This is a genomic window from Agrobacterium sp. 10MFCol1.1 (genome assembly GCF_000381165.1).
GTDB lineage: Bacteria > Pseudomonadota > Alphaproteobacteria > Rhizobiales > Rhizobiaceae > Agrobacterium > Agrobacterium tumefaciens.
The window spans coordinates 55,555-112,844 of the sequence record NZ_KB906078.1 but is presented as its reverse complement, the minus strand read 5'-3'; the positions used below and the strand labels follow the sequence as shown (position 1 = coordinate 112,844).

Sequence of the window (57,290 nt, the reverse complement as noted above, 5' to 3'; positions counted from 1 at the left end):
AAGCCCGTCACCATCGACGCCATCGATGCCGCCGGTCTTGATGAAAAGGGCGACACCATTCAGGACCTGCCCTCGCCGCAGCTTGCCCAGGAAGTCTTCAAGACCGAACCCGGCACCGAAGCCCTGCCGATCAATCTCGGCCGCGAAGGCTACATCTGGTTCGACGTCGATCAGATCATCCCCGCCCGCGACCGCACGCTTGCCGAAGTGCGCGACGATGTCGTGGCCGACTGGACGGCAGAGCAGCAGCGCACAGCGCTTGCCACCAAGGCCGACGAGCTGAAGGCACGCGTTGAAAAGGGCGAGACACTGGCAGCGGTGGCTGGCGAACTCGGCCTTGCCGTCGAGCAGAAATCCGGCCTGCGCCGCACCAGCGAGGACGCGATTTTCGGTCGCCAGACGATTACGGCGGTATTCTCCGGCGCTGAAGGCATGACTGGCACTGCGGCAGATGCCGATGGTTCCAGCCGCATCCTCTTCAAGGTCACGGCAGTCGACACCAACGCCCCTGCCGATGCGCTTGCCAATGACGATCAGCAGTTCGCCGCCATCGCCCGCGCGGCCGGCGACGACATGCTCGACCAGATGGTCAACCGCCTGCAGAACGACTACGGTGTGACCATCAATCAGGCCCTCGCCGATCAGGCGATGGTCGGCTTCTAACCGGGGGGCGGAAACGATGGCCGAACTGAAACCGCTGATCGCAAAGGTCGCAAACGGGGAAAGCCTGAACCGTGAGGAATCGCGGGCCGCTTTCGACATTCTGATGTCGGGCGAAGCAACCCCGTCGCAGATCGGCGGTTTCCTGATGGCACTGCGCGTGCGCGGCGAGACGGTGGACGAGATTGTCGGCGCCGTCTCCTCGATGCGCGCGCGCATGCTGCCGGTTTCGGCCCCCGAAAACGCGATCGACATCGTCGGAACCGGCGGTGACGGCATCGGCACCTACAATATCTCGACGCTCGCCTCAATCATCGTTGCCGGCACGGGCCTTCCCGTTGCCAAGCACGGTAACCGGGCGCTAAGCTCCAAATCCGGCACGGCAGATGCGCTGTCCGCACTCGGCGTGAAGCTGGATATCGGCCCTGACCTTATCGCCCGCTGCATCAGTGAGGCAGGACTCGGCTTCATGTTCGCGCAGCTGCACCATTCCGCCATGCGCCATGTCGGTCCAAGCCGCGTCGAACTTGGCACGCGCACCATCTTCAACCTGCTCGGCCCGCTTTCCAACCCGGCGGGCGCGAAGCGCCAATTGCTCGGCGTCTTTTCGCCGCGCTGGCTGGTGCCGCTTGCCGAAGTGCTGCGCGATCTCGGCTCGGAAAGCATCTGGGTGGTACATGGCGACGGCATGGATGAAGTCACGACGACAGGCGTCACCCATGTGGCGGCGCTTGAAAACGGCAAGATCCGCACCTTCGACCTGACGCCGAAGGATTTCGGTGTTGAACCCGCTTCCATGGCAGACCTCAAGGGTGGCGACGGCATTGCCAATGCAGCGGCACTTCGCGAGGTTCTGTCCGGCAAGCGCAACGCCTATCGCGACGTATCGCTGTGCAACGCCGCGTCAGCCCTTGTCATTGCCGGCAAGGCCGAAACGCTTGGCGAGGCGATGACGACGGTGAGCCAAGCGCTCGACAGCGGCGCGGCGGCAGCAGCGCTCGACCGCCTGGTCGCCGTCTCCAATGAAACAGTCTCCGGGCAGGCCGACCACTAAAAGGAATGAGAGCGAAACCATGAGCGACATTCTGAAAAATATCGAGATCTACAAGCGCGAGGAAATTGCCGCCGCCAAGGCCAGTGTTTCACTTGCCGATCTCAAGGCGATGGCCGCAGGCCAGACTGCGCCGCGCGGTTTTTACAAAGCGCTGCGAACAAAGCAGGCTGAGGGCAAATTCGGTCTGATTGCCGAAATCAAGAAGGCCAGCCCCTCCAAGGGGCTGATCCGCCCGGATTTCGATCCACCGGCACTGGCCGCCGCCTATGAGGCTGGTGGCGCCGCCTGTCTTTCCGTGCTGACGGACACGCCGAGCTTTCAGGGTGCGCCGGAATTTCTGACGGCTGCACGCAATGCCTGCACGCTGCCTGCGCTGCGCAAGGATTTCATGTTCGATACCTATCAGGTGCATGAGGCCCGCGCCTGGGGCGCGGACTGCATCCTGCTCATCATGGCGTCTCTTTCCGACGATGAGGCGAAACGCCTTGAAGACGAGGCTTTTTCACTCGGCATGGACGTGCTGGTCGAGGTGCATGATGCGGAAGAAACCGAACGGGCGCTGAAGCTCGCCTCGCCGCTTCTCGGCATCAATAACCGCAATCTGCGCACTTTCGAGGTCAGCCTCGAAACCAGCGAGAAACTGGCTGGCCTCGTGCCCGCCGATAAGCTGCTTGTCGGCGAAAGCGGCATCTTCACCTATGACGATTGCCAGCGCCTCGAAAAGAGCGGCATCAGCACCTTCCTCGTCGGCGAAAGCCTGATGCGCAAGGACGACGTGACGGCAGCTACCAAAACCCTGCTAACCGGCCAATCCGGCGTCCTGGCGGCGGAATGATGCGCCGATGAGCGAGGCGACAAAGCTCACCCATATCGATGCGAGCGGCGAGGCCCATATGGTCGATGTCGGCGACAAAGCCGAGACCGTCCGTGTCGCCGTTGCCGAGGGCTTCGTGAAGATGAAGCCGGAAACGCTGGCGCTCATCCGCGATGGCAATGCCAAGAAGGGTGACGTCATCGGCACAGCCCGGCTCGCGGGCATCATGGCAGCCAAGCAGACGGCAAACCTCATTCCGCTCTGCCACCCGCTGATGCTGACCAAGGTTGCGGTGGACATTACTGAAGACGCTGCCCTGCCCGGCCTGCGGGTGGAGGCCATGGTGAAGCTTTCCGGCAAGACCGGCGTGGAGATGGAGGCGCTGACCGCCGTGTCCATCGCCTGCCTGACCATTTACGATATGGCCAAAGCCGCCGACAAGGCGATGGAGATCGTCAATATCCGCCTTCTCGAAAAGAGCGGCGGCAAGTCGGGCGATTTCCGGCGACAGGAGACCTGAATGAAGCCACTGCTGCCCGTGGATGAGGCCATAACGCGCCTTCTGGAGGCGGCGGTTCCTGTGGTTGACAGCGAAACCCTTCCGCTCGCCGAATGCGATGGCCGCGTCCTTGCGGCTGACCTTGCGGCGCGTCTGACCCAGCCGCCTTTCGATGCCTCGGCCATGGACGGCTATGCGCTGCGCAGTGCCGATGCGCCACAAATCGGGTCAGTCCTCACCGTCATAGGCCAGGCTGCCGCAGGCCACGCTTTCGCGGGCACGGTGGGTAAAGGCGAGGCCGTGCGTATCTTTACCGGCGCACCGGTGCCAGCGGGTGCGGATGCCATTCTCATTCAGGAAGATGCCGAGCTTCTCGGCGAGGGCAAAATCCGCACCGCTTTCGACATCACCGCCGGGAGACACATTCGCCCGCGCGGACAGGATTTTGCCGAGGGCGACACGGTTTTGAAGTCCGGGCGCGAACTCGGCTTCACCGATCTCACCGTTGCGGCGGCGATGAATCACGCAACGCTTGCCGTCTATCGCAAGCCACTGGTCGCCATCCTTGCCACCGGCGACGAATTGCTGCCGCCCGGAAGCACGCCCCTTCCCGCCCAGATCATCGCCTCGAACACCTTCGGTGTCGCCGCACTTGTGCGGGCAGCCGGTGCGGAGGTTCTCGATCTCGGCATTATACCCGACAACGACACGTTGATCCGCGCCGCCATCGGCAAGGCTGTCGTGGCAAAGGCCGATGTGCTCGTGACGCTCGGCGGCGCCTCTGTCGGCGACCATGATCTCGTTCAGGCGGCGCTTAAGGCCGAAGGCATGCAGCTCGATTTCTGGCGCATTGCCATGCGTCCTGGAAAACCGCTGATGGTGGGCGCCATCGATGCCATGCAGGTTCTGGGCCTGCCAGGAAATCCAGTCGCGAGCCTCGTCTGCGGCCTGCTGTTCCTCGAGCCACTGCTCCACAGAATCGCCCGCCGCATTCCGCCGCAACGCGTCACCACAGCCCGAACCGCCACACCGCTGAAGGCGAACGATCACCGGCAGGATTATCTTCGCTCCCGTTTCAGCGCCGATGACAACGGCGCTCTGGTGGCGCAAGCCTATGCCAAACAGGATTCATCCATGATGAACATACTGGCACATTCAGACGGCCTGATCGTGCGCCCGCCAAATGCGCCGGCAGTTGACGCAGGTGCGGAATGCTCGGTGATACGGCTTAGAGCCTGACGGGACATATTCCGGCGGCGCACAAAACAACGCATTGTTTCAAAATCTTGCGCAATTTCCACCGCAAGTAGTCACAGAAATGAGACGGGCTGCAGCCACTCCTGTTGAGACGACGTAATAAAAACTGTAACGTTGCTGTATCCGGACATGCGCGAAGAAGTTCGTTGCTTATAAGCGGCGTCTTGCCAGATGAAAAACTCCGTGCCTCAACCATCTCCCGATTATCACCCTGCGTTGTTGTGCCGAAATAAATCACCCTAAAATCACTATCGGGATTGACAGAATAAATACGAAGCTGGCACCAAGACGAGCAGTAGAAATCAAAAAATTCCGGAACTTCCTCGAAATGAGAATTACTTATAATTATCAGCTAAATAAGATAAAAATTGCCGAATATCAAATTTCAGGGAACAAAAATTAGTTTCCCATAAATTAAGCTTTTCAAAACGGCCTACATAATAATAATCATAGTCGATAAGCAGACTCACTGGAGTTTCTTGATGAACACGGCATCCACGCCCAAATCCACGGGGCCCGACATCGCCGGGCAGATTGCCTACGCCATGCGGAGCATGGGTGTGTCGCCGATCCCGCGCAACTATAGCCTTTTTTACGAAGCCTATATCGGCTCGAACCCGGCGCTGACGAGGGATCTGGCGGCACTGGGAAACCGGGTGACGCAGGAGGATCTGGACGAACTGTCCTCACGGTACGGGGAAGGCAATCCCACGGCCTCGATCGACGACGCGCATGAGAAGCTGCGGCGTGAACTGGAGGCACTTCTCGGAACGCTAAGGCGCGAACAGTCCTCCATCGAGAACTACAACAGAATTCTCGGCGAAACCCGCCAGCGCATTGACGACAAGACCGTATCGAGCACCAATATCCTGAAAAATGCGGTCTCGCTGCTGGCCGAGGCCACCGGCTCGAAAATCATCGATGGCGAAAAGGCGTTCAACGACGTCAACCGCCATGCCGAGGAAATGCAACAGGTGCGTCTGGAGCTGGATGAATACAAGCGCATCGCCAATACCGATTCGCTGACGCGCCTTTCCAACCGTCGCGCTTTCGATGACAGGCTGGCCTCCGTCTACAACAGCTCCATCGGCCTGCAATATACGACGCTCATCCTGCTCGACATCGACCATTTCAAGCGGATCAACGATACGTTCGGCCACCCGGTCGGCGACAAGATACTGGCCACCGTCGCCTCCGTCATCCGCGCCAATGTCCGCAAGGACGGCTTCGTCGCCAGAAGTGGCGGCGAGGAATTCGCCATCATTCTTGATGGCAACACGCCGGAAGAAGTCATGGTGATCTGTGAGCGCATCCGCCTGTCGCTGGAAAGCACGCCGTTCCGCAATTCAAGATCGGGCGCCGACTACGGTACGGTGACGATCTCGATCGGCTTCGCCTCCGCCTCTCAGGCAAACAATCCGGGCGAACTTTACGGACATGCCGATATGGCACTTTACCACGCCAAGGAAACCGGCAGGAACCGTTCCGTCATTTACGAGGACGGCATGCAGAAGAACTATATCGGCAAGAACTGGCTGATTTATCGGACGTGAGAAGGATGGCGCCGGTTAGGGAGCATAGTGAATGCAGTGCTCCCTCCGCCCTCACGCCCTGTTACGTGAGCACCTGTTGCTGCGGCAAAACACACGTCACCACATGGTCTTCGCCGCCCGAACCGCCCATTCGCGGTCATAAGTCTCCTGATCGAACTCCGCCTTGGCGGCTTTGAGCAGGCTGCCGGGTGTGGGCAGTGACGCGGGTTCCACGAAGTTGTCGGGGTTCCACAGTTCCGAGCGCATCAAGGCCCTAGCGCACTGGAAATAGACCTCGTCGATTTCGACCACAATGACGGTGCGCGGGTGTTTTCCGTCCATTTCGAAGCTCTGCAGCAGATCGGGTGCGACCGAAACGACAGCGCGGCCGTTGATGCGCATCGTTGTATTCGAGCCCGGGATCAGGAACATCAGCGCCACGCGTGGATCGCGGACGATGTTCAAAAGCGAATCGACGCGGTTGTTGCCGCGCCAGTCGGGCAAAAGCACCGTCCTGTCGTCGGCCACCCTTACCACACCGCCCTTGTCGCCGCGCGGCGAACAGTCCATGCCTTCCGGCCCGACAGTCGCCAGCGCCAGAAATGGCGAAGCCTCGATCATCTGCCGGTATTCGGCGGTCAGCGTGGCTGTCACCTTCGCGATAGATGCCTCGCTTGTGCCATCGTAAATGGCCTTCAATTCCTCAACCGTGCGAATGACCGTCATTGTCCGCTCCAACTCCTGCAATCAATCTGCCCCCCATAAATCAGGGCGCGTTATTCCTCTGCCGCTTCCGCTTTTTCCCGCTCCGCCCGTTCGCGCGCGGTGCGTGCAGCAACGAGGTCCGCCGGCTGGGAATTGCCGCGGATCAGCGACCGGCCCGCATAAATACCGCCGACGACTTCCATCGCGAAACGTTCCTCGTCGCGGTCGCGGAACTCCTCCACCAAGCGGGCAGCATCTTCCCGCTCCTCGCCCATGGCTCCAAGCACTTCCTCGCTGAAATTCATCGCCGATTCCAGCGTCTCGCGGATCTGGTAATCCACGCCGGCCTTCACAAGATCGATTGCGTGGCCACGGTCATAGGCACGGGCAAGAACGGGAACCAGCGGAAACTCATGCTTGACGATCTCCGCGATCCGCACAGCGGCTTCCTTGTCGTCGACGCAGATCAGCACGGCACGCGCGGTGCTTGCCCCGGCGGCATGCAGGATTTCCGCGCGTGAGCCGTCGCCATAATAGACCTTGAAACCGAATTCCGCAGCGTCGCGCACAAAGTCGGCATCCTTGTCGATCAGCGACAGCGTGTAGCCACGCGCGAGAAGCGGCTGGCTGACAATCTGGCCGAAACGCCCGAAACCGATCAGCAGAATGCTGCCCTCGACATTTTCCGGCACATCGAGATCATCGGTTTTGGGAACGGCCGCCGGCACCAGCCGGTCGTGCAGAATGACCATCAGCGGCGTCAGCACCATCGAGATGATGATGGTCGCCGTCAGGATGGCGTTGGCTTCGCGGTCGAGTATGCCGGCGCTGACAGCGGCGGAATAGAGCACGAAGGCGAATTCGCCACCCTGCGCCATCAACACAGCCCGCTCCAGGCTTTCGCGCCTGGTGGTGCCGAGCGCCCGCGCCACGCCGTAGATCAGGAATGCCTTGAGCAGCATGTAACCTGCGACGCTGACGACCACGAGCTGCCAGTTCGATGCAATGACGGCAAGATCGATCGCCATGCCGACGCCAAGAAAGAACAGGCCGAGCAGAATGCCGCGAAACGGCTCGATATCCGCTTCCAGCTGATGGCGGAACGACGATTCGGACAGGAGCACACCAGCAAGAAACGCGCCCATCGCCATGGAAAGACCGCTGACCTGCATCAACAGCGCCGAACCGAGCACCACCAGCAGGGCCGCGGCCGTCATTACCTCGCGCGCACCGGACGCCGCCAGCAGGCGGAAGAACGGGTTGAGAAGATAACGCCCGGCCAGAATGAGCGCGCCGACGGCGGCAAGCGCGATGCCGACGGAAATCCAGCGCTCCGACGGTGTGACGTGCTCGCCACCAGCACCGAGGAAGGCAACGAGCGCCAGAAGCGGCACGATGGCGAGATCCTCAAACAGCAGGATGGCGATGATGCGCTGGCCCTTGAGGCTGGACATGCTGTTGCGTTCCTGCAGCATCTGCATGACGATTGCCGTGGAAGTCAGCACGAAGCCGGTACCGGCGACGAAAGACATGATGAGCGGAAAGCCGAGACTGACGCCAACCATCGTCAGACCCGCCATACAGACCAGCACCTGCAGCGCGCCAAGCCCGAAAATATCCTGCCGCATGGACCACAGCCGCGACGGTTGCATTTCAAGGCCGATGATGAAAAGGAACATCACCACGCCGAGTTCGGCGATATGAAGGATCGCCTGCGAATCGGAGAAGAAACCGAAGCCATATGGCCCGATCACCAGGCCGGCGGCCAGATAACCCAGCACCGAACCGAGGCCTATGCGCTTGAAAATCGGCGCGGCCACCACGCCCGCCGCCAAAAGCACGACCACCTGGGCCAGATCATTCCCGTTCGCTTCGACCGCCACACATCACCCCGTTTAAATTGATAGAACGAGGGTGTTCCCTCCCTCACTTCCTAGCGCATCAGTATGAAAATCGAAAATGATTTTACAGATGGACGATGCGCAGATTCAACGGGTTATTTGTCCATAAGGCATGCGGGCTTCAGATGCCGCTGCCCTTCTCCCCTCATTCCCGTGCTTGTCACAGGAATGAGGGTGGGGAGTATTCGCAGGCCTTGCGCCCGCCTACCGGGATAGCGGTTCCCTGCTCAAGCCCTTTTCGGCGAGCTGTCGCTCATAATCGGCAAACGATGCGTCGCCGGTCTCTCCCAGTTCCTTCAGATATCTCCAGGTAAAGATGCCGCTGTCATGGCCGTCGTCGAAGACGATGCGCACGGCATAATTGCCCGTCGCCATCATGGAGCGGATCGTCACGTTGCGCTTGCCGGGAACAGTGACCTTCTGGCCCGGCCCGTGGCCCTGCACTTCCGCGGAGGGTGAAAGCACGCGCAGCATCTCGGCGCCAAGCCGATAGACGCTTCCATCATCGAAGGAAACGGTCAGTTGCCGCCGGTCTTTCGACACAAGCAGTTCAGTCGGCCAGGCATCACTCATTTTTCACTTCCGCAAGCTCGTCTTATGCGTCAGAATTACGGACTTGCCTCGCGATAGGCAAGTCACTACATCACCTGTAAAGCACATGCCCGGCAATCTTGTGCCCGGCGCATCGCGCAGTGAGGACGGAGACGTGAACAGTTTCCCCGGATCGCTCGAAAGAGCGCAGTCCCTGACGGAAAACAAAGCACCGATGGTGGACCCTTTCGGTCGGTCCATAACCTATCTGCGCGTTTCCGTGACAGACCGCTGCGATTTCCGCTGTACCTACTGCATGTCCGAACACATGACCTTCCTGCCGAAGAAGGACCTTCTGACGCTGGAGGAACTCGACCGGCTCTGTTCCGTCTTCATTCAACGGGGCGTGCGCAAGCTGAGGTTGACCGGCGGCGAGCCGCTGGTGCGCAAGAACATCATGATGCTGGTGAGGAACCTCGGCCGCCATATTGGCACCGGCGCGCTGGATGAGCTGACGCTGACCACCAACGGTTCGCAGCTTGCGAAATTCGCCGCTGAACTCGCCGATTGCGGCGTGCGGCGCATCAACGTCTCGCTCGATACGCTGGACCCGCAGAAATTCCGCGAGATCACCCGCTGGGGCGATATCGACCGTGTGATGGAAGGGCTGGATGCCGCGCAGGCCGCCGGCATCAAGATCAAGCTCAATGCCGTCGCGCTGAAGGACTTCAACGAGACTGAAATTCCCGAGCTGATGCGTTTCGCCCATGGTCGCGGTATGGACCTGACTGTCATCGAGACCATGCCGATGGGCGAGATCGAGGAAGATCGCACCGATCGCTACCTGCCGCTTTCCAGGCTGCGCGCCGATCTGGAACAAAGCTTCACGCTTGTTGACAACGACTACCAGACCGGCGGCCCTGCCCGCTACGTGACGGTGAAGGAAACCGGTGGCAGGCTCGGTTTCATCACACCCATGACCCATAATTTCTGCGAAAGCTGCAACCGCGTCCGCCTCACCTGCACCGGTACGCTCTATATGTGTCTCGGGCAGGACGATGCCGCCGACCTACGCACGGCGCTGCGCGCTTCCGACAGCGACGCCTATCTCTCGGGCGCCATAGACGAGGCCATTCTGCGTAAGCCGAAAGGGCATGATTTCATCATTGACCGCACCCACAAGCGCCCCGCTGTCGCCCGCCATATGAGTGTGACCGGCGGCTGAACCTGTTTCTCGTCCACCCACCCATTTAAGCGGTTGAAATGCCGGCTTGGCCGTGTCAGGTCTCTTGGCATGGAGGAATGCGCGGTCCCGCCCGGCGGGCGACCCCTGAGAGGAATTTGGGGTTAGGCTGCGCATGGTCTGGGACAGTATGAAATGGCATTGACGGACAATACGCGCGGCGCCCTTCTGATGGCGCTCGCCATGGCAAGCTTTACGGCCAACGACGCCCTGACGAAATCCGTCACCCCCTACATCAATACCGGCCAGATCATGTTCGTGCGCGGCATCATGACGGTGGTGCTGATTTATATCGCCGCCCGGCACTTCGGCGCGCTCCGGCCGCTGAAAAGCCTGATGCGCCCCATCATCATCCTGCGCTGTCTCTGCGAAGTGACAGCCGCCGTTCTCTATCTGACGGCGCTTGGACTCATAGAATTTTCCAACGCCTCGGCCATATTGCAGTCCCTGCCGCTGATCGTCACGCTGGGTGCCGCACTGTTCCTGCGCGAGCCCGTCGGCTGGCGGCGCTGGGCGGCGATCATCGTCGGCTTCATTGGCGTGCTCGTCATCATCCGGCCCGGCCCGGAAGGCTTCACCTCAGGCGCTCTGCTGGTCGTCGCCTCGCTGGCGGTCACCGCCGCGCGTGATCTTTTAACCCGCAAGATGTATGCGGATGTCCCCTCGCTTGCCGTCACCTTCGTTACCGCCTCCGTCAACATGGCGGTGGGTGGCCTGCTGATCCAGCCCTTCGGCGGCTGGCAGCCCATGAACTTCATGATCCTGTCGCATCTGGCCGGTTCTGCCGTTCTGGTGCTGGTCGGTTACCAGGCAATTATTCTGGCAATGCGAACCGGCGAAATCTCCTTCGTCGCGCCGTTCCGTTACACCAGCCTGCTCTGGGGCTTCATGATCGGCGTGTTCTTCTTCAACGAAAAGATCGACAGTTTCACGATCGTCGGCGCCATGATCGTCATCGGCTCGGGCCTCTACACCTTCTACCGTGAAAGCCTGCGCAAGCGCTCGCAGATGGCCAAGCGCTCCGCCGCCACGCCCACTGCCGCGACCACCGTGCGGCCAGCGTCCGTAACGAAAGCTGCCTTTACGGAAAAAGCGGGAGAATGACATGAAAAACGCCCGCTTTCTGGATCGCACCACCCCGCCCCACATCATCACGCTCGTCGTTATCGCCGGCGTCGCGGCGCTTTGCATGAACCTGTTCCTGCCCTCGCTTGCCGCGATGGCGCTCCATTTCGAGACCGATTACGCCGTGATGCAATTTGCCGTGTCCGGCTATCTTGCCGCCACCGCCTGCCTGCAACTCCTCATCGGCCCGCTATCCGATCTCTTCGGACGCCGACCCGTCATGCTTGCCAGCATCGGGATGATGATCGTCGCCACGCTCGTCTGCATGCTGGCGCCAGATATCACCGTCTTCATGTTCGGGCGTGTGGCGCAAGCGGCCGTCGTTTCCGGTTTCGTGCTGGCGCGCGCCATCGTGCGCGACATGGTCCCTATGGAACAGGCCGCTTCGATGATCGGCTATGTGACCATGGGCATGTCGGTGGTGCCGATGGTCGGCCCAACGGTTGGCGGTCTGCTCAACGATATCTCCGGCTGGCAGGCCAGCTTTGCGCTTCTTGCCCTGCTCGGGGTCGGCATTCTGGTGCTCGCCTGGTTTGATCTCGGCGAAACCAATCACAACAGATCGGCAAGCTTCTCGCAGCAGTTCCACGCCTGGCCGGAACTTCTGCGCTCGCCGCTCTTCTGGGGATATGCGCTGACCTCGACCTTCTCGTCGGGCATGTTCTTTTCGTTTCTAGGCGGCGCACCCTTCGTCGGCAGCGTGCTTTATGGCCTTGCACCGGCCATGCTCGGCCTGCAATTCTTCTTCATGGCCAGCGGCTACATGCTCGGCAACTTCGTCTCCGGCCGTTATGCGAGCCAGATCGGCATCACCCGCATGATGCTGTCGGGCAATGTCGTCGCCATCGCCGGCATTGTCGCAGCCATAGCGCTGATCTCTACCGGGGCGGAAAGCCCCTATGCGTTTTTCGTGCCGCTTGCGCTCATTGGTGTCGGAAACGGTGTGACCCTGCCAAGTGCCAATGCAGGCATGGTCAGCGTCCAACCACATCTGGCAGGCTCCGCCTCCGGTCTTGGCGGCGCCATGACCATCGGCGGCGGTGCGGCACTTTCCGTGCTTGCCTCGTCTGTTCTGTCCAAAGAGGACGGAACCTGGCCGCTTCTTCTCGTGATGCTGGCGACCGGCCTTGTCGCCCTCCTCACCACCTATATTGTAAGGCTGCAGGAAAAGCGGCAATGACGGCGCGATTTGAAATACCCGGTCTTGTGCTTGCCGGTGGCCTGTCGCGACGGATGGGCACCAACAAGGCGACCGCGATGCTGGGCGACGAACCTCTGCTTTCCCATGTCGTGCGCCGCATCGCGCCACAGGTGTCGGATGTCACCATCAATGCCGCGAATGGCTGGGCCGAAAGCTATGGCCTGCCGTTGCTGCCTGACACCGTGAACGGCCATGCCGGGCCGCTAGCCGGCGTTCTCGCCGGCATGCGGCATTTCCAGAACCATCACGCCCGGAAAAGCCACTTCCTGACAGTGCCCGCCGACAGCCCGTTCTTTCCCGAAGATCTCGTCGACCGCCTCTGCGAATACATGGCCGAAGATGCAATCGTCATCGCCGCCTCCAGCGGCCAGTTGCACCCGGTTTTCGCGCTATGGCCCGTGGCGCTCGCCGACGATCTGGAGGAATGGCTGAAGAACGATGCAAACCGGCGCATCCGCGCCTATCTTGCACGACACGTCACGATCGGTATCGCCTTCCCGCCGCTGGAAACGGCCAAGGGCAGCCTCGATCCGTTCTTCAACATCAACACGCCGGATGAACTGGCGCTCGCTCTAAGCTATCTGGAGAGCATGGAACCATGATGAGCCAAAAGGTCTTCGGTATTGCCGGCTGGAAAAACTCGGGCAAGACCGGCCTTGCGGTCCGCATCGTCACCGAGCTGACGGCCCGGGGCTATAGGGTCTCGACCATCAAGCATGCCCATCATGATTTCGATATCGACAAGGTCGGCGCCGATAGCTGGCGTCACCGTCAGGCGGGCGCGCACGAGGTCACCATCGTCTCCGGCACCCGCTTTGCCATCATGCATGAATTGCGCGGCGAAGCCGAACCGTCCTTCGAGGAAATCCTCTCCCGCCTCGCCCCTTGCGATCTCGTCCTGATCGAGGGTTACAAATACGAGCCGGTGCCGAAGATCGAGGCGCGCCGACTGGAAGCTGCCAAGACCGAACCGCTTGCCGGAAGCGATCCGCACATCATCGCAATTGCCGCCGACCACGCGGTGACCGACACCACTCTTCCCGTCTTCGATCTCGACGATACCGCCACGATTGCGGACTTCATCGAAAAAACGGTTGGGCTGGTGAGGGCGTAACTGCCGCTTCGGCAACCTCCTCTCCTCCGTCATCCTCGGGCTTGACCCGAGGGCCCGCAAACCGACCGTACCATGGATCCTCGGGTCAAGCCCGAGGATGACGTCGAATGTGTGAGGACGTTTGACCTACCCCAAAAATGAAAAAGCCGGGCGTTCGGCCCGGCTTCATCATTCCTTGAGACGCAATACCTATTCAAGGAAACCGGAGGGGTTCACCGGCGTCGCATCCTTGCGAACTTCAAAGTGAACCTGAGGACGTTTGGCGCTGCCAGTCATGCCTGACGTGGCGATGGTCTGGCCGCGCTGAACCTTCTGGCCGCGCTGCACGTCAAGATTGGCGGCGTTGCCGTAGACGGTGACCTTGCCGTCGTCATGGCGGACGAGAACCGTATTGCCGAGCTGCTTAAGGCCATTGCCCGCATAGATGACCACACCATTTTCGGCGGCCTTGATAGGCGTGCCTTCCGGAACGGAGATGTTGATGCCATCGTTGCGGCTACCTTCGACGTTGTCGCCGAAATTGTTGATGACGGCGCCACGAACCGGCCAGCGATATTTGCCGATGCCCGTGGATTCCGGAGCGAGCGAGGCCATATCGGACTTCTTCTCGATATCGCCGACGCTTGCCGTTGCGGCAGGAGCGGACGGTACGGTCGCAGCTGCGGCAGGAGCCTTGTAGGGTTCCGGCTTGGCGGATGCGGTTTCCACTGCCTTGGCCGCTTCCTTTGCGGGCACGGAGGCTGTCTTGATGGCGTCGGTCGAAGCACCCGGCATGGCGAGTGTCTGGCCGACACGGATGCTTTCGGTGGAAATACCGTTCGCGGCCTTGAGGGCTGCAACCGAAACGCCGTTTTCACGGGCGATCTTTGCCAGGCTGTCGCCCGGCTGAACCTTGTAACCACCGGCTGGCGGCATAGGCTTGCCACCGGGAGGTGTGAGCTTGCCGTTTTCAGCCGAAACCTTGTCGCGGGCAACACTCTGCGAGGGCAGCACGGCTACCTTCTGGTCTGGACCACGCAGCGGGTTCGGCTCGTCGCCGTTGCGGTTGAGCGCAATGTCACCAGCCGCAGCCTTGGCGGCATTGCGGACCTGACCGAATTTCGGAATAAGGATCGACTGGCCAGCCTGCGCGGACGCCGCGGTCTTCAGACCGTTGACCCGCAGCAGTTCCTTTTCGGGAACGCCGTAGCGGTTGGAGATCGTCGCGATGCTTTCACCCGGACGCAGCGTTACCGAAGAGGCGCCATCCGTATGCCAGCCGTTCTTGTCGGAACGGACGGTTGCGGTGGTGAGATTGTCGGCGACGGGAGCGGCAGCCTGCTGTGCAGGTGCTGCGAGAGACGGAGCGGCTGGTCGTTGTGCGGACGGGAAAGGCTGGGCCATGGCTTCGTTGCGGGTCGACGGGTCGCGGCTTGCTACCGCCGGCGGAGCCGACAGCTCGGAGCGCTGCACCGGAGAGGCCGAAGCCGAACGGGCCGTCGAAGGCTGAACGCCACCGCCGTAACCGCCGGAAGACGGATAGGAGTTGGCCGCCATGTTCTGATTGGCGTAGCCGCCCTGGGGTGCCGCAGAGGCATAACCACCGTTCATGTCGCCTTGCGGGACCGGGGCCTGCCCATAAGCACCGCCGCCTTGGCGGGCTGGAATTGACGCTGTCGTCATCCGATCCGGTCCACTGGAAAAGAGGCCGCTGAACCGCGTTGCATCCGAGCTACAGCCCGTTGCGACGCTTGCCAGCAATGCCGCTGCGAACATTTTTGCGACTGATTTTCCGATTTTAGACGAATGTCTCATACGCATAACTCGATCTACACTGACGCCAACCCGCCGCATCGAGGTCGATCCGGCACAAATTTCACTTCTTGCAAGGCCCATTTCCCGATCCCGGGAAAACCATGCGTCGATGTTTATGATTAAAGCGCGTTAGTGTTACCACGCCGTTAAAACGTTAAGCCGCTCGGCGCTTTTTTGACACTTCGATAACCATGACGAAAACGGCATGTATCATGTCGGAACAATATTATTATGGAAAATCAGTTGGTTGTGATGATTTAGAACATTCTAAGACGAAAATTAATCGCCTTCGATATTTTCATTTTGTCACAAATGCCGGGCAATATGGCTGCCAAGCGGCAGATAGGGCGTCTCGAACAGCTCTTCCTTCTCGAAGCGGCTGCCGGTCTTGGAGAAGCGCGTCATCACGCAGCGCCCGTCTTCCAGAATGATCGGCGCGATCATCATACCACCGGAGACGATCTGCTCGGCGAAAAAGCGGGGCATGGTGGTAAAGGCGGCGGTGGCGACGATTCGGTCGAAGGTGCCCTCGCCGACCAGACCGTTGCTGCCATCCGCCTGGCGGATGACGACATTGCGGATGGAAAGATCGTCCAGACAGTTCTGCGCCTGCTGCACCAGCGTCTTGTATCGCTCCAGCGAAAAGACCCGCTCCACCCGGCGCGCGATGATCGCCGTCATGAAACCGCTGCCGGTGCCGATTTCCAGCACGCGCTGGCCCGGCTTCAATTGCAGGCGGGCAAGGATTTTCACCGCCATGTCAGCGCCTTCCATGAAGGCGCCGCAGTCGATCGGGATTGTACGGCTGGAATAGGCATCAGCGGCGAATTGCGGCGGCACGAATTTGGAGCGCGGCGTCTGTTCGACCGCCGTCAAAAGGTCGAGGTCGGAAATCCCCTCGCCCCGCAAGCGGAGAACGAGAGCGGCAAAACCTTCCTTTTCAACCATTGCGGATTTCAATCGGCGACTCCGAATCCAAGTGCTTGCGCAACCCGATCCTTGACCGTGTAATCCGTAAGGTCAAGCTTTAGCGGTGTGACCGAAATCTTGCCGTGCTTCAAAGCGTGGATATCCGTGCCCTCGCGGAAGGTGCCGAGGCGTTCGCCAAAGCGCAGCCAGTAATAAGGAAGACCGCGGCCATCCTGGCGTTCTTCTACCGTCAGGCCGAAATCGAGCTTGCCCTGCCCGGTGACGGAGACACCCTGCACATCATCAGGTGCGCAATTGGGGAAATTGAGATTGAGGAAGGTGCCATCAGGCAATTCCACATTCATCAGCTTGCGCAGCAGATCCGGCGCATGGGTCTCGGTCACCTCCCACGGCACGACGCGGCCTTCGGAATGGCTGAAAGCCTGGCTGAGTGCGAAGGAGCGTACCCCTTGCAGCGTACCTTCAATGGCGCCGGCAATCGTGCCGGAATAGGTGACATCGTCAGCCATATTGGCACCGGCATTGACACCTGAGAGTACGAGATCGGGCTTTTCCGGCAGAACTTCACGGATGCCCATGATGACGCAATCGGTCGGCGTACCGCGCAGCGCGAAATGCTTGTCGGAAACCTTGCGCAGCCGCAGCGGCTCGGAGAGAGTAAGGGAGTGAGCAAGACCGCTTTGGTCGGTCTCGGGCGCCACGATCCAGACGTCATCGGACAGCGTGCGGGCGATACGTTCCAGCACCGCCAGCCCTTCGGCATGGATACCGTCGTCATTGGTCAGCAAAATCCGCATGTTTCTCTCTCCGCTTTTCATATCTTCCGGGACGGAGCATCCTCCCCACCGGCAGTGAGGTGTGCAGTTCTCTCAACGTCATCCTCGGGCCTGTCCCGAGGATCTAATCACGTCTAAATCAATCGACAGGTTGCAGATCCTCGGGACAGGCCCGACGATGACGTCGGCGTATTGGAAGATTCTCCTTCCAATAGCACGACGCTGCGCTCCCTCAGGCCGCTTTCTCAATCCGCTTCAGACCGCCCATATAGGGCAGCAGCACGTCTGGAATTGTGACGGAACCGTCGTCGTTCAGGTAATTTTCGAGGACCGCGATGAGGCAGCGGCCGACGGCGGTGCCGGAGCCGTTCAGCGTGTGCACGAACTTCGTCGCCTTGTCGTCCTTGCCGCGATAACGCGCATTCATGCGCCGCGCCTGGAAATCGCCGCAGACGGAGCAGGACGAAATTTCGCGGTAGGTGTTCTGGCCGGGCAACCACACTTCCAGATCGTAGGTCTTGCGCGCGCTGAAACCCATATCGCCGGTGCACAGCGTCATGGTGCGGAAATGCAGGCCAAGACGCTTCAGCACTTCTTCGGCGCAGGCCGTCATGCGCTCATGCTCGGCAACAGCACTTTCCGCGTCGGTGATGGAGACGAGTTCGCATTTCCAGAACTGGTGCTGGCGCAGCATGCCGCGTGTGTCGCGGCCGGCAGAGCCCGCTTCCGAACGGAAGGACGGCGTAAGTGCCGTGAGGCGTAGCGGCAGCTTTTCCTGCTCGAGAATTTCGCCGGAGACCAGGTTGGTCAGCGTCACTTCCGCCGTCGGGATCAACCAGCGGCCATCGGTAGTCTTGAACAGATCCTCGGAAAACTTCGGCAATTGGCCGGTGCCGAACATCGCCTCATCACGCACCATCAGCGGCGAAGAAACTTCCGTGTAGCCATGTTCCGAGGTGTGCAGGTCAATCATGAACTGGCCGAGCGCCCGTTCCAGACGCGCCAGCTGGCTGGTCAGCACGGTGAAGCGCGAGCCGGAAAGCTTGGCCGCCCGCTCGAAATCCATGTAGCCGAGCGCTTCGCCAATCTCGAAGTGCTCCTTTGCTTCATGGTTCCAGCCGGGCTTCTGGCCGACCACGCGGGTCACCACATTGTCGTGTTCGTCCTTACCGTCAGGAACATCGTCGAAAGGCATGTTGGGCAAGCGCGACAGCGCGTCGTTAAGCTCGGCGGTGACCTGGCGGTCCTCCTCCTCGGCGCGCGGCATGTTTTCCTTGATGTCGGCGACTTCCGCTTTCAGCTTTTCCGCCAGCTCCATGTTCTTCTGCGCCATGGCGGCGCCGATGTCCTTGGAAGCGGCATTGCGACGCGACTGCATGTCCTGCAGGGACTGGATGACGGACCGGCGCTTTTCGTCGAGAGCGATCAGGCTGCTTGCGGCAGGCTCTGCGCCGCGCCGTGCAAGTGCTGCATCAAAGGCTTCGGGGTTTTCGCGTATCCATTTAATGTCGTGCATCGTCGTTCCAGACTATTGTTGGTCGCTCGCGTTTTATCAGCAAAACGCCGGGCGAAAGGCCCGGCGCGAGGAAATTTGATGAGCAGGAAGACCGTGGCGAAGCGTCAGGTCTCTTCCAGCTCCGTGCTTTTGGATTCCGCAGCACGTTTCCTCTCCACGAGTCGAGCCATGTAGATGGAAATCTCGTAGAGAATGATCGCAGGCAGCGCAAGACCGATCTGGGACATGGGGTCTGGCGGCGTCAGCACGGCCGCAACCACGAAGGCCATGACAATGGCGAACTTGCGCTTTTCCCGCAGCCAGTCGCTGGTCAGAATCCCGACCCGCGCCAGAAGCGTGGTGACGACAGGCAGCTGGAATACCAGGCCGAAGGACAAAACCAGCGTCATGATGAGGCTGAGATATTCCGACACCTTCGGCATCAGGGAAATCGCCACCTCGCCATCTACTGGCAATTGCTGCATGGCGAGGAAGAACCACATGACCATGGGCGTGAAGAAGAAATAGACGAGCGCCGCGCCGATGAGGAAAAGGATCGGCGACGCGATCAGGAACGGCAGGAAGGCCGCGCGCTCGTTCTTGTAGAGGCCCGGCGCCACGAATTTATAGAGCTGCGAGGCAATCACCGGAAAGGAGATCACCATGGCACCGAACATGGCAACCTTGATCTGCGTGAAGAAGAATTCCTGCGGCGCCGTATAGATCAGCGATGATTTCGCCACATCCAGCCCCGCCCAGATGACCGCCCACTTATAGGGAATGACGAGCAGGTTGAAGAGATGCTTGGCAACGGCGAAACAGGCGATGAAGGCGACGAAGAACGCGCCGAGCGACCAGATCAGCCGCGTGCGCAACTCCATGAGATGTTCGATAAGCGGCTGCGGCTTGTCCTCGATGTCCCCGCTCATGCTTCATCCTTTTTGGGCTTTGCAGCCTTGGTTCTTGCCGGTTTGGCCGGCTTGGCATCCGCAACGGCAACCGCCTTCTCCGCTGCCGCTTTCCTGACAGCAACCTTTTTGGCGACAGCCTTCACGGTCGGCTTCAAGACAGCAGCTTCTTCAACAGGCGCTGCGGCAGGCTTGCTGCGGGTGGTGCGCTTCGGCTTGGCGGCAACCGCTTCGGCTTCAACGGTCGCAACAGATTTCGCACGCGCACGCTTCGGCTTTTCCTCCGCAGCAGCAACCGCAGTAACCGGCCCAGATGCAGAAGGCGTGGGAACCACGGCAGGCGCCACATCCGGAAGCTTCATCTCGGGCTCCGGCACGCTGACAAGAGGAGCCACCGGCTCACTTGTTGCAGGTGCTGCTGTCGACGACATCGCACCGGGAGCGGCTGTCGCCTTCTGGAGATCAGACTTAATTTCGTTGCCGAGCTGGCGAAGCGGGTTCATAGCATCGCGCAGGGAATTCGTCGGGTTGAGATTGCGCACGTCGGAGATTGTCTGCCGCACATCGTCCATGTCTGCCTCTTTCAAGGCCTCGTCGAACTGCGTGCGGAAATCCCCCGCCATCTTGCGAAGGCCGGCCATCGTCTTACCGAAGGCGCGGATCATGGGCGGCAAGTCCTTGGGACCGACGACCACGATCAAAACGACCGCGATCACCAGAAGCTCGCTCCAACCGATATCAAACATCAAAACGCTCCCGAGACCCTAGCGCCAGTCTCAAAACAAGCAGGTTCAAGCCGCTTACTTGATCTCGTCAGCCTTGTGGTCAACAGTCTTCGCGTTGACATCGGCTGGCGGCGGAGTCTGATCTTCGTCAGCCATGCCCTTCTTGAAGCTCTTGATGCCCTTGGCGACATCGCCCATCAGTTCCGGGATCTTTCCGCGTCCGAAGAGAACGAGAACGATCACCAGCACGATCAGCCAATGCCACACACTAAAAGAACCCATAACTGAAACTCCTGAATTTCGCTTTCAGACGATGTAAGACGTTTGAAAGGCTTTTTCAAACAACAAATCGTTGCTTCAACAGGCTGTGGGCATAAAGTTTTCGTGCCTTGTCATCCGCATGAAGACGATATCAATCGTCGCCATCGCCGCCACCAGGTGCAAGCAGGCCCAACTCTTCCAGATCGAGCTGCGTGATCGGGTCTTCGTCTTCGCGCAATTCGTCGCTCATCATCGGCAAAGGCACGCCGAAATTGGAAGGAATACGGCCCGAAAGCAGGCCCGCACCCTTCAGTTCCTCAAGGCCCGGCAAGTCCCGCAATTCCTCAAGGCCGAAATGGTCGAGAAACTCCACCGTGGTGCCGATCGTCACCGGCCTGCCCGGCGTGCGCCTGCGGCCCCTGAAACGCACCCAACCCGCTTCCATCAGCACATCGAGGGTACCGCGTGAGGTTTGCACGCCACGGATTTCCTCGATTTCGGCGCGTGTCACCGGCTGATGATACGCCACAATCGCCAGAACCTCCAGCGCCGCACGCGAAAGCTTCTTAGGTTCCTTTTCCTCAGAATGGACGACGAAGGAGAGATCGCCGGCCGTGCGGAACGCCCATTGCCCGCCCACCTGCACCAGATTGACGCCCCGCTCGCCATAAGCGGCCTTCAGCCCGTGGAGTATGGCAACGACATCCATGCCGCGCGGCAGCCGCTCGGCAATGAAGGCAACTGAAACCGGCTCGGCCGAGGCAAAGACCAGTGCCTCGGCAATGCGCTCGGCTTCCTTCAGCTGACGCTCGGAAAATACCGCGGGTTCGGCCCCAACCACATCCGCCGCCCCATCTGCCACGATGGCGGCTTCGCCGGTCTCGTCGTCATGCGTCATTATCAGTCCTTTCCGCATTCGGCGCGCGGTCATCTCGCTCGCTCCTGCGCATATAGATGGGCTGGAACGCGCCCTCCTGCCGGATTTGCAGCGATCCCTCGCGCACCAGCTCCAGCGAGGCGGCGAAAGCGCTGGCGATTGCCGTCACGCGCATCGCGGGGTCAGGCACATATTGCAGCAGATATTGGTCGAGCACCGTCCACTCGCCGACATCCCCGAGCAGACTGTTCAGGAGTTCCCGGGCTTCCACAAGCGACCAGACCTGCCGCTTTTCAATTGTGACCTGGGTGATGGCCTGCCTTTGCCGCAGATTGGCATACGCACTCAGGAGATCGTAGAGGTTCGCCTCGTAAGCCGAGCGGTTGATATGCGGAATATGCTCCGGCGCGCCACGGGCGAAGATATCGCGGCCAAGCTGGGCGCGGTTGACGAGGCGTTCAGCCGCCTCCCGCATCGCCTCCAGACGTTTCAGCCGGAAGGCCAGCGTCGCGGCCATTTCTTCGCCGGAGGGGCCGTCATCCTTCGCCTGCTGCGGAATGAGAAGCTTGGACTTGAGGAAGGCAAGCCAGGCCGCCATCACCAGATAGTCGGCCGCAAGCTCGATGCGCACGCGGCGGGCTGTTTCCACGAATTGCAGATATTGCTCGGCAAGCGCCAGCACCGAAATGCGCGACAGATCGACCTTCTGCGTGCGGGCAAGGTGTAGCAGCAGATCGAGCGGGCCTTCGAAACCCGCGACATCGATCACCAGCCCGGCCTCGCCCGTCAGCCGCTCCGGCGTCACATCCTGCCAGAGCTTGTCCATGGGCGTTGAAGTACGAGACTTGTCTGCTGCCATTGTTCCATCCGCCGGGCGTCCGGCCTGTCGTCCCGAGTACCGGGCCGCCGCCCGATTGTCAGGAAACGGCCCACATGGCGTTGAATTCGGCTCTCAGTTCAGCTTCGTCGGAGGCATCAGCGGCGGGAAAACCCGCTTCCACGGCCCGCACCCGCTCCAGCGAACGGCCGGAAAGAACGGGAACCTCCTTCACGACCTCAAGCATTTCACCCATCACGCCGTTGCAATGCAAGACTATATCGCAGCCACCCGCAACAATATTCGCGGCACGCTGGCCAAGCGTGCCCTTCAGCGCATTCATGGAACTGTCGTCGGACATCAACAGACCGTCAAAGCCGATTCTCCCACGAATGATCTCCTCGATCACCTTTGGCGAGGTCGTTGCCGGACGCTCCCGATCGACGGCGTTGAACACCAGATGCGCGCTCATCGCCATCAATTCACGGTTCAGCGCGCGGAATGGCACAAAATCATGGGCGTCCAGCTCGTCCAGCGGCACATCGACAACAGGCAATTCATGGTGCGAATCCACCATGCCGCGACCGTGGCCCGGCATGTGTTTCATGACAGGCAACATGCCGCCCGCCTTGAGACCGTCAGCCGCCGCCTGCCCCATCTCCGCCACCATGGTCGGGCTGTAGCCATAGGCCCGGTTGCCAATGACGTTGCTGGCGCCTTCCACCGGCACGTCGAGCACCGGCAGGCAATCGATATTGATGCCGAATTTCATGAGATCGAAGGCATGCAGACGCGACATCAACCACGCCGCGCGCAGGCCTTCCTCGCGGTCACGCTCGTATATCTCGCCAAGAATGCGGGCATTCGGATAGGCCTGCAAAAGCGGAGGCTTGATGCGCTGAACGCGCCCGCCTTCCTGATCGATCAGAACCGGGGCATCCGGCCGCGCGACGGCATCGCGCATTGAGGCGACGAGATCGGTAATCTGTTGCGCATCACCGATATTGCGCCCGAACAGGATGAAACCCCAGGGCCGCTCATTGCGGTAAAGGGCAATCTCGTCAGCGGAAAGCGTAAGCCCGCCGCATCCGAGGATCATAGCTTTGCAATCGGTCATGATGTCACGCTCACAGAATGGGGAAATGGCCTTATACCGCAAGGCGTCGGGGATAAGTCGACAACCCCTCCGCCGTCATGCTCGGGCCTTTCCCGAGCATCTGCAACCGACCGGTTGGCGAAACGTTGGCAGATCCTCGGCACGGGGCCGAGGATGACGTCGAATGTGAGGAAAGCCTTTCCCCACTGCGAGGGCTGCCTTAGACGGCAGCCCCAATCTTCACTCAACCGGATCAGTTGCTATCAGCGCGCCACCAGGCAGCTGCCGCCAGCTGCGCGGAACTTTTCGCACAGCGCCACGGCTTCGTTCTTGTCGCCTGCCGGGATGCGGACTCGGTAGAACGTGCCCTTGCCGGCGATCTCAGCGGCCTTGATGTCGACGCCCCGACCAGAAATGACCGAACCGAACTTGGCCGACATGTTCTGGTAGGACTTCTGGGCCTCCGCCTGGCTCGGCAGGGACGCAATCTGGATGTAATAACCACCCGAAGACGGCGCGCTCGTTGCTGCGGGCATGGCGGCTGCTGTCTGCTGCTGTGCAGCCTGCGGCTGGGCCGGAGCAGTTGCAGCTGGACGGACGTTGCCCTGATTGGTCACCGTTGCCACCACATTGGAAGGCTGTGCAGACGGACGCGCCGAAGGAACGGGCGCAGCCGACTGCGACGCCGGTGTGGAGGAAGCGGCTGGCGTATTGGCCTGCGGGTGTTCAGGCGCAGCCGGAACACGCGAAGCGGCGATGACGGCGGGAGCGCCCTCACCCGGCTTGGCTGCCTGCGGTGCAGCAAGCTCCGCGACCTTGTCGGCCTTCGGTGGCTGGGCAGCAGGCGCATCGACTTCCTGTGCAACCAGCGTACCATCAGGCTTGACGATCATGGTGCGGACCTTGCGCGGCGAAACGCCCGTCGCACCGGCACCTTCGTTCTGGCTGGCCTTTTCTTCCGGAGAAAGCAGGCGCGGATCTTCAGTCTCGCCAACCGGCGTTCCGGTGGCTTCCATGTCCGCGTCGTTTTCACCTTCCAGCGGCAGCTGTTCGGGTATCAGCGTACGCTGGACCACATCGACAGGCTTTTCGTTGCTGGAGATCAGCGCCGGTTGCTTCGGATCGGCAGCGCTACCACCGGCCACGCGATCGTAAACCGCCTTGTCCTGATTGGGCACGACGCGGCCACCCGGATTTTCCGGCACCACCTTCATCGGGTCGTTATCGGCGGAAATGATGACCGGCGCGCCATTGGAGCCCGCACCGGACGAACCGCCCGACATCAGCGCGTAAACACCACCACCGACAAGCACCAGACCGATTGCTGCGGCAACCGGCATGATCCAGCGGCGACCGCCGCGTTCTTCTTCTTCGCGATAGGCCGGCTGATGGTCGACATAAGTATTCTCGGCATCGCGCGGCGCATTGCCACGCGAGGCAGCAGCCTCCTGCATGGAGCGGCGGAAATCTTCTTCCAGCGCCCGCTCAAATTCGTCGACCTCCTCCGGACCCTGTGCCTGAGGACGCGCCTGCGGGGCAGCAGCCCGGTTTTCCGCATGTTTGTGACGGTCGAGACCACCGGCAACCGCCGGGGCAAACAGCGTTGCGAGCTCGGTGTCGATATCGAGGTCTTCTTCGTGACGACGGGCGACAGGCTTGGGTTCGAAAACGCCGACCGGCAGTTCCGGCACGTCCATCTCGGTAATATTTTCCGGATGTTCTTCCGTCTCACCGATCTGCGAGGGATCGAAAGGCAGGCTTTCAAGCGTTTGTGGTGCAACCGGCTGCGGTGCGGCTGCGACCGGACGCGGCTGAACCGGAGGCGCGGCTACCGGAATTGCAGCAACCGGGGCCGGGCGCGGCTGAGGTGCTGGCTGTTCCCGCACCGGCTGCGGCGCGGCGGCAGCAACCGCTACCGGAGCGACCGGCTGCTGGCGAACGGGCTGCGGCACAGGCGCAGGTGCGACTTCCGCTGCAGCGATTTCGGACAGGTCGAGGTCAAGATCGAGATCATCAAGCGCAAGCTCGAAATCATCGTCGTTGAAACCTGCGAAATCCCCAAAGTCCGGCTCCTGAACGGGCGGCGCTGTTACGGCCGGGGCTGCCTTTACAGGGGCTGCGGCAACCGGCGCCGTGGCAACCAAAGGCGGCTCCACTCTTGCAGCCGGAACGATCGGCGCAGCCTGTGCGATGGGGGCATCCTGAACGACAGGCTCTTCGCCGCGTCCGGGAATGGAATATTTCGCAACGCCGTAGATCAGCTCGTCCATCGGCGAAAGATTTGTTTCAACCGGCTTTTCTGCAACCGAAGGAGCAAAGGTGGGTGCAGTTTCTTCCGCCTGAACGAAGACGGGCTCAGGCACCGGAACTGGTTCGGCCTGTGGCTCGATCCGGGCTGCAGGCAGCGCTTCGGCCCTCGGCTCGATCCGCTTGGGATCACCTGCCGCAACATCGCGGCGCGCGCCGAAATTGGCAAGCGGCAGACGCAGGCTGGAAAATTCCAGCGAAGAACGGCCACCATGCGAAGGCGGACGCACGGAAATCGGTGCAGGCGCTTCGGCGACGGCGATCTCTACCTCATCGGCAAGATCGAAAGCCTGCGGCTCAGGCGCATGGCTCTGATCGGAATGCGCAATATTGCTCGAAACATCGGCCGGAAGCTCAGGCATAGCGTGCCAGGTGCTTTGAGCCGGCTCGACAGCCTGCGGATCTTCCCATGCAGCCTGCTGGTAAACCACCGGCTCGGCAGGGCGCGACTGGCGCGAATGCACATCGAACACCTCGGCAACCGCACCGGCATCATCACGGAAATCCGCGCGGATGTCCTGCGTCGACGTCTCGACGTAATTGTGAATGTAGGCCTGATCGGCCTCGGGAAGTGGCTCCTGGCTCACTTCGGGTGCGGGGCTTGCCTCGAACACGGGTTCTTCCGCTGGCGCAAGCTCAGGCTCACGCCGGGCGAAAACCGATTCGACGCGCTGCATGAAGTCGCTGGGGTGGATGCCCGCACGCACATCGTTTGCCGGGTCAAGAACGACCGGATCGGCATGCGGCGCATCGTAAACCTCGAACTCTCGAAGCAACTCGTCTTCGAGATTGAATTCGGGTTCGCGGCGGGTTGCCGCAGAGCCGGCGCGTGGCGCAGCTTCGGAACCCGCATGCGAAGGACGCTCATCGAAACCAACGATACGCGCCAGTTCTGCCAGAGGATCGTTGTCAGCGAACCCTTCAGACCGGGCGTCCCGGTTATACGCGACATTTTTTTCGACCATTACGTGTTCCACCATCTACGCATTGCAGCTCTTGCCAGCGTATTGTGAGCAAATAATGGTGATATGTTATCGCATCTCGTCAGGCGCGTCCGCTCCTAAAAGCGTAAGACCAGACTTCAAAACATTCGCGACAGCATTCACCAGCCCGAGTCTGGCAATGCTCAATTCTCGGTTTTTATCGTTAATAAAACGTAATTCCTGATGGTCTTTACCTTTGTTCCAGTGTCCATGGAAGGAACTGGCGAGATCATAGAGGTAAAAAGCAAGCCTGTGCGGCTCGTGCGCAAGGGCTGCGGATTCGATCAGGCGCGGGTACTCAGCAAGCTTTGCAACCAGCTGCAACTCGTTGATATCGCTAATCAAAGCAACGGAAGACGACATGTCGTCCTGCGAGAGCGCAAGACCCGGAAACGCTTCCTGCGCCTGGCGGAAGATGGACATGCAACGGGCATGCGCATATTGCACGTAAAAGACCGGATTATCCTTCGATTGTTCGGTCACTTTCGCAAAATCGAAGTCCAGCGGCTCGGAATTCTTCCGATAGAGCATCATGAATCGCACGGGATCGCGACCTACTTCGTCCACCACATCGCGCAGCGTGACGAAATCGCCTGAGCGTTTCGACATCTTCACCGGCTCGCCATCGCGATACAGCTTCACGAGCTGGCACAGAAGAACCGTCAGCTTCGACTTGCCTTCCGAGACGGCGCGCGCAACCGCTTCAAGCCGCTTCACATAGCCGCCGTGGTCGGCGCCGAGCACATAGATCATCTCGGAAAAACCGCGATCGAACTTGTTCTTGAAATAGGCGACGTCGGCGGCGAAATAGGTGTAGGAACCGTCCGACTTCATCAGCGCGCGGTCCATGTCGTCGCCCACCTCGGTGGACCGGAACAGCGTCTGCTCGCGGTCTTCCCAGTCTTCCGGCAATTCGCCCTTCGGCGGCGGCAGGGTGCCCTTGTAGACGTGGCCCTTGAAGGTGAGATCATTGATGGCCGAGAGAATGGGTCCGCCATTGCCCTCATGCAGCGTGCGCTCCGAGAAGAACACGTCGTGCTTGACGTTCAGCGTCTCCAGATCCTCACGGATCATCACCATCATTGCGGCGATCGCCTTGTCCTTGACGATAGGCAGCCACTTTTCCTCGGGCATGGCTCGCAGCTTGATGCCATATTCATCCGCCAGCGCCTGGCCGACTGGAACGAGATAGTCACCGGGGTAGAAGCCCGACGGAATGGCGCCGATATCTTCGCCAAGCGCCTCGCGGTAACGCAGGAAGACCGAACGCGCGAGCACGTCGATCTGCGAGCCGGCGTCGTTGATGTAATATTCCTTGGTCACGCCATAACCGGCAAAGGCGAGCAGGTTCGCCAGCGTGTCACCCACGACAGCACCACGGCAATGGCCGACATGCATAGGACCGGTGGGGTTGGCGGAGACATATTCGACGTTGATCTTCTGACCCGTGCCGATCTTCGAGCGGCCGAAATCGATGCCCTGCCCGATCATATCGGCAAGAAGACGCTGCCAGTAACCGACAGAGACCTTGAGATTGATGAAGCCGGGACCGGCGACGTTGACGCTATCGACATCGCCATCGGCCTGAAGGGCTGGCACGATGAGTTCGGCCAGCGCCCGGGGATTGGTGCCGAGCGGCTTCGCCAACACCATAGCGGCATTGGTTGCGACATCGCCATGGCTTAGATCGCGCGGGGATTCGACCGTAATTCGACTGAAATCGACCTTTTCGCGGTTCTCTTTCACGAGATCGAGAGTCTCGAGCGCGTTTTTGATCCTGGTATCGAAATCGGCAAAAATGTTCATCGTTCCAACCTGCGCGAAGGGCTTCTGTTCATGTCCGGCCATCATAACCGGGTTGGCTTCGCGATCGCCCGCTGCCCTATCGCAAATCGGGGGTGTGGTCAAACAGCCGCTGGTGGGCGCGCAGTGCATAACTGTCGGTCATACCAGCCAGATAATCCCCCACATGGCGGGCTTTTGCGGCCTTGCTCATACCGGAAATGCTGTCCACCCAGTAGTGACTCTGCATCTCTGCCGGCACTTCCATATAACGGTGGAAAAGGTCGGTAACGATCTGCGTAGCGCCGGCGCGGATGCGCATGATTTCCGGATGCCGGTAGATATGGGCAAACAGCAGTTTCTTGATCTGCCTGTCGGTTTCAGCCATTTCCGGCGAGAAAGTCGCGACGGTGAAATCAGCGGCGCGGATATCGGCCGCACTCTTCGGTTTCAGCCGGGAAAGATTCTGCTGCGCGACCCCGATTACATCCTCGACCATATGGGTGATCTGGCGGCGCATGATTTCATTGGCGAAGCGTTCCTTGTCGAGCACGGGATATTTCGCACGTACCTCGTCCATCAGCTTGCTGAGGAAAGGCACCTCTTCCAGCATCTCGAAGCTCAGATAACCGGCACGCAGGCCGTCATCGATATCATGGGTATTATAGGCGATGTCGTCGGCAATAGCCGCCATCTGTGCCTCAAGGCTGGCATAGCTGCCGATTTCCAGATCCTGCAGCTCGCAATATTCGAGGATGGGCAGCGGAACCGGGCCCTTCACGCCCTCGCCCTCGGCATTGACCAGCGGGCCATTGTGCTTCACCAGCCCCTCCAGAGTCTCCCATGTCAGGTTGATGCCGTCATATTCGGCGTAGCGGCGCTCCAGCTTGGTGACGATGCGCAGCGACTGCGCGTTGTGATCGAAGCCGCCATAGGGCAACAACACCGCATCCAGCGCATCCTCACCGGTATGGCCGAACGGCGTGTGGCCGAAATCATGCACCAGAGCCACGCCCTCGGCCAGATCCTCGTCCAGCTTCAGAGCACGTGCGAGTGCGCGGGCAATCTGCGCCACCTCAATCGTGTGGGTGAGCCGGGTGCGGTAATGGTCGCCGTCAGGGCTGATGAAAACCTGCGTCTTGTGTTTAAGCCGGCGAAAGGCCGTGGTGTGGACGATGCGGTCCCGGTCGCGCTGGAACTCCGAGCGCGTCAGGCTACCCTCCTCGGCAAAAAGACGCCCGCGCGTGGTCCATGGATCAGAGGCGAAAACCGCCCTCTCGCCACTTCCGAAACCCAATGCGCGCTGGTCTATAATCATTCATCCACCTGTACTGTTCTCTGGCCGGGACTTCATTTGACCCGAAGTCCATGGCCTTTGACCATTGACCTTTTCATCCACCCTTCATACCTATCGCAAAGGTCGGCGCAAAGCATCATCGCTGCAAAGGCCGTTGCGGACATCGCTATAGACCGTTTATTTGACTAGTTTATAATGGCGACGACAAATCTATTGCTCTCCGGTTCTTGACCCCGGCACGAGGAACGACATGGAAAACAGCGACATTACACTTTCGGAAGCCGCAGCGAAGCGAATCGCCCAGATCGTCGCAGCGGATGCGGGCAAGCAGGCTCTGCGTGTTTCGGTGGAAGGCGGCGGCTGCTCGGGCTTCTCCTACAAGTTCGACCTGGCGGAAGACCCCGCCGATGACGACATCGTGATTGCGCGTGGCGACGCCAAGGTGCTGATCGACAGCCTGTCGGTTGTCTATATGGCCGGCTCTGAAATCGACTTCGTCGACAATCTGCTCGGCCAATCCTTCCAGATCAAGAACCCGAACGCGGTCGCAAGCTGCGGCTGCGGCACCAGCTTTTCTATTTAATGGTGATATCAAGCGCCAAGCTTGAGATCATTCACGCCTTTCTCTCCGCCCTCGTTCCTGCGCTCGTCACAGGAATGAGGGTTTGGGGAGCTGCGGTGCATCCATAGCTGTTGATCTACCCTGCCCCGGCTTCTATCCACCACATCCTCACCCGCCGTTTCCAAAAACGGTGGCAATCGCTTTTGCATCGGGTAAAAGTAACCTCACAAAAGGGAAACTCCGATGAAGATTGCCACCTGGAACATCAACGGCGTCAAGGCGCGTATCGAAAACCTCTGCCAGTGGTTGAAGGATTCATCGCCCGACATCGTTTGCCTTCAGGAAATCAAGTCGGTTGACGAAGGCTTTCCCCGCCTTGAGCTGGAAGCGCTCGGCTATCACGTCGAGACCCATGGCCAGAAGGGTTTCAACGGCGTCGCCCTTCTGTCGAAGATGAAGCCCGACGAGATCAATCGCGGCCTGCCGGGCGACGATGCCGATGAACAGGCGCGCTTCATCGAGGGCGTGTTTTCCATCGATGGCGGTGCGATCCGGGTCTGCTCGCTCTACCTGCCGAACGGCAATCCGCCTGACGATCCGGTCAAATATCCCTACAAGCTCGCATGGATGGAGCGGCTGCGCCGCTTTGCCGAAGATCGCCTTGCTCTTGAGGAGCCGCTTATTCTGGCGGGTGACTACAACGTTATCCCCGAACCCTTCGATTGCCACGATCCGCGGGTCTGGGCGGGCGATGCGCTGTTCCTGCCCAAGACGCGCTCGGCATTCCGCAGGCTGGAAAATCTCGGCTTTACCGATGCCGCACGCGCGACGACGGATGAACCCGGACTTTATTCCTTCTGGGATTATCAGGCTGGCGCATGGCCTAAGAATAACGGCATCCGCATCGATCACCTGATGCTGTCGGCGGAAGCGGCCGACAGGCTGGAATCGGTGAGCATCGAAAAACATGTGCGGGCCTGGGAAAAACCGTCCGACCACGTACCGGTCTGCGGTTATTTCAATTTTACGCCGATCAATTGAACGGCGCTCGCCGGGCGAGCTAGAGAATTTCCGGTAAAAGTACGCCGAAACAAAGAGTTAGAGAACGTCAAACGATTCCGTTTAAACAGGACGTGCTCTGAGTCGCCTCAGCCACAATAGACGTAATTGTCAGTTCGGATCATCGATCTGCATGTTCTGCGCCAGCGCGATAGCCGCGCGGCGATCGTTTTCACCCGCGAGCGAAAAAGCCTGTTCCTGAAGGGTCTGGATCCAGGTGCAATCCACCGCCGTGCACTTGTCGAGCGCGGCCGTCATGAAGGCGAGTCCCTGCGTCGTCTGGCCTTCCTGGAAAAGCAGATTACCGAAAATCGACATGGCGCCGGCATGGCCGTGCTTGCGTGCCTGATTGAGCCACTTCTTGGCCTGCTGCACATCCGCCCGGCCGCCCTCACCCGCAAGGATCATTTCCGCCAGACGGAACTGGGCCTCAGCCACGCCAAAGGTGGAAGCCACCTGAAAATAGAGCTGGCGGGCCTGCGACAGGTCCATCTTTACCGGAGTGCCGGGAATGCCGTGGCGGTAATAATCGGCAAGAGAAAGCAGCGCGTTGACGAAGAAGCCGGTATCCTCGGAGCCCGGCTCGACGCCCTGGCTGGCAATTTCGCTGTAAATCTTGAAAGCTTCGAAGTCGTTCTTGGCAACGCCATCGCCGAAGGCATACATATTGGCAAGCGCCCAGCGCGAGCCGGTATGGCCCTTTTCGGCCGCATAGCGATAGGCCTCGACGGCTTCGTCCTTGTTACCGTTCTTGTAGGCCTTGAAGCCGAACTTGAACAGGTCGAAGGGCCCGGATTCCTTGGTAACGCCTGCGTTGATGTCGAAAGCCAGCACCGGCATTGCGAGCGACGCAAGCAAAAGGCTCATGATGAGCGGCTTTAGAACATGTGCTTCACATTTCAGCATTTAGGCGAACTTCTCTCACTCTTCCCGGCATATAGCCAATACTTGCGGAATACTGCAAAGCTGAACCCCGCCGGGTCGCGATTTTTCGAACACACTGCGTCTTTCCGGCAGCACTTTCCAGCGCACTGCCGGTGGTCATATGCGGCAATTGCTCCAAATTTTCAGTGAGACAGATATAGGCATAATTTCCGGCAATATAACGGCGTTTGACCGCCTGCCGGTCAGCGCCAAACAAGAAACCCGGATCAAATTCCCGTATTACTTGCTTAAACCCTGAATCCAAACCCGTTTTCACTCTTCGCAACTCCGCAGGCCCACATCAAACGCCTGCATGTTCTTCCATCCCCGCGTCCATAAACAGAAGCCAAGCACCTTGTTTGTGGCGGGAAATGGACAGATATGCCCACATTCCAACGCGGCACCACGCTTGCAGAAAAGTGTTGCCAAATCGTCACAAAACTTTCGGGCTAGAAATTTTTATCGAGCAGGAATCATAGTCGGGAATGAAAAAAGGTCCGGTTGGTAAACCGGACCTTTCTTTTCGTTCAGGTGTGGCGAATGGTGTCAGAATTTGACCTTGACGCCCGTAGAGATCGCAGCCACGAGATCGTTGCCGAAGTCGTAGCCCGCCTCGTTGCCGCAGGTGAAGCCCGCACCGCAAGGTCCACCGTTGATGGATGAGCTACCGGAGGTCAGGAGGCCGAGAGCACCGGCAACCTTGAACTCGATATTCTTGTTCGGCGAGTAGACGATCTGCGTGCCCAGCGTCCAGGTGTCGGTCTGGGTGCCGATAACAGTCGATGTACCGCGATCCCAGGTCAGGCTCACAGCACCGCTCCACTGCTCGTTGAACTTATGACCAACGCCGCCGGAGATCGTCCAGCCATCACGATAAAACAGGTCTAGCGTGTTCAGCGTGTCAGCGCCGCTCGGAACGCAGGGAGACGTCCCTACCGCGCAGAAAGGAATGACCTGAATCTGGCTCCAGTCAGTCCACTTCACCGAACCGAAAGCGAGCCAGTCCGGCGCTATGCCGGATTGCACCTTCAGTTCGATGCTGTCTGGCATCGAAACGGAGCCATAGATCGGCACCAGCTTGCCGCCGTATTTCGCCAGCGTCGGAGAGATGGACGGCGGCGTCTGCGGAACTCCTCTGACGTCGGCGAAACCGGTCAGGTCATGATCGACGGCGCTGTTATAAACAAGGCTCGCCCGGAAGGCGACCTCGGGGATTTCGTAGGCAACGCCGGCGCGCCAACCCCAACCGTCACCTTCCATCTCAAGTTTGCCGACGCCGCTGAAGCTGGACCAGGCCGGATTGAGGCCAAGAACAGCTGGGCCAAGAACCTGACGGTATTTATAACCGCTGATCTCCTGGTAAAAGCCGCCGCCAATAATCGAGAAGTCGCCCTTGCCAAGATCAAACTTCACACGGCAGGTGGTGGCGTAATTGTGCGACTTTACCTTGGTTTCGATATTGTAGCTCGATCCCTGCCAGATGCCGGGATTGAGGTGCGCGCCCCAAGGCTGCGAATAATCGAACATGCAGTCGCCGAAATCGCCGATTGCCGCCTTGGCGCCGATGCGGGTCGACCAGAAGTTTTCAGAGTCATCTGCGCTCCTTGACCAAGTCGCAGGCAGCGGACCGCTCTTCAGCGGATTGTCACGCGCATTCTCAACCTTGCGCTGCGGCGCAACGAATGTAGCGGAACTGTCGAGAACATAGTCGGACGGGTCGAACAGCAGGTCGATATTGTAGCCACCGCGCTCGAGGCCGCCCGCCAGTGAAGGCGTGACCGCCGCGATGCTGGCTACGAAACATACTGCGCCGCGAAAAAATGCAGTTTTTGCCATCTCTCTCCCCAATCAAGGCAATGTGATCATTGAGAGAGTGAAATGCTTTGCGGCAAATGACAATCTGCCGTGGTGCGGCGCGGTTGCCACCGGATGGCCATTTTTTTACGTAAGTTTTTGATGTTTGGCATCTTACATAATCATTTTAGGCTATTATTCTAATCCAATTAGAAAAAACGACACAAAACGAAACAAACTCCCAATCCACACCGGAAATGTCGCCAAATAACCACAGTTGGACGTTTCCGAAGAAAATCGCTTATCAGGCCGTTTTTATTGATCTTTTTCGTCTTCCCGCGCGGTTTTGTGCGCCTCGCGGCAGAAATAATCGCGCTGTCACGCAGTGCATGATTCGCCATTGCAACGCAGCAATGAATTGAGCCGGCCCTTACAGAACGCAAAACGCCCCGTTTTCACGGGGCGTTTTGATTTTACACGCAACAGGAACCTTATCCTGCTTCGCTGACCCGCTGCAGGGCGGTTCGAAGACTTGTCAGCTGAACTTCCAGTTCCGCCTTACGCTCGCGCTCGGCGGCCACAACCTCCGGATCGGCATTGGCCACGAATTTTTCGTTCGACAGCTTCTTGTCGATGCGTTCCATTTCCGCGTCCACCTTGCCGATCGCCTTTTCGAGACGGGCCTTTTCGGCCGCGAGATCGACGAGGTTGCCGAGCGGCAGGCAGACCGTGGCCTCACCGATGATGATCTGCGCGGAGCCCTTGGGCGCCACATCGGCACCACGGATTTCATCGGCACGCGCCAGGCGCCGGATGGCGGCGGCATGGCGGTCCAGCCGCGCTTCTGTCGAGGTATTGGCACCCACCACCACCAGCGATGCGGTGGCGCCCGGCGGCACGTTCATCTCGGCACGCGTCGAGCGGATGCCCGAAACCAGATCGATCAGCCAGTTGATTTCCGCAGCCGCGGCATCGTCGCGGAATTCCGGAGTCGGCCAGTCGGTAAGGCAGAGAAGATCAGCCCGCTCCTCGCCCTCGCCCGCCGTATGCGCCCACAGCTCTTCCGTCATGAAAGGCATGAAGGGATGCAGGAGCTTGTAGATCTCATCCAGAACATAGGCCGCGCAGGCCTGCGATTCCGCCTTTGCCGCCTCATCCTCGCCACCGAACACGGGCTTGAGCAGTTCCAGGTACCAGTCGCAGAACTGGTTCCAGACGAAACGGTAGAGGATGCCGGATGCATCGTTGAACCGGAAGTTCTCAAGAGCCGCCGTCACATCGCGCGCGGTGTTGGCAAGCTCGGTCAGTATCCACCGGTTGATCGTCAGCGATGCGGTTTCGGCCAGAAAATGCGGATCGCGCTTTACGCCGTTCATTTCGGCAAAACGCGTGGCGTTCCAGAGCTTCGTGCCGAAGTTGCGATAACCGGCGATACGTGCCGGATCGAGTTTCACGTCACGACCCTGCGCCGCCATGATGGCGAGTGTGAAGCGCAGCGCATCCGCACCGTATTCGTCGATCAGTTCCAGGGGATCGATGACGTTGCCCTTGGACTTGGACATCTTCTGGCCGTTCTTGTCGCGAACCAGCGCATGGATGTAGACGGTGCTGAACGGCTCGACCGGATTGCCGGCATCGTCCTTCATGAAATGCAGACCCATCTGCATCATGCGGACGACCCAGAACGGGATGATGTCGAAACCGGTGACAAGCACATTGGTTGGATAATACCGCGCCAGTTCCGGTGTCTTTTCCGGCCAGCCGAGCGTCGAGAACGGCCACAGCGCCGATGAGAACCAAGTATCGAGAACGTCTTCGTCACGGGTCAGAATTTCACCCGGCTTGAAGTTTTCAAGCTTCTCTTCGACCCAGGCCTTCCACGGACCTTCATGGGCAATATAATGCTGGATAGCGGCCTGAAGCGCCTCTTCCTCGGTCTTTTCAACGAAGACCTGCCCGTCAGGGCCGTACCATGCCGGAATCTGGTGTCCCCACCACAATTGCCGCGAGATACACCAGGGCTGGATGTTCTCCATCCACTGAAAATAAGTGTTTTCCCAGTTCTTAGGCACGAAATTGGTGCGGCCTTCGCGAACCGAGGCAATGGCCGGCTGAGCCAGGGTCTTGTTGTCCACCCACCACTGGTCTGTGAGGCGCGGCTCGATCGGCACGCCGCCACGGTCGCCATGCGGCACGACGTGCTTGTGCGGCTCGATCTTGTCGAGCAGGCCGGCTTCCTCGAAGATTTCGACGATGACCTTGCGGGCGAAGAAACGATCCTGTCCTTCCAGACGATCCCATGCGCCGTGCAGCGCCGCCGGATGATTTAGGCCCTCGAGGAAATCCTCGTTCTCCTTGATGGAGATCGTCCCATCGATATTCATGACGTTGATGGCGCGCAGACCGCAACGCTTGCCGACCTCGAAATCGTTGAAGTCGTGCGCAGGCGTGATCTTCACGGCGCCAGTTCCGGCCGTCGGATCGGCATAGTCATCGGCAACGATCGGGATCTTGCGGCCAACGATCGGCAGGATGACATGCTTGCCAATGATACCCTTGTAGCGCTCGTCTTCCGGGTTCACCGCAACACCGGTATCGCCGAGCATGGTTTCTGGCCGCGTGGTAGCAACAACGATGTAATCGCGCGTTTCGAACTCGGTGGGCTTGCCCTCCTCGTCAAATGCGATCGGGTGCTGATAGGTCACACCCTTTTCCAGCGGATAACGGAAGTGCCAAAGGTTGCCCTTCACTTCCAGCTGTTCGACTTCCATGTCGGAAATCGCGGTCTGCAGCTTCGGGTCCCAGTTGACCAGGCGCTTGTCCTTGTAGATCAGGTTCTGCTTGTAAAGGGTGACGAACACCTCGAGAACGGCCTCGGACAGCCCCTCATCCATGGTGAAGCGCTCACGCGACCAGTCGCAGGACGCGCCGAGACGCTTCAGCTGGTTGAAGATCAAACCGCCGGATTCGGCTTTCCATTCCCAGACCTTCTCCACGAAGGCCTCACGGCCCATTTCGCGGCGGCCCGGAAGCTGCTGTTCCATCAGCTTGCGCTCGACGACCATCTGCGTGGCGATGCCCGCATGGTCCATGCCCGGCTGCCACAACACGTCCTTGCCGCGCATGCGCTCGAAGCGGACCAATATGTCCTGAAGCGTGTTGTTGAGCGCATGGCCCATATGCAGGGAGCCGGTGACATTCGGCGGCGGGATGACGATGGTGAAGGTTTCCGCGCCCGGTTTGGCGTTGGCGCCGGCACGGAAAGCGTTCGCCTCGTCCCAGGCTTTGGCGATTTTCGGTTCGACGGATGCGGAATCGTAGGTCTTTTCGAGCATTTCCTGACCTGAATTTTAGAGTTCTTGTGTGGATTTTTTTAAATAAGGATGGATGGTCGAGAGTCAACAGAAACCGACCCGTCAGCGACTATGACCCCATAGCGCCTTCATCTTCAACAAAAAAGCCGCCCCGGTGCCGGAGCGGCCTCTGTTTCATTATCTTGCGCATGTTACAAGATGCGGACGAACAGAGCCTAGCGGCGCGAGCCGCGCGCCACACGTTCGATTTCCTCACGCACAAGACGCTCCACCAGGGTCGGCAGATTGTCTTCCAGCCAGTCCTGCAGCATCGGACGCAGCATTTCGGCGGCCATATCCTCGATTGAGCGTCGTTCGACGCCATCGAAAATTTCCGCAAGTTCGCTGAAGGAACGGGCGATCTGCGCACCGGCAGCCTCGGAAATGAGGTTGAGCGACAAACCGCCCTCTTCCTTGGGTTCGGCCAGATCGAATGACGGCATCTCGACAGCAGGTTCCTGCACCGAAATCTCGAAATGATCCTGGGCTACAGGCGTTTCGATGGCGCCACGTAGCGTCAGCTGGTCGAAGCGGTTCTCGAAAGCTGCGCTCTCGACAGCGGCAGCAGCAGCACGATCCTCGGCGGCAAAAGCTGCCGGCTGTTCACTGGTGCTCGCGGCAGCGGCCGCCAGCAGCGGCCGCACATCCGTCGGGCGCTGCGGCGCAGGGCGTTCAACCTGTTGCGCAGCCGAAGGCTGCGGTACGCTGGAGGAATGAGCGGCCGGGGCCGCCTGCGCGGGCTCACGCTGCGCCTGGGCAGCAAATGCCTGCGGCCCCATGGCAGCGTTGCGGTCGGCGGCAGCGCGAACGCGCGCGGCGACATCGGCAAGCGACATGCTTTTCTCGGCCGAGATTTCCTGCTGTTCTGGTGTCTGCTTTTCGGAGGCCGCGGAAAAATCCTGCACCGGCCTTGCGCCAAATGCCTGGTTTGCGGCGGGGGGAACGCGCGCCGGCGGGCTGATGGCCTCCGTCACGAAGGACGCTTCGCCTGCGCCATCGTCTTCGTCGTCATAGACAGGCGGCAACTGACCGGAAAACGCGCCGGTAGGCCCGGTCTCGTTGCTTTCGATGATCCGGCGTATGGACGCCAAGATCTCTTCCATGGACGGTTCACGCGCTACGCTTGGCTGAGCCATATCAATCCCCGGTTTCCACTCTCTAGACCGCCTTGCGTCCACACGGACGCCCAAAGGACGCTCCAAAATTTTAAATCTGCACACCGTTCCTGTCGAAAATCGCTTCCGGTTTTCGGGCCGATGGCCTGAAAAGGGGTAGAAATACGCACACCCCGAATCACCCTTAGTCTAGGGCAGCATAGTCAGGAACTAAATCACTGATTCGACAAGTTTCGCCGTGATGCACAGCTTTGTGAGAATGGTCTTTTGGGGCAATTGATGAGCGAAGCAGGTCTGCCGGTGCGGCACCCGTAAAAAACAAACGCCGGGGCGAAAAATCCACCCCGGCGTCCAAAACAATGATCGTTTTTAAAGATCAGAAAACGAATTCGGCCGCCTTGGCAAAACCGGGCAGAGGCTTGATCGACGCGTTGAAAGAGGTTGCAGCCGAGGTGCTGTTGCCATCGCGACGGTAAACGGTTGCCTTGGCAGCGTTACCGTATCCGACAACGACGACCAGACGTCCGCCATCGCGCAGCTGGTCGGTCAGTGCCGCCGGCACTTCCTCGACAGAGCCGTTGATGAAAATCAGGTCATAGGGTGCTTCGCCCGCATAACCCTTTTCGAGATCGCCGGTGACAACAGCAACATTGTCATATCCGAGCGAGGCCAGCGTCTCAGTCGCCTCAGCTGCCAGCGTTTCATCGCATTCGAGCGAAACCACCGAACCGGCGAGCTGGGACAGGATGGCCGCGGTATAACCGGCGCCGCCGCCGACTTCCAGCACCACGTCTTCCTTGGTCACCGCCGCAAGCTGCAAAAGCTTCGCCAGCGGCGAGGCCTTCATGACGTAACGGGCCGGGCGACCATCCCGGGCGGGACAGATCTGCAGATCCTCGTCCACATAGGCAATCTGCCGCACACCCGCCGGCACGAAAGCTTCGCGCGGCACGCTCAAAAACGCCTTCAGCACAGAATGCGACGTCACGTCGGTCGTGCGCAACTGGCTGTCGACCATATTGGCGCGTGCGGTTTCGAAATCCATCATATCGTTATCGCCTCAATTTCGCGGATGCCGGTCGGGAAGCCTCGGCCCCAAAAGCTCAAAACGGCACGGGTCTCCCCTCGCCTTTAAACAATCTCATAATTGCCCAAGCCTGCGCTTTCAAGCGCGGTGAGCCCTAAGTGCTGGAAAAAGCGAAATGGCCGGGATTTTTTAGAACAGCAAGGGCAGCCGATGACCGCAAGGTGAGCCAAAGGTTCAAAAAAACAGGTTCTATTCGGTGAAGTTTTTGGAGGCCTCGCCCGGAATTGAACCGGGGTACAAGGATTTGCAGTCCTCTGCGTCACCACTCCGCCACGAGGCCTCACACGCTCATGAATTCGAGCGATGGCGGGCATTTAGAACGAATCCATTATGCGCGCAAGAGGGTTCGTTCCGAATGTGCTGTTTTTTCCGATCCGATGGACAAAGGGCAATCGACCACGTCCTAAGCCCTTCGGATTCCGACATTTTTTGTATCTCACTCATATTCCAGAAGAAACAATGCCCGCAGCCGGCGCTTTGCGCGGGTGCGGGCAGTCGCTGCATCTTCAATGCGGATCGATCAGATGCGACCCAGCAGAACAAGAACGAGGACGATGACCAGAACCAGTCCGAGGCCACCCGAGGGACCATAACCGTAATTGTGGTAACCCCAGCTTGGCAAAGCACCGATCAGGAAAAGAATGATGAGGATAACGAGAATGGTGCCGATCATGTTTAGCCCTCCATGAATAATAGGTATGCGCTGTATTTAATGACCAAACATGCAAAAAGTTCCGTTTCCTCCATCCGCTTATGGCGTGGGCCGAGAATGCATCTCCAGCCGATTCAACGGGTTAAACGGCATTTGCGGACAACGCGGCGGGTCGTGCGCGCGCATGGCGTCTGCGATTGGCTACGCACCACGCTCCGGCCCCTTGCTCATCGACTATGGTAGCGATTTATTCGAGGTAATTTCTCGGTCTATGTATATCGCCTACCGTTCGTCATACTAAATCAAGTCACCCGTTCCCTGAAACTGGCGGGGGACTGGGAGACCTGGTATCACTGGCAGTGCGCCAGGTCTCACCTGTTTCCTTCTCCTCCGGCGATCTTCCCGCCGCACGCAAACCGTTCCCCAAACAGGCACACGGACATTTTACCTGCGGCGCTGCACGCCACGCTTGCCTTGCCTCTTTCTCTCCGGTTAGACCCCGGATCGGGAGGGAGAAATGAGAATCATATGTCCGGTTTTGCGAACCTCATCCCGCTTTTCATCTTCGGCCTGCTCGTCTACGCTTTCTTCCGCTGGGTCGCGCGCGACACTCAAAATCCGAGACGCAAGTAGCAGGTGCGAATAGCTCTGCCCTTTATCACTCGCGGGGAACCGTTGCGCCTCCATATCGTTTTCGCAGACGCACTTCGGAGGACAGGATGAAAACGCTCGTATCATTGGCTGCAATCGCGCTTACGCTTGCGGGCTGCACGACCTCAGGCCCGGCCGCTTATGTCGAACCGATCCCCGGCAGCATCACCTATAAGGGCCAGCCGCGCACCAAGCTGACGAAATCGCCGATCGGCAGTACCTTCAGCCACGAGTTCCGCATCGACGGCAGCACGAGGGCGGTGGAAACCTATCGCATTGCGCCCGATCGCTCGCTCGAACTCATAGACCGCCGCATCATTCGCGATTGGCTGTTCGGACGCGACGACTGACCGCACCGCAACCCAACCGAAACCAATTGCGCATCCTGCCCGCTTGGTTTAGAGCCGGGCACGACAACCAATACGGATGAGCGATGAACACGCGCTGGCAAAAACCCGTCCTGATCGCGTTCGAAACGCCGGGCGACTATACGAGCATCGAGACCACGCAGGCGGCGTCCTGGGCCATGATCGAGGATTGGCCGATAGAGGACGGCGATGCGTTGGACGCGGCGTTGCTGGTCTGCGCCGCCGTCGATGCCGGCAGGAAAAAGCCGGAGGATGCGCGCAAGGCCTTCATCGCCGCCGCAATCGAGGCTGGCCTCGACATCAAGGCCTGACGGCATCAAGACCCATAGTCGAGACTTAAAATGGCGTCCTGAGGCGAAACAAGTCAGGACAACAGGTTTAAAGGGTAAAAACAGATGGAAGCTTCTGGAAACATGAAAAAAGCCCTGTTCATATTTCTCCTCTCCTGCCTCGCCATCGGCCTTCTCGGTCACCTCGTGGTCGCCTTCGTCGTTACCGGCTGAAGCACCAATGTCCACTCCGTATTGTGGCGGAGCGGCAGGGCATTAAAATTTCCTAAATTTCATTCTGCTGTTATGGAACCGCGATAAATCTTTTCCGTTCTCTCTTCGATCAACAAGGAGGATTGAAATGCGTGACGGATTGAATGGTTTTCTCGAAATTTCCATGCTCGGCGTCGTGATTGCAAGCTGCCTTTTCATGGTCAACCTGCCGATCTGACCCGCCTTAAAAATCATTCCCTGCGGCACCGGCGACGTCAGATGCCGGAGTAAGAAAATGCGGCCTTTCGGGCCGCATTTCTTTTTCCAGCAATGCAGGCTCAAGCGGAAAGCTTGGCGGCCAGCTTGGCGACATGTGCGCCCTGATAGCGTGCGGCTTCCAGTTCGATAGCAGAAGGCTGACGCGAGCCGTCGCCATCGGTGATGGTGGAGGCGCCATAAGGCGAGCCGCCCTTGATTTCATCGACGCCCATCTGGCCCTGGAAAGCATAGGGCAGACCGACAACGGCCATTCCGTGGTGCAGGAAGGTGGGGAGGAAACCAAGGATGGTCGATTCCTGACCGCCGTGCTGCGTGGCCGACGAGGTGAAGGCCGAGCCGACCTTGCCAACAAGCTTGCCGCCGAACCACAGACCGCCGGTCTGGTCCCAGAAATTGCGCATCTGTGAGGCAACCGTGCCGAAGCGGGTGCCGGCGCCGACGATGATGGCATCGTATTCTGCCAGTTCGTCAACAGTCGCGATGGGGGCAGCCTGATCGAGCTTGAAGTGCGAGGATTTGGCGACTTCCTCAGGAACCAGTTCCGGAACGCGCTTGACGACAACTTCCGCGCCGGCAGACTTCACGCCTTCGGCAACGGCATATGCCATCGTCTCGATATGGCCGTAAGATGAATAATAAAGCACCAGAACTTTTGTCATTTTCTTTGTATCCTTAGGGTTAATCGTCTCAGGCGTACTAGCCAGAAGCCTTTTTAAGAACGCGATGATTATTAGTGGTGACCCGTTACAAGCATGTGATGCAAAGGTAGCCCAGAGGCCGGTCCCACACCAGCGGTGCATCCGCATACGCACTGTTCGCAATCAGTGAACGAAACGCCGGAACGTCAACCTTTCATAGATAGACATTTTTTCAAAACCGCTTTGCATTCACCGGGCGGCGGACTAACGTCGGACAAAACAGCTGACGAGTACCCCCATGTCCAATCCCTCACTCACCCCATCTGTCGTGACCGCCGCCATGCTCGCCATCGGCGACGAATTGCTGTCGGGACGCACCAAGGACAAGAATATCGGGCACCTCGCGGATGTGCTCACCATGTCCGGAATAGACCTGAAGGAAGTGCGCATCGTCGCCGACGAGGAGCATGCAATCGTCGAAGCGCTGAATGCGCTGCGCGCCCGCTATGATTATGTCTTCACCTCCGGCGGCATCGGCCCGACCCATGACGACATCACCGCTGATGCGGTATCCGTGGCTTTCGGCCTGCCCTGCGAGCACGATGCCGAGGCTTTGCGGATATTGGGTGACATGTACCGTGTGCGCGAGATGGAATTCACCGAAGCGCGCAAGCGCATGGCCCGCATGCCAAGGGGGGCAAGCCACATCGCCAATCCCGTCTCGGTCGCCCCCGGCTTCGTCATCGGCAACGTCCACGTCATGGCCGGCGTTCCGCAGGTGTTTCAGGCCATGCTGGACAATGTAATGCCAACGCTGCGCACCGGCGCGAAAGTCATGTCGCAGTCGGTGCGCTCTCCCTATGGCGAAGGTGACATCGGCACGCCGCTGACCGCAATCCAGAAAGCGCACCCGGAAACCAGCATCGGCTCCTACCCGAAATATGACGGACAACGCTTTTCGACGGAGATCGTCGTGCGCGCCCGTGATGCCACCGTCCTGAAAGCGGCGGCGGATGCAGTGGCGACGATGATCGAAACCATTGGTCAGGAAAAAACACTGTCGGCCAGCAAGGGCGATGCAACCGCCTGAGACGAAGCGGATTGACCAAAATCAAGGTGGCACCCGGCAAAGGCAGCCACTCTCCCAAAAACGACGCGTCACCGAGGAGCTAAAAAATGGGTTACAAAACGATACTGGCAGTGATCGACAATGTGGAGAACACGCAAAAGCTCGGCGATTTCGTGGTAAGTCTTGCCAACCAGTTTTCCTCGCATGTGATTGGCCTGCACATGGAAACGCTGGCCGCCGTTCCGCTCGTCGCGCCGATGGAAATTCCCGACCCCGCTACCGTTCAGGTGCTTCAGGACGTGGCGCACAAGGAAACCACGGATGTTGGAAACCTCTTCGAACACACGCTGTCTGCCAATGGCATCTCGCATGAGTGGCGAAGCTTTGTAACCTCGGTTGGTTACGCCTCGTCATCGGCAATCGATAGCGCGCGCTGCGCCGATCTCATCGTCGCCCGCCAGAGCAACTCCTCCGCACTCTCCGACAGCCGCTCGGATATAGACGGCTTTCTCCATGAAAGCGGCCGCCCTGTTCTTCTCGTTCCGCATGTGCTGACGGTTGCCAAACCGGTCAAGCGTGTACTGATCGCCTGGAACGGCTCCCGCGAGGCAACACGTGCCACCTTCGATGCCCTGCCCTTCCTGATTGCAGCCGAGAGCGTCGAGATCTTCTCCGTCGATCAGGCCGAGAGCGAAACGCAATCGTCTGGACTTGCCGGAACCGAACTGGCCGCAACACTCGCCCGCCACGGCGTCAACGTCACTGTAACCTCGCAGGAAAAAATCGCCGGCATCTCGCCGCAGGCGGCTATCGAAAACCGGCTGTCAGACCACAGCATCGACCTTCTGGTCATGGGCGCCTACGGCCATTCCCGCTGGTGGGAATTGCTGTTCGGCGGCGTGACGCGCACGCTGCTCGATTCCATGACGGCGATGACGCTTTTGTCGCGTTAAACACCGGTAGCCGTGGATGAAGCCGCAAGAGCCTGCGCGCAATGCTTGCCTTTTTGCAGGTCTTGCGGCTATTAGCCAAAGCCATCGACAATTTTGACCAGATGGTAGACGACATGTCCCTTCCCGATAAAGCCTTTCCCGTAACCTGGGATCAGTTTCACCGCGACGCCCGCGCGCTTGCGTGGCGTCTTGCCGGCCTTGGCCGGGAGTTCCGGGCGATCGTCTGTATCACCCGCGGCGGTCTCGTGCCGGCAGCGATCATTTCCCGCGAGCTGAACATCCGCCTGATCGATACGGTCTGCATCGCCACCCGCCACGATTACGTCAACCAGGGCGACACGGTTCTCCTGAAGGGCGTGGCGCCGGAGCTGATGTCCGACGGCGGCGAAGGCGTGCTCGTCGTTGACGATCTGACCGACACCGGCAAGACCGCACTGGAAGTGCGCGAAATGTTGCCGAAGGCGCATTTTGCCTGCGTTTACGCCAAGCCGAAGGGCGTGCCGACCATTGACACCTTCGTCACCGAGGTCAGCCAGGACACCTGGATTTATTTTCCCTGGGACATGGGCTTCACCTATCAGGAACCGATCGCCAAGGGATCGCGCGGCTGATCGCCTGTCGCAACCCAAAACCATGCCTGAAAAGCCGTCCCTTCGGGGCGGTTTTTTTGTGTGGAAATGCTTTTTTGGTAACGGCAAAAAAACACGGAAAAACCGCAGTGTCGCCTTTATGCCGCACCCCGGAAATGCGGGGTTTTTGCTTTCCGCTGCGGAAACCAGCCTCGCGCAAGCTTCAAAGTCTCACGCCAAGTCACTGATTTTTTTGAACGCTTTTGCTATCCCCGTTTTCCACAGGCGCTGCACACAATATCTTGTGGTTAAAAAACGGTTTCAATCTATGGCTTGACGAATCTATGCCGCAGGAGGAAAGTGACAGTTATGTTGCGGCGGCAACGGACCGGAAAGTAACGAGGCCGGTTCCTTTCAATCTCAGTTCGCAAGTCCAGAAGGGGCGTCCCGACCATCAGGGGGCGGTTCGCCGGTGGATTTTGCGTGCCTTGCGGATACCGCCAAAAACATGACGCGGGGACTGGCGGCAGGAAGCTGTTGATACTATATTTAGTACTCACATGACTCTTGCAGCCGAATAAGCCACGAGATACAGGGATCACATCCAAGGATGAACATCCCTTACAGATCGGCAAAAACCGGCTGCGCGCATAGTTCGCACGGCTGGAACGAATTTTTGCGCCCTTTGCCGGGCGCCCAATGGACGAGGACACGAAACCATGCGCATCGAACGCCGCTTCACGAAGCCCGGCCAATCGTCTTATGCGGAAATCGAATTCCGCAAGGCCGTCAGTGAAATCAAGAACCCGGACGGTTCCATCGTGTTCCGTCTGGCGGATATCGACGTTCCCGCGCAGTTCAGCCAGGTCGCGACCGACGTTCTGGCGCAGAAATATTTCCGCAAGGCCGGCGTGCCGAAGGTGCTTAAGAAGGTTGAGGAAAACGATGTTCCTTCCTTCCTGTGGCGTTCGGTTGCCGATGAGAAGGCCATGAAGGACCTTCCCGAGGGTGAGCGTTATGGCTCCGAAACTGATGCGCGTCAGGTTTTCGACCGCCTGGCCGGCACCTGGACCTACTGGGGCTGGAAGGGCAAATATTTCTCCACCGAGGAAGACGCACTCGCCTTCCGCGACGAGCTTGCCTATATGCTGGCGACCCAGCGTGTAGCCCCCAACAGCCCGCAATGGTTCAACACCGGCCTGCACTGGGCCTATGGCATCGACGGCCCGGGCCAGGGCCACTTCTACGTCGACCCCTTCACCGGCAAGCTGACCAAGTCCAAGTCCTCTTACGAACATCCGCAGCCGCATGCCTGCTTCATCCAGTCTGTCGAAGACGATCTGGTCAACGAAGGCGGCATCATGGACCTGTGGGTGCGTGAAGCACGCCTGTTCAAATACGGTTCCGGCACCGGCTCCAACTTCTCCTACCTGCGCGGCGAAGGCGAAAAGCTTTCCGGCGGCGGCAAGTCCTCCGGCCTGATGAGCTTCCTCAAGATCGGCGACCGGGCAGCCGGCGCAATCAAGTCCGGCGGCACCACCCGCCGTGCGGCCAAGATGGTCGTCGTTGATGCCGACCATCCCGATATTGAAGCCTATATCGACTGGAAGGTGAACGAGGAGCAGAAGGTTGCCGCTCTCGTCACCGGTTCCAAGATCGTTGCCAAGCACCTCAAGGCAATCATGAAGGCCTGCGTCAACTGCGAGGCAGATAACGGCGATTGCTTCGACCCGGCCAAGAACCCTGCCCTGAAGCGCGAAATCCGCGCTGCCAAGAAGGACATGGTGCCGGAAAACTACGTCAAGCGCGTCATCCAGTTCGCGCAGCAGGGTTACAAGGACATCCAGTTCAAGACCTACGACACGGATTGGGATTCCGAAGCCTACCTCACGGTTTCAGGCCAGAATTCCAACAACTCCGTATCGCTGAAGGATGACTTCCTGCGCGCTGTTGAAAACGACGGCGACTGGAACCTGACCGCCCGCAAGGACGGCAAGGTCATGAAGACGCTGAAGGCCCGCGACCTCTGGGAAAAGATCTCCCACGCCGCCTGGGCATCGGCCGACCCCGGCCTGCACTTCAACACCACCATGAACGACTGGCACACCTCGCCGGCCGAAGGCCCGATCCGCGCTTCCAACCCGTGCTCGGAATATATGTTCCTCGACGACACGGCCTGCAACCTTGCTTCGCTGAACCTGCTTCAGTTCAAGGATCAGGCAACGAAGCGCATCGACATCGCCGATTACGAACATGCGGTTCGCCTGTGGACCGTCGTTCTCGAAGTCTCGGTCATGATGGCGCAGTTCCCCTCGCGCCAGATTGCCGAACGCTCCTACGAATACCGCACGCTCGGCCTCGGTTACGCCAATATCGGCGGCCTGCTGATGTCCTCGGGCATTCCCTATGACAGCGACGAAGGCCGCGCTATCGCCGGTGCGCTGACCGCCATCATGACCGGCGTTTCCTATGCCACCTCGGCTGAAATGGCCGGCGAGCTTGGCCCCTTCCCGGGCTTTGCGCCGAACCGCGACAACATGCTGCGCGTCATCCGCAACCACCGCCGCGCCGCCCATGGCCTTTCCTACGGTTATGAAGGCCTGTCGGTGAACCCGGTTGCCCTCATCCATTCCGATTGCACGGATCAGGACCTTGTCGCCCACGCTACCGCCGCCTGGGACAAGGCGCTGGAGCTTGGCGAAAAGCATGGCTACCGCAACGCCCAGACCACCGTTATCGCGCCGACAGGTACGATCGGCCTCGTGATGGATTGCGACACGACCGGCATCGAGCCGGACTTCGCGCTGGTGAAATTCAAGAAGCTCGCCGGCGGCGGCTACTTCAAGATCATCAACCGCGCCGTGCCGGAATCCCTGCGTTCGCTCGGTTATTCGGAAAGCCAGATCGCCGAAATCGAAGCCTATGCCGTTGGCCACGGCAATCTCAACCAGGCACCTGCCGTCAATCCCTCGTCGCTGAAGGCCAAGGGCTTCACCGATGAGAAGATCGAAGCCGTGAACGGCGCGCTGAAAAGCGCCTTCGACATCAAGTTCGTCTTCAACCAGTGGACGCTGGGCGCCGATTTCCTCAAGGGCACGCTCAAGGTTTCCGATGAGCAGTTGTCCGACATGAGCTTCAACCTGCTGGAGCACCTTGGCTTCAGCAAAAAGGACATCGAAGCGGCCAACGTGCACGTCTGCGGTGCGATGACACTGGAAGGCGCACCGTTCCTCAAGAACGAGCACTTGGCCGTATTCGATTGCGCCAACCCCTGCGGCAAGATCGGCAAGCGTTATCTCTCGGTCGAATCGCATATCCGCATGATGGCGGCAGCACAGCCGTTCATTTCGGGTGCGATCTCCAAGACGATCAACATGCCGAATGATGCAACCGTGGAAGATTGCGGCGCAGCCTACATGCTGTCCTGGAAGCTGGCGCTCAAGGCCAACGCCCTTTACCGCGATGGCTCCAAGCTTTCCCAGCCGCTCAACGCTTCGCTGGTGGAAGATGAGGACGACGAAGACTTCGTTGAAGAACTGATCCAGCAGCCGCTCGCCCAGCAGGCCGTGACGATCACCGAAAAGATCGTCGAGCGCGTCATCGAGCGGGTATCGCGCGAGCGTGAAAAGCTGCCGAACCGCCGTCAGGGTTACACCCAGAAGGCAACGGTCGGCGGTCACAAGGTCTATCTGCGCACCGGCGAATTCGGTGACGGCCGCATCGGCGAAATCTTCATCGACATGCACAAGGAAGGCGCTGCTTTCCGTGCGATGATGAACAACTTCGCCATCGCCATTTCGCTTGGCCTGCAATATGGCGTGCCGCTGGAAGAATATGTGGAGGCCTTCACCTTCACCAAGTTCGAGCCGGCCGGCATGGTGCAGGGCAACGACGCGATCAAGAACGCCACATCGATCCTCGACTACGTGTTCCGCGAACTCGCCGTCTCCTATCTCGGCCGCCACGACCTCGCGCATGTCGATACGTCTGACTTCTCCAATACCGCACTCGGCAAGGGTATCCAGGAAGGCAAGACCAATCTGCTCTCCACCGGCTGGACACGCGGTTACAAGCCGACGCTGGTTTCCAACAACGAAGGCGAACGTGCTGCTTCCGAACCCAAGGGCTCGGCAACGGCAGCCCCCGCCCGCGCCTCGGCCAACGTCACTTCCTTTGCAGGCTCAGCCGCCCGCAAGCTGGAACCGACAGTCGCGATCTCCACCTCGGAAATCGTCTCCTTCAAGCGCGATTATGAAGAACGCGCCAAGGAACTGGCGGAAGAGATTGCCGAAGAGGTAATCGACGACGTGGTTCAGGAAGCCAAGCAGACCGCCACCGCCCTCTTCTCCGACAAGGCCGCCGCCGACGCGGCATCGGCCAAGGCGGAAGCCAAGAAGAAGGAAAACGAACGCCGCATGCGCTCGATCGCGCAAGGCTATACCGGGAACATGTGCTCGGAATGCCAGAACTTCACGATGGTGCGCAACGGCACCTGCGAGAAGTGCGATACTTGCGGTGCGACGAGCGGTTGCTCTTAAGAAATACATGGATAAGTGGTGAATCCACTTTCCAGTCTTGGAAGGTGAAGTGAATATGTCCCGCAGTGATTAAGGTTCACTGCGGGACTTTTTATTGGAGGCATATATGCGCTGCCCACATTGCAATATTAATTTCCATGAAAATTGGGTTCCTGGCAGCTTTAGCCGCAACGGTTATGTTACAAACTGGTCCTACGAAACGGCTGTATGTCCAAGCTGCAAAAAATTGACTATTGTTATCGAAAGCCCATCCGGTAACGCACGGATGGTTGAACCAATGAGTCCCAACCGCGGCTCAATTTCGCAATTTGTTCCAGATGACATTACTCGAGATTACCTAGAAGCGTGCGATGTTCTTCCCATTAGCGCCAAAGCTTCAGCAGCTCTTTCCCGGAGATGCCTGCAAAACATTCTAAACAGCCTAGATTACAAGGCGACGGATTTAGCAAAACAGATCGACGCATTAATTAATGAGACGGATCCCAAAAAAGCGTTACCGATTGGATTACACGAAACGGTCGATGCTATCCGTAATTTTGGAAACTTCTCAGCTCATCCAATAGATGAAAAAACAACCTTGCAAGTGATTGATGTTGAGGCAGAAGAAGCCGAATGGTGCCTTGAAATATTAGAAGAGCTGTTCGAACACTTTTACGAACGTCCCGCAATCGCAGCTCAGAAAAAAGCCGCGTTGGACGCAAAATTGGCAGCAGCAGGAAAGCCACCATCGAAGTAGCAGTCAACACATTCGACGCGCGCAGAGCGCAAGGAATATGACGACAATGGCTGGTAAAACCGATCAAACCGACTGGGCGCGTCTTCACGCAATGACCGACGAAGAAGCGGAAACCAACGCGCTTGCTGACCCCGACAATCCACCGCTTTCCGCCGAACAGCTCGCTTCCGCCTCGAGAATGCTCCGCATCAAGATAATCCGCCGAGCACTGAAACTGACGCAGGAAGAGTTTTCCGCCCGTTATCATATTCCGCTTGGCACCTTGCGTGATTGGGAACAGGGCCGCAGCGAGCCGGATCAACCGGCCCGCGCCTATCTGAAAGCCATCGCCGTCGATCCCGAGGGAACGGCAGCCGCGCTCCGTAGAGGCGCGGCCTGACTCCTTCCCTCACCCCACAAAATCAAACAGCAGCTTCACATTCAGCGCCGCAATTACCACCGCGATAAGCCATGCAAACGCCGAGAGCCATCGCGGGGCGCACAGTTCGCCCATCTTGGCGCGGTCGGCGGTGAACATGACCAGCGGGAAGACGGCGAAGGAAAGTTGCAGGCTTAAGACCACCTGCGTCAGTATCAGCAGTTGAGACGTGCCGCTTTCGCCGAAGGCGATGGTGACGCCGGCGGCGGGGATGATGGCGATGCCGCGGGTGATAAGGCGGCGCAGCCACGGGGCAAGCCGCATCTTGAGGAAACCTTCCATCACGATCTGGCCCGCAAGCGTTGCCGTAACAGTGGAGTTGATGCCACAGCACAAAAGCGCCACCCCGAACAGCGTCGGCGCAATCGCAAGGCCGAGCAGCGGCGCGAGCAGACTATGCGCTTCACCCAGTTCGGCAACATTCGTCTGACCCGTTTTGTTGAAGGTCGCCGCTGCGAGGATGAGGATCGCGGCATTGATGACGAGAGCAAACGTCAGGGCGATGGTTGAATCGAGTGTCGCGAATTTGAGCGCCTCGCGTTTTTCGGCCAGCGTCTCGCCGATGGCGCGCGTCTGCACGATCCCTGAATGCAGATAGAGATTATGCGGCATCACCGTCGCGCCCAGAATGCCAAGCGCCAGATAGAGCATCTCGGGGTTGGTGACGATCTCCGTCGTCGGCGCAAAACCACGAATCACCTGGCTCCAGTCGGGATCGGCCAGCGCCAGCTGAATGGCGAAACACACCGCGATGACGCCGAGAAGCGTGATGACAAGCGCCTCCACCCAGCGGAAGCCAAGCCTTTGCAGATAAAGGATCAGGAACACGTCAAGCGCCGTGATGAGGACGCCGAGTTCGAGCGGAATGCCGAAAATCAGGTTGAGGCCGATCGCCGTGCCGATGACCTCGGCGATATCAGTCGCGATGATTGCGATTTCGGCCAGCAGCCAGAGCACAATCGCCACCGGTTTCGGATAGGCATCGCGACAGGCCTGCGCCAGATCGCGCCCGGAAGCAATCGCCAGACGGGCACAGAGCGCCTGTAGAACGACGGCCATGATGTTCGATATCAACGCCACCGTCAGCAGCGTGTAACCGAACTTGGAACCGCCAGCGAGCGACGTTGCCCAGTTGCCGGGGTCCATGTAACCGACCGCGACGAGATATCCGGGTCCGAAGAACGCCATCGCCCGGCGAAACGTACCGGCATTCGGGCTTATCTTGATCGAGCTGTGAACGTCGGACAGCGAGAGATCGTCGCCATTCCGCCGCCATCCAAAGACAGGCTTGTCCATCTTGCGAACTTTCAAATGGAAATTGAATTAATGCAATTGCAAATCATTCGCATAAAAGGGTGTGGACTGGCAAGCGGAGTTTCGAAGCTGTGTGCCGGCGCGAGAGGCCGCAGTAACATTCGGCCTGAACGCAACCATCGGCGCAGCGCGTCATGGATTTAATGAAATGAGACCCCTGCTCCGTCATTCCAGCCTTAAGCCAGAAGCCAGCCAGCCAAAGTCTCTGGGCTGAAAAGACTCTTCTCCGTCGTGTAGTGACCAGCGAACAAGGGGGACCCACGGCCAATCCTACCGCGAAACCTCACGGCGTTGTCATCGCTCTGCCCCGCCATTGCGGAACAGCCGCGTGCATGCCCGCGTTTATCTGTCACGAAGCAACGATAGTCCGGGGAAGTTCATGCGAGACGGCAATAAATTCAGCGTGGCGAACCAGCCTTACCGGTGGCCGAAATATATCATGGCGCAGCGAAGGCCGCGCGACTGGCTGATGACCATCAGCGGCGTGGTGCTGCTGGTCATCGTCGCCGCCGCTGTCGCCATGGGTTATCTCGTCACCAGCCATCCCGGCAAGCCCGAGCCGAATACCGGCATCATCGAGGAAAACGCAGCGGAGAACGCCTGATATGCGGCGCAAGATGCGCCGCTTAACTCAGACCCTGAAGATGCCCGCTGAACTGCGCCTCATGCAGGCGGCTGTAATGGCCCTTGGCGGCCAGAAGCTCGGCATGCGCGCCGGTTTCGGCAATACCCGTCTGGTCTACTACCACGATGCGTGACGCATCGCGGATCGTTGCCAGCCGGTGGGCGATGACGAGCGTTGTGCGGCCCTTGGCAAGCTCCGTCAGCGATTGCTGGATGGCCCGCTCGGTTTCGGTATCCAGCGCCGAGGTCGCCTCGTCGAGAATGAGGATAGGCGGGTTCTTGAGGAACATGCGGGCAATGGCAAGACGCTGTTTCTGACCACCGGAAAGTTTCACGCCACGCTCACCGATGACGGTGTCGAGCCCCATCGGCATCGCTTCGATGACGCCATCGAGCCGGGCACGCCGCGCCGCATCCATGATTTCGACATCGGAAGCGCCGAGCCGGCCATATTCGATATTCTCGCGGATCGTGCCGCCAAACAGGAACACATCCTGCTGCACGATTCCTATCTGGTTGCGCAGCGAGGCAAGCTTCATCTTGCGGATATCGATGCCGTCAATGGTGATCGAACCGCTGGTGACATCATAAAAGCGCGGCAGCAGAGAGCAAAGCGTCGTTTTGCCGGCCCCCGAAGGCCCGACGAAGGCCACCGTCTCGCCCGCATTGATCTTCAGGTCGATATTGTCGAGAACCTGCTTGCCCTCGGCATAACCGAAACCGACATGGCGATATTCAATGGCGCCGGAAAGCGCCGGTGCCTCGATCGCATCCGGTGCGTCGGTGATATCCGGCGCCGTGTCCAGAAGCTCGGTAAAGCGGCGGAAACCGGCAATGCCCTTCGGATAGGTCTCGATGACAGAGTTGATCTTTTCCACCGGGCGGAAAAACACGCCGACCAGAAGCAGGAAGCCAACGAAGCCGCCTTCCGTCAGGCCGCCATGCAGCACGAACCAGGCGCCGCAGATCATCACGATCATCTGCGTCAGCCGCATGCTCATGTAGCTGAGCGAAGTGCTGGCCGCCATGATCTTGTAGGCATCCAGCTTCGTGCGGCGGTATTTCTGGTTGTCCTTCTCAAACAGCGCGCGTTCGTGGTCCTCATTGGCAAAGGCCTGCACCACCCGCATGCCACCGACATTTTCCTCGATACGGGCGTTGAAATCGCCTACCCGACCATAGAGCGCGCGAAAGTTCTGCGTCATTCGGCCACCGTAACGGCTCGTCACCCAGGCGGTGACAGGCACGACGGCGGCGGTGACGAGCGCCAGCGGCACATTGACCGACAGCATCAGCAGGAATGCGCCGATGAAGGTCATGATGGCGATGAACAGATCCTCGGGGCCGTGATGGGCCACCTCGCCGATCTCTTCCAGATCCTTCGTCAGCCGCCCGACCAGATGGCCGGTCTTCTGGTTGTCGAAATAACGGAAGGAGAGCTTCTGCAGATGGTCGAAGGCCAGACGCCGCATGTCGGTCTCGATATTGATGCCGAGCATATGTCCCCAATAGGTGACGGTCGCCATCAACCCAGTATTCAGCACATAGATGACGAGCAACCCGACGGAGGCGGCAAGGATGATGCCCCACTCACCGCCCGGCAACAGCACGTCCACAAAGGCCTTCACCGCCATCGGAAAGCCGAGTTCGAGCACGCCCGACAGCACCGCGCAGGAAAAATCGAGAATGAACAGACCGCGATAGGGACGGTAATAAGCGAAGAAACGGCGCAGCATGGCGTGACCTGAAGAGCGGGCGCGGCAAGCGGAGGCCGCAATAAAAACGGAGTTCAATTGTCATATTTCAATGCGCGCGCCAAGACCGATGTTCTATTTTTACCAAAATCGTTCAATAGGCTGAGCGATAAACACACAACGGTAATGTGATCCGGCTATATTGCACTTATATGTATTGGTGTGACAGAGTGAATGCACCCTTCGGGGAGAATGCGAGAAAGAGCCTGCCGTGAGTAATATTGACAGCCGTAAGCCCAGTGGCGAACCGAGATGGCTTGGTCCTGCCAGCCCGACGCGGATCGCCCTGATCCCGCCAATATCGGCTGCGCGCTGGCTGCTGGTTCTCGTCGCCCTTGCGGGCATCTACTTCTTCCACGGCTTTCTCGTTCCGGTTCTGGCCGCCCTTGTCATCGGCTTCGCCAGCTGGCCGGTCTATACACGGCTTCTGCGGCAGGTGGGCGGCAACACCACGCTCGGCGCCTCCATCGCCATCATCCTCATCCTCACCTTCCTCGTGGTGCCGATTTTCATCGCCGCTTCCTATACGGCCAGCGAAATTCGCGAATGGTTCGGCTGGGCGGTGCATGTCAACAAGGTGGGCGCACCCGTGCCAGACTGGATCGCGGCGCTGCCCGGCGTAGGCTCCTGGCTCGGCGAGCAATGGGTGAAATATATCGGCACACCGGGTGCGATCGGCGAAGTGATCCAGCTCGTCAGCGGCGCCAATATCGGCAATATCTACCGGGCAATCCTCGCCGCGGGCAACGGCGCGTTCCACCTCGTGCTGACCCTGCTGTTCATGTTGATCGCGCTGTTCTTTGTCTATCGCAACGGTGCCGGCTTCTCCCATCAGGTCGATCTTGTGGGAGAACGCATCCTGCCGACGCGGTGGGAGCGCATTTCCCGCGTCGTGCCAGCCACCATCAGCTCCACCGTCACCGGCATGACATTGATCGCCATCGGCGAAGGCATAATCCTCGGCATCGCCTACTGGATTGCCGGCGTCCCCTCGCCCGTCACACTCGGCGTGCTCACCGGTGTCATGGCGCTCATCCCGGGCGGCGCGCCGCTTTCTTTCACTCTCGTATCGATCTATCTGGTCGCCAGCGGCTCTCCCGCTTATGGCCTGGGGCTATTCATCTGGGGTTCGGTAGAGCTTTTCATCGTCGACAAGACCATCCGTCCGAAACTCGTCGGCGGCCCGATCAAGCTGCCTTTCCTGCCGACCTTTTTCGGCCTCGTCGGCGGCGTCAAGACCATGGGCTTCCTCGGCCTCTTCATCGGCCCGGTGCTGATGGCGCTGCTGGTGGCAATCTGGCGGGAATGGGTGCGTGAAGTAGAAATCTCCGCTGGCGCCACCGTCGACGTTCCGCCGACCCCTACAGCTGAAAATGACCCGCTCGACGACATCGTTGCGCGTGAAGAGGATAGCAACGAAGCGACGGCGTTCCGAAAAGCAGCGTCTTAAACCTCGTCTTCGTCATGCTCGGGCCTGTCCCTGGCATCTGCAACCCAACGATGTTACCAGACGTCGGCAGATCCCCGGCACGAGGCCGAGGATGACATCGCCAAGGGCGGCATCGAGTGTTCTGCAAAGCGCGCCGATAGCGCCCGCCTCGCCTTTAAAGCGTCTTCTCCATGAACAGGCTGAGCGGGTCCGGCTTATAGGGCGCAAACGCCTCAATCTCGACAAACCCCGCCCTGCGGTAAAGACCGATCGCCTCCGGCTGGCTGATGCCGGTTTCAAGCCGGATGGCGGTAAGCCCAAGCTCGGCGCCGCGCGCAATGAGCGTATCCATGATCAGCTTGCCGATCCGCAATCCCCTCGCCTCCGGATCGACGAACATGCGCTTGACCTCCGCCGTACCGTCACCCGCCTCCACCAGCGCGCCGCAGCCAACGACACGGCCATCATGCCGCGCCACGAAAAAGGAGACATTGTCCTTTTCCAGCTGGCCGATATCGACCAGATGATTGCTTTCGGCGGGATAAAGCGACGCCATATAGACGTTAGACAGATCGATAAGGCGCAGAACCGCTTCCTGCCGGGGTGTTTCAAGCTTGATTTCGGGGGCCAATGCGATGCCTGCTTTCTCTCAAAAAAATGCGTATTTCGTCGTAATGTCACTGCAATCGGGATAGATGAGTTTCTAGAGCATAATTCCCGACAGAGGCAACACACACCATGAAAACAGCCCTCGTTCTCATGACCTTCCTAGGCTGTGACGACACCGCCACCGATTGCCATTACCTCGCCACCTCGCAGCAGCGCTGGACGAGCATCGAACTATGCGACGCCGTGTCGGAGAAAGAGCTGGAACGTTTCGCAAATGCGTCCTACCCGGTCGTGGTGGCCGTGTGCCAGACACCGGGCGAGCAGACACCCCAGACTGCGGGCAACGCGCCCGCAACGCAGCCTCCCGTCGCCACGGCCCCGGCCGGAACAGAGGAGCCACCGGCACAGGTCACGCAAAAGGAAGAAGAGAGCCTGACAAAACAGGCGATCAGCCGCGTCAGCCGCATCCTGCCTTCCACTGAAGGCGTGAAGCACCTGCTCGGAACGCCGGTCAGAATGGTGGAAAACAGCTATTCGTGGATTGCCAAGCGGTTCGAGAAGTAAGCCTCAGGCCGCCTCTACCGTCAGCGCTTCCGCATAGTGCCGCGCTTTCTGCCGTTCCTCGGCAA

At 59.4% G+C, this 57,290-nt stretch carries 53 protein-coding genes and 1 tRNA gene (2 of these 54 only partly in view); 25 read left to right on the top strand and 29 right to left on the bottom strand.

The genetic code is table 11. The annotated features are described in order from the left end of the window. The 6 genes from F617_RS0117605 to F617_RS0117580 all read left to right on the top strand — a co-directional run. On the top strand, positions 1-663 hold the final stretch of the coding sequence (locus F617_RS0117605; RefSeq protein WP_026330916.1) for a peptidylprolyl isomerase. Its footprint begins 1,230 nt before the window's first position; only the last 663 of its 1,893 coding nucleotides appear in the window; its start codon lies beyond the left edge, outside the window; its stop codon occupies positions 661-663. 16 nt (positions 664-679) lie between these two features. Beyond that, a complete protein-coding gene (gene trpD, locus F617_RS0117600) occupies positions 680-1,714 on the top strand; it encodes an anthranilate phosphoribosyltransferase (RefSeq protein WP_019566170.1) in 1,035 nt (344 codons plus the stop codon). A gap of 19 nt (positions 1,715-1,733) precedes the next feature. After that, positions 1,734-2,549 carry an indole-3-glycerol phosphate synthase TrpC gene (gene trpC, locus F617_RS0117595; protein ID WP_019566169.1) on the top strand — a complete coding sequence of 272 codons (816 nt, stop codon included), beginning with the start codon at positions 1,734-1,736 and terminating at the stop codon, positions 2,547-2,549. A gap of 7 nt (positions 2,550-2,556) precedes the next feature. Further along, positions 2,557-3,048, top strand: a complete 492-nt coding sequence (gene moaC / locus F617_RS0117590) for a cyclic pyranopterin monophosphate synthase MoaC (RefSeq protein ID WP_003515564.1) — start codon at positions 2,557-2,559, stop codon at positions 3,046-3,048. Then, positions 3,049-4,266: a gephyrin-like molybdotransferase Glp gene (gene glp / locus F617_RS0117585; RefSeq protein ID WP_019566168.1), complete on the top strand. Its 1,218-nt coding sequence runs from the start codon at positions 3,049-3,051 to the stop codon at positions 4,264-4,266. A 500-nt stretch (positions 4,267-4,766) separates the two neighbouring features. Continuing rightward, positions 4,767-5,837, top strand: a complete 1,071-nt coding sequence (locus F617_RS0117580; protein WP_003515568.1) for a GGDEF domain-containing protein — start codon at positions 4,767-4,769, stop codon at positions 5,835-5,837. 96 nt (positions 5,838-5,933) lie between these two features. On the opposite strand, the gene F617_RS0117575 is transcribed toward F617_RS0117580, so the two are convergent. The 3 genes from F617_RS0117575 to F617_RS0117565 form a co-directional block, all read right to left on the bottom strand. Further along, positions 5,934-6,542: a pyridoxamine 5'-phosphate oxidase family protein gene (locus F617_RS0117575; RefSeq protein ID WP_003515570.1), complete on the bottom strand. Its 609-nt coding sequence runs from the start codon at positions 6,540-6,542 to the stop codon at positions 5,934-5,936. 50 nt (positions 6,543-6,592) lie between these two features. Next, entirely contained in the window at positions 6,593-8,404 is a 1,812-nt protein-coding gene (locus tag F617_RS0117570; RefSeq protein ID WP_019566167.1) for a monovalent cation:proton antiporter-2 (CPA2) family protein, read from the bottom strand. Positions 8,405-8,626: 222 nt separating this feature from the next. Then, complete coding sequence (locus tag F617_RS0117565; protein WP_003515573.1) at positions 8,627-8,995, bottom strand: gamma-butyrobetaine hydroxylase-like domain-containing protein; 369 nt, start codon at positions 8,993-8,995, stop codon at positions 8,627-8,629. A gap of 85 nt (positions 8,996-9,080) precedes the next feature. Between F617_RS0117565 and moaA the strand changes: the two genes are divergently transcribed. The 5 genes from moaA (at position 9,081) to mobB (ending at position 13,636) form a co-directional block, all read left to right on the top strand. Then, positions 9,081-10,178 carry a GTP 3',8-cyclase MoaA gene (gene moaA / locus F617_RS0117560; RefSeq protein WP_019566166.1) on the top strand — a complete coding sequence of 366 codons (1,098 nt, stop codon included), beginning with the start codon at positions 9,081-9,083 and terminating at the stop codon, positions 10,176-10,178. Positions 10,179-10,331: 153 nt separating this feature from the next. Further along, entirely contained in the window at positions 10,332-11,300 is a 969-nt protein-coding gene (locus F617_RS0117555) for a DMT family transporter (protein ID WP_019566165.1), read from the top strand. Between the two features lies 1 nt (position 11,301). Continuing rightward, positions 11,302-12,501: a multidrug effflux MFS transporter gene (locus F617_RS0117550; RefSeq protein ID WP_019566164.1), complete on the top strand. Its 1,200-nt coding sequence runs from the start codon at positions 11,302-11,304 to the stop codon at positions 12,499-12,501. Next, on the top strand, positions 12,498-13,124 hold the full coding sequence (gene mobA / locus F617_RS0117545; RefSeq protein ID WP_019566163.1) for a molybdenum cofactor guanylyltransferase MobA: 627 nt from the start codon (positions 12,498-12,500) through the stop codon (positions 13,122-13,124). The genes F617_RS0117550 and mobA overlap by 4 nt, the downstream gene beginning before the upstream one ends. Next, entirely contained in the window at positions 13,121-13,636 is a 516-nt protein-coding gene (mobB, locus tag F617_RS0117540) for a molybdopterin-guanine dinucleotide biosynthesis protein B (protein WP_019566162.1), read from the top strand. The genes mobA and mobB overlap by 4 nt, the downstream gene beginning before the upstream one ends. A gap of 189 nt (positions 13,637-13,825) precedes the next feature. Here mobB and F617_RS0117535 read toward each other — a convergent pair whose 3' ends face one another. From F617_RS0117535 to F617_RS0117475, 13 genes are all read right to left on the bottom strand, one after another. Continuing rightward, on the bottom strand, positions 13,826-15,391 hold the full coding sequence (locus F617_RS0117535; RefSeq protein WP_019566161.1) for a LysM peptidoglycan-binding domain-containing M23 family metallopeptidase: 1,566 nt from the start codon (positions 15,389-15,391) through the stop codon (positions 13,826-13,828). Positions 15,392-15,736: 345 nt separating this feature from the next. Then, positions 15,737-16,378, bottom strand: coding sequence for a protein-L-isoaspartate(D-aspartate) O-methyltransferase (locus F617_RS0117530; protein WP_019566160.1), 642 nt, complete (start codon positions 16,376-16,378; stop codon positions 15,737-15,739). An 8-nt stretch (positions 16,379-16,386) separates the two neighbouring features. Beyond that, the gene (surE, locus tag F617_RS0117525; RefSeq protein WP_003515592.1) at positions 16,387-17,157 is read right to left on the bottom strand and encodes a 5'/3'-nucleotidase SurE; all 771 of its coding nucleotides are present in this window, start codon (positions 17,155-17,157) and stop codon (positions 16,387-16,389) included. A gap of 211 nt (positions 17,158-17,368) precedes the next feature. Beyond that, positions 17,369-18,652: a serine--tRNA ligase gene (gene serS / locus F617_RS0117520; RefSeq protein WP_019566159.1), complete on the bottom strand. Its 1,284-nt coding sequence runs from the start codon at positions 18,650-18,652 to the stop codon at positions 17,369-17,371. Between the two features lie 104 nt (positions 18,653-18,756). Beyond that, on the bottom strand, positions 18,757-19,560 hold the full coding sequence (tatC, locus tag F617_RS0117515; protein WP_003515595.1) for a twin-arginine translocase subunit TatC: 804 nt from the start codon (positions 19,558-19,560) through the stop codon (positions 18,757-18,759). Next, complete coding sequence (tatB, locus tag F617_RS0117510; protein WP_019566158.1) at positions 19,557-20,285, bottom strand: Sec-independent protein translocase protein TatB; 729 nt, start codon at positions 20,283-20,285, stop codon at positions 19,557-19,559. The genes tatC and tatB overlap by 4 nt, the downstream gene beginning before the upstream one ends. A 54-nt stretch (positions 20,286-20,339) precedes the next feature. Beyond that, complete coding sequence (locus tag F617_RS0117505; RefSeq protein WP_003515599.1) at positions 20,340-20,546, bottom strand: twin-arginine translocase TatA/TatE family subunit; 207 nt, start codon at positions 20,544-20,546, stop codon at positions 20,340-20,342. A 130-nt stretch (positions 20,547-20,676) separates the two neighbouring features. Then, positions 20,677-21,423 (bottom strand): SMC-Scp complex subunit ScpB, encoded by a 747-nt coding sequence (scpB, locus tag F617_RS0117500; RefSeq protein ID WP_019566157.1) that lies wholly within the window; start codon positions 21,421-21,423, stop codon positions 20,677-20,679. Beyond that, entirely contained in the window at positions 21,413-22,261 is an 849-nt protein-coding gene (locus F617_RS0117495; protein WP_025593638.1) for a ScpA family protein, read from the bottom strand. The genes scpB and F617_RS0117495 overlap by 11 nt, the downstream gene beginning before the upstream one ends. A gap of 58 nt (positions 22,262-22,319) precedes the next feature. Beyond that, complete coding sequence (nagZ, locus tag F617_RS0117490; protein ID WP_026330914.1) at positions 22,320-23,336, bottom strand: beta-N-acetylhexosaminidase; 1,017 nt, start codon at positions 23,334-23,336, stop codon at positions 22,320-22,322. A gap of 242 nt (positions 23,337-23,578) precedes the next feature. Further along, entirely contained in the window at positions 23,579-26,587 is a 3,009-nt protein-coding gene (locus tag F617_RS0117485) for an SPOR domain-containing protein (protein ID WP_019566154.1), read from the bottom strand. A 66-nt stretch (positions 26,588-26,653) separates the two neighbouring features. Then, positions 26,654-28,411 carry an arginine--tRNA ligase gene (argS, locus tag F617_RS0117480; RefSeq protein ID WP_003515610.1) on the bottom strand — a complete coding sequence of 586 codons (1,758 nt, stop codon included), beginning with the start codon at positions 28,409-28,411 and terminating at the stop codon, positions 26,654-26,656. A gap of 76 nt (positions 28,412-28,487) precedes the next feature. Continuing rightward, entirely contained in the window at positions 28,488-29,705 is a 1,218-nt protein-coding gene (locus F617_RS0117475) for a deoxyguanosinetriphosphate triphosphohydrolase (RefSeq protein ID WP_019566152.1), read from the bottom strand. A 229-nt stretch (positions 29,706-29,934) separates the two neighbouring features. On the opposite strand from F617_RS0117475, the gene erpA reads away from it, so the two are divergent. Next, positions 29,935-30,267: an iron-sulfur cluster insertion protein ErpA gene (gene erpA / locus F617_RS0117470; RefSeq protein WP_003515615.1), complete on the top strand. Its 333-nt coding sequence runs from the start codon at positions 29,935-29,937 to the stop codon at positions 30,265-30,267. A 222-nt stretch (positions 30,268-30,489) separates the two neighbouring features. Continuing rightward, positions 30,490-31,287 carry an exodeoxyribonuclease III gene (gene xth, locus F617_RS0117465; RefSeq protein ID WP_019566151.1) on the top strand — a complete coding sequence of 266 codons (798 nt, stop codon included), beginning with the start codon at positions 30,490-30,492 and terminating at the stop codon, positions 31,285-31,287. 129 nt (positions 31,288-31,416) lie between these two features. Here the strand turns inward: xth and exoR are convergent, their stop codons facing one another. From exoR to F617_RS28015, 8 genes are all read right to left on the bottom strand, one after another. Next, positions 31,417-32,211 (bottom strand): exopolysaccharide production regulator ExoR, encoded by a 795-nt coding sequence (gene exoR, locus F617_RS0117460; protein ID WP_003515620.1) that lies wholly within the window; start codon positions 32,209-32,211, stop codon positions 31,417-31,419. Then, positions 32,198-32,506, bottom strand: coding sequence for a hypothetical protein (locus F617_RS27150; RefSeq protein WP_233283652.1), 309 nt, complete (start codon positions 32,504-32,506; stop codon positions 32,198-32,200). The genes exoR and F617_RS27150 overlap by 14 nt, the downstream gene beginning before the upstream one ends. Before the next feature lie 269 nt (positions 32,507-32,775). Next, on the bottom strand, positions 32,776-34,065 hold the full coding sequence (locus F617_RS0117455) for an outer membrane protein transport protein (RefSeq protein WP_003515621.1): 1,290 nt from the start codon (positions 34,063-34,065) through the stop codon (positions 32,776-32,778). A gap of 449 nt (positions 34,066-34,514) precedes the next feature. Next, positions 34,515-37,358 (bottom strand): valine--tRNA ligase, encoded by a 2,844-nt coding sequence (locus F617_RS0117450; RefSeq protein WP_019566150.1) that lies wholly within the window; start codon positions 37,356-37,358, stop codon positions 34,515-34,517. A 194-nt stretch (positions 37,359-37,552) separates the two neighbouring features. Further along, positions 37,553-38,512: a cell division protein PopZ gene (gene popZ / locus F617_RS0117445; RefSeq protein WP_013636287.1), complete on the bottom strand. Its 960-nt coding sequence runs from the start codon at positions 38,510-38,512 to the stop codon at positions 37,553-37,555. A gap of 355 nt (positions 38,513-38,867) precedes the next feature. Beyond that, positions 38,868-39,539, bottom strand: coding sequence for a protein-L-isoaspartate O-methyltransferase (locus F617_RS0117440; protein ID WP_003515626.1), 672 nt, complete (start codon positions 39,537-39,539; stop codon positions 38,868-38,870). 245 nt (positions 39,540-39,784) lie between these two features. Then, positions 39,785-39,858, bottom strand: a tRNA-Cys gene (locus F617_RS0117435). 240 nt (positions 39,859-40,098) lie between these two features. Continuing rightward, positions 40,099-40,251, bottom strand: a complete 153-nt coding sequence (locus tag F617_RS28015; protein WP_003515628.1) for a DUF3309 family protein — start codon at positions 40,249-40,251, stop codon at positions 40,099-40,101. Positions 40,252-40,949: 698 nt separating this feature from the next. Here F617_RS28015 and F617_RS0117420 point away from each other — a divergent pair. Further along, on the top strand, positions 40,950-41,231 hold the full coding sequence (locus F617_RS0117420) for a hypothetical protein (protein ID WP_003515633.1): 282 nt from the start codon (positions 40,950-40,952) through the stop codon (positions 41,229-41,231). Positions 41,232-41,314: 83 nt separating this feature from the next. Then, the gene (locus tag F617_RS0117415) at positions 41,315-41,560 is read left to right on the top strand and encodes a DUF982 domain-containing protein (protein WP_003515635.1); all 246 of its coding nucleotides are present in this window, start codon (positions 41,315-41,317) and stop codon (positions 41,558-41,560) included. 509 nt (positions 41,561-42,069) lie between these two features. Here F617_RS0117415 and wrbA read toward each other — a convergent pair. Beyond that, the gene (gene wrbA / locus F617_RS0117400) at positions 42,070-42,669 is read right to left on the bottom strand and encodes an NAD(P)H:quinone oxidoreductase type IV (protein ID WP_019566148.1); all 600 of its coding nucleotides are present in this window, start codon (positions 42,667-42,669) and stop codon (positions 42,070-42,072) included. Positions 42,670-42,946: 277 nt separating this feature from the next. On the opposite strand from wrbA, the gene F617_RS0117395 reads away from it, so the two are divergent. The 7 genes from F617_RS0117395 to F617_RS0117370 all read left to right on the top strand — a co-directional run bounded on the left by F617_RS0117395 (position 42,947) and on the right by F617_RS0117370 (position 50,892). Then, positions 42,947-43,738, top strand: a complete 792-nt coding sequence (locus tag F617_RS0117395; RefSeq protein ID WP_019566147.1) for a competence/damage-inducible protein A — start codon at positions 42,947-42,949, stop codon at positions 43,736-43,738. Between the two features lie 86 nt (positions 43,739-43,824). Beyond that, complete coding sequence (locus F617_RS0117390) at positions 43,825-44,670, top strand: universal stress protein (protein ID WP_003515639.1); 846 nt, start codon at positions 43,825-43,827, stop codon at positions 44,668-44,670. Positions 44,671-44,783: 113 nt separating this feature from the next. Continuing rightward, positions 44,784-45,281 (top strand): xanthine phosphoribosyltransferase, encoded by a 498-nt coding sequence (gpt, locus tag F617_RS0117385; protein ID WP_003515641.1) that lies wholly within the window; start codon positions 44,784-44,786, stop codon positions 45,279-45,281. 22 nt (positions 45,282-45,303) lie between these two features. Further along, positions 45,304-45,576: a hypothetical protein gene (locus F617_RS28415; protein ID WP_155846274.1), complete on the top strand. Its 273-nt coding sequence runs from the start codon at positions 45,304-45,306 to the stop codon at positions 45,574-45,576. A gap of 382 nt (positions 45,577-45,958) precedes the next feature. Continuing rightward, positions 45,959-49,777 (top strand): vitamin B12-dependent ribonucleotide reductase, encoded by a 3,819-nt coding sequence (locus F617_RS0117380; RefSeq protein WP_019566146.1) that lies wholly within the window; start codon positions 45,959-45,961, stop codon positions 49,775-49,777. A 106-nt stretch (positions 49,778-49,883) separates the two neighbouring features. Then, positions 49,884-50,513: a DUF4145 domain-containing protein gene (locus tag F617_RS27140; RefSeq protein ID WP_196811689.1), complete on the top strand. Its 630-nt coding sequence runs from the start codon at positions 49,884-49,886 to the stop codon at positions 50,511-50,513. Between the two features lie 46 nt (positions 50,514-50,559). Then, the gene (locus F617_RS0117370; protein ID WP_019566144.1) at positions 50,560-50,892 is read left to right on the top strand and encodes a DNA-binding transcriptional regulator; all 333 of its coding nucleotides are present in this window, start codon (positions 50,560-50,562) and stop codon (positions 50,890-50,892) included. Positions 50,893-50,901: 9 nt separating this feature from the next. Here the strand turns inward: F617_RS0117370 and F617_RS0117365 are convergent, their stop codons facing one another. Then, positions 50,902-52,227, bottom strand: coding sequence for an Nramp family divalent metal transporter (locus tag F617_RS0117365; protein WP_019566143.1), 1,326 nt, complete (start codon positions 52,225-52,227; stop codon positions 50,902-50,904). 397 nt (positions 52,228-52,624) lie between these two features. On the opposite strand from F617_RS0117365, the gene F617_RS0117360 reads away from it, so the two are divergent. Beyond that, complete coding sequence (locus F617_RS0117360; protein WP_013636298.1) at positions 52,625-52,849, top strand: hypothetical protein; 225 nt, start codon at positions 52,625-52,627, stop codon at positions 52,847-52,849. Between the two features lie 22 nt (positions 52,850-52,871). Here F617_RS0117360 and F617_RS0117355 read toward each other — a convergent pair whose 3' ends face one another. Then, positions 52,872-54,605 carry an ABC transporter ATP-binding protein gene (locus F617_RS0117355; RefSeq protein ID WP_019566142.1) on the bottom strand — a complete coding sequence of 578 codons (1,734 nt, stop codon included), beginning with the start codon at positions 54,603-54,605 and terminating at the stop codon, positions 52,872-52,874. Positions 54,606-54,834: 229 nt separating this feature from the next. Here F617_RS0117355 and F617_RS0117350 point away from each other — a divergent pair, with 229 nt between their 5' ends. Next, complete coding sequence (locus tag F617_RS0117350; RefSeq protein ID WP_019566141.1) at positions 54,835-56,073, top strand: AI-2E family transporter; 1,239 nt, start codon at positions 54,835-54,837, stop codon at positions 56,071-56,073. A gap of 154 nt (positions 56,074-56,227) precedes the next feature. Here F617_RS0117350 and F617_RS0117345 read toward each other — a convergent pair whose 3' ends face one another. After that, the gene (locus tag F617_RS0117345; protein ID WP_019566140.1) at positions 56,228-56,683 is read right to left on the bottom strand and encodes a GNAT family N-acetyltransferase; all 456 of its coding nucleotides are present in this window, start codon (positions 56,681-56,683) and stop codon (positions 56,228-56,230) included. A gap of 107 nt (positions 56,684-56,790) precedes the next feature. On the opposite strand from F617_RS0117345, the gene F617_RS0117340 reads away from it, so the two are divergent. Further along, on the top strand, positions 56,791-57,225 hold the full coding sequence (locus F617_RS0117340; protein ID WP_019566139.1) for a hypothetical protein: 435 nt from the start codon (positions 56,791-56,793) through the stop codon (positions 57,223-57,225). 3 nt (positions 57,226-57,228) lie between these two features. Here the strand turns inward: F617_RS0117340 and F617_RS0117335 are convergent, their stop codons facing one another. Then, positions 57,229-57,290: the end of a DUF2336 domain-containing protein gene (locus F617_RS0117335; protein WP_019566138.1), read on the bottom strand. The gene runs 1,093 nt beyond the window's last position; the window shows 62 of its 1,155 coding nt (coding positions 1,094-1,155); its start codon lies off the right edge, out of view; it ends in the stop codon at positions 57,229-57,231.

What these genes read in the sequence shown, in the direction of transcription:
- moaA (WP_019566166.1), top strand. Translation starts at nt 9,081, where the DNA reads ATGCCCGGCAATCTTGTGCCCGGCGCATCGCGCAGTGAGGACGGAGAC.
- moaC (WP_003515564.1), top strand. Translation starts at nt 2,557, where the DNA reads ATGAGCGAGGCGACAAAGCTCACCCATATCGATGCGAGCGGCGAGGCC.
- F617_RS0117575 (WP_003515570.1), bottom strand. Translation starts at nt 6,542, where the DNA reads ATGACGGTCATTCGCACGGTTGAGGAATTGAAGGCCATTTACGATGGC.
- trpC (WP_019566169.1), top strand. Translation starts at nt 1,734, where the DNA reads ATGAGCGACATTCTGAAAAATATCGAGATCTACAAGCGCGAGGAAATT.
- mobA (WP_019566163.1), top strand. Translation starts at nt 12,498, where the DNA reads ATGACGGCGCGATTTGAAATACCCGGTCTTGTGCTTGCCGGTGGCCTG.
- F617_RS0117415 (WP_003515635.1), top strand. Translation starts at nt 41,315, where the DNA reads ATGAACACGCGCTGGCAAAAACCCGTCCTGATCGCGTTCGAAACGCCG.
- surE (WP_003515592.1), bottom strand. Translation starts at nt 17,157, where the DNA reads ATGCGGATTTTGCTGACCAATGACGACGGTATCCATGCCGAAGGGCTG.
- F617_RS0117420 (WP_003515633.1), top strand. Translation starts at nt 40,950, where the DNA reads ATGAAAACGCTCGTATCATTGGCTGCAATCGCGCTTACGCTTGCGGGC.
- glp (WP_019566168.1), top strand. Translation starts at nt 3,049, where the DNA reads ATGAAGCCACTGCTGCCCGTGGATGAGGCCATAACGCGCCTTCTGGAG.
- F617_RS0117550 (WP_019566164.1), top strand. Translation starts at nt 11,302, where the DNA reads ATGAAAAACGCCCGCTTTCTGGATCGCACCACCCCGCCCCACATCATC.
- F617_RS0117360 (WP_013636298.1), top strand. Translation starts at nt 52,625, where the DNA reads ATGCGAGACGGCAATAAATTCAGCGTGGCGAACCAGCCTTACCGGTGG.
- mobB (WP_019566162.1), top strand. Translation starts at nt 13,121, where the DNA reads ATGATGAGCCAAAAGGTCTTCGGTATTGCCGGCTGGAAAAACTCGGGC.
- F617_RS28415 (WP_155846274.1), top strand. Translation starts at nt 45,304, where the DNA reads ATGCCTGAAAAGCCGTCCCTTCGGGGCGGTTTTTTTGTGTGGAAATGC.
- F617_RS0117555 (WP_019566165.1), top strand. Translation starts at nt 10,332, where the DNA reads ATGGCATTGACGGACAATACGCGCGGCGCCCTTCTGATGGCGCTCGCC.
- wrbA (WP_019566148.1), bottom strand. Translation starts at nt 42,669, where the DNA reads ATGACAAAAGTTCTGGTGCTTTATTATTCATCTTACGGCCATATCGAG.
- xth (WP_019566151.1), top strand. Translation starts at nt 30,490, where the DNA reads ATGAAGATTGCCACCTGGAACATCAACGGCGTCAAGGCGCGTATCGAA.
- argS (WP_003515610.1), bottom strand. Translation starts at nt 28,411, where the DNA reads ATGAACATTTTTGCCGATTTCGATACCAGGATCAAAAACGCGCTCGAG.
- F617_RS0117580 (WP_003515568.1), top strand. Translation starts at nt 4,767, where the DNA reads ATGAACACGGCATCCACGCCCAAATCCACGGGGCCCGACATCGCCGGG.
- tatC (WP_003515595.1), bottom strand. Translation starts at nt 19,560, where the DNA reads ATGAGCGGGGACATCGAGGACAAGCCGCAGCCGCTTATCGAACATCTC.
- F617_RS0117475 (WP_019566152.1), bottom strand. Translation starts at nt 29,705, where the DNA reads ATGATTATAGACCAGCGCGCATTGGGTTTCGGAAGTGGCGAGAGGGCG.
- F617_RS0117365 (WP_019566143.1), bottom strand. Translation starts at nt 52,227, where the DNA reads ATGGACAAGCCTGTCTTTGGATGGCGGCGGAATGGCGACGATCTCTCG.
- F617_RS0117455 (WP_003515621.1), bottom strand. Translation starts at nt 34,065, where the DNA reads ATGGCAAAAACTGCATTTTTTCGCGGCGCAGTATGTTTCGTAGCCAGC.
- erpA (WP_003515615.1), top strand. Translation starts at nt 29,935, where the DNA reads ATGGAAAACAGCGACATTACACTTTCGGAAGCCGCAGCGAAGCGAATC.
- F617_RS0117380 (WP_019566146.1), top strand. Translation starts at nt 45,959, where the DNA reads ATGCGCATCGAACGCCGCTTCACGAAGCCCGGCCAATCGTCTTATGCG.
- F617_RS0117495 (WP_025593638.1), bottom strand. Translation starts at nt 22,261, where the DNA reads ATGGCAGCAGACAAGTCTCGTACTTCAACGCCCATGGACAAGCTCTGG.
- F617_RS27140 (WP_196811689.1), top strand. Translation starts at nt 49,884, where the DNA reads ATGCGCTGCCCACATTGCAATATTAATTTCCATGAAAATTGGGTTCCT.
- nagZ (WP_026330914.1), bottom strand. Translation starts at nt 23,336, where the DNA reads ATGACCGATTGCAAAGCTATGATCCTCGGATGCGGCGGGCTTACGCTT.
- F617_RS0117485 (WP_019566154.1), bottom strand. Translation starts at nt 26,587, where the DNA reads ATGGTCGAAAAAAATGTCGCGTATAACCGGGACGCCCGGTCTGAAGGG.
- F617_RS0117565 (WP_003515573.1), bottom strand. Translation starts at nt 8,995, where the DNA reads ATGAGTGATGCCTGGCCGACTGAACTGCTTGTGTCGAAAGACCGGCGG.
- exoR (WP_003515620.1), bottom strand. Translation starts at nt 32,211, where the DNA reads ATGCTGAAATGTGAAGCACATGTTCTAAAGCCGCTCATCATGAGCCTT.
- F617_RS0117440 (WP_003515626.1), bottom strand. Translation starts at nt 39,539, where the DNA reads ATGATGGATTTCGAAACCGCACGCGCCAATATGGTCGACAGCCAGTTG.
- F617_RS0117370 (WP_019566144.1), top strand. Translation starts at nt 50,560, where the DNA reads ATGGCTGGTAAAACCGATCAAACCGACTGGGCGCGTCTTCACGCAATG.
- F617_RS0117355 (WP_019566142.1), bottom strand. Translation starts at nt 54,605, where the DNA reads ATGCTGCGCCGTTTCTTCGCTTATTACCGTCCCTATCGCGGTCTGTTC.
- scpB (WP_019566157.1), bottom strand. Translation starts at nt 21,423, where the DNA reads ATGACGCATGACGACGAGACCGGCGAAGCCGCCATCGTGGCAGATGGG.
- F617_RS0117390 (WP_003515639.1), top strand. Translation starts at nt 43,825, where the DNA reads ATGGGTTACAAAACGATACTGGCAGTGATCGACAATGTGGAGAACACG.
- F617_RS0117340 (WP_019566139.1), top strand. Translation starts at nt 56,791, where the DNA reads ATGAAAACAGCCCTCGTTCTCATGACCTTCCTAGGCTGTGACGACACC.
- F617_RS0117535 (WP_019566161.1), bottom strand. Translation starts at nt 15,391, where the DNA reads ATGTTCGCAGCGGCATTGCTGGCAAGCGTCGCAACGGGCTGTAGCTCG.
- trpD (WP_019566170.1), top strand. Translation starts at nt 680, where the DNA reads ATGGCCGAACTGAAACCGCTGATCGCAAAGGTCGCAAACGGGGAAAGC.
- serS (WP_019566159.1), bottom strand. Translation starts at nt 18,652, where the DNA reads ATGCACGACATTAAATGGATACGCGAAAACCCCGAAGCCTTTGATGCA.
- tatB (WP_019566158.1), bottom strand. Translation starts at nt 20,285, where the DNA reads ATGTTTGATATCGGTTGGAGCGAGCTTCTGGTGATCGCGGTCGTTTTG.
- F617_RS0117395 (WP_019566147.1), top strand. Translation starts at nt 42,947, where the DNA reads ATGTCCAATCCCTCACTCACCCCATCTGTCGTGACCGCCGCCATGCTC.
- F617_RS0117450 (WP_019566150.1), bottom strand. Translation starts at nt 37,358, where the DNA reads ATGCTCGAAAAGACCTACGATTCCGCATCCGTCGAACCGAAAATCGCC.
- F617_RS0117505 (WP_003515599.1), bottom strand. Translation starts at nt 20,546, where the DNA reads ATGGGTTCTTTTAGTGTGTGGCATTGGCTGATCGTGCTGGTGATCGTT.
- popZ (WP_013636287.1), bottom strand. Translation starts at nt 38,512, where the DNA reads ATGGCTCAGCCAAGCGTAGCGCGTGAACCGTCCATGGAAGAGATCTTG.
- F617_RS0117530 (WP_019566160.1), bottom strand. Translation starts at nt 16,378, where the DNA reads ATGGTTGAAAAGGAAGGTTTTGCCGCTCTCGTTCTCCGCTTGCGGGGC.
- gpt (WP_003515641.1), top strand. Translation starts at nt 44,784, where the DNA reads ATGTCCCTTCCCGATAAAGCCTTTCCCGTAACCTGGGATCAGTTTCAC.
- F617_RS28015 (WP_003515628.1), bottom strand. Translation starts at nt 40,251, where the DNA reads ATGATCGGCACCATTCTCGTTATCCTCATCATTCTTTTCCTGATCGGT.